This window comes from Peptostreptococcus anaerobius VPI 4330 = DSM 2949 (genome assembly GCF_000381525.1).
GTDB classification, from domain to species: Bacteria; Bacillota; Clostridia; order Peptostreptococcales; family Peptostreptococcaceae; genus Peptostreptococcus; species Peptostreptococcus anaerobius.
The window spans coordinates 1-57,671 of sequence record NZ_KB906613.1 but is presented as its reverse complement, the minus strand read 5'-3'; the positions used below and the strand labels follow the sequence as shown (position 1 = coordinate 57,671).

The window sequence follows — 57,671 nt, the reverse complement described above, 5'->3', positions numbered from 1 at the left end:
GGTCATGCACTACTACCAACCGACTTATGATAATAATATCAAGTTGGTATATACAGAAGACCTGCACCAAAAAAATCATGAAAAGATATGGAGCATGATTGAAGAGATAAGAGATGAAGAATCGTATAGTAATTATATATTATAGATAGAAACTATATATTAAAATACAATTTCTAGGTTAAATTATATTCTGAATTATAAATGATATTATAAATGATATTATAAATAAGATTATAAATAAGATTATAGATAGGAGATAGGTATGGCACTTGGATTTATATGGGGTAGGATGCCCGCTGATAGAACCAAAAAGGTCTTAGACCTAGCCTTTGAAGAGGCTAAATCCAAATCAAAAAAACCGATATATATATTGGTACCGGAAAAGTACACATATGAGATGGAAAAGAAGTTGAGCCAAAGACTACTTAGTCAAGATGACCCAAATTTTAGGATAAGGGTAGTCAGCTTTTCTACACTTAGCAATATAGTATTTACAAATGTGTCTGGTCTAAAGGAAAAAAAGATATCCAGATCTGCTAGGACCATGCTAGTATACAGGGCTCTAGAAAAGTCTGAGAAAGATCTAAAGACCTTCAGACCATCCCTAAATGACTTGGGACTTGTAGCCAAGTTACTCGATCTTGTGATTGAGTTTAAGCAAAATGACATGGATGTAGACTATATAAATAGCCTATCAAGTAAGGTGGATGATAGGGCATTGGCCAGTAAGTTGGATGATATATCAAGGATATACGGAGCCTACGAGGACCTAATGCAGGATAAATATATGGATTCAGAGGATGGTACTGTATTGTTTTCAAGATTGATAGGATCCTATGAACCGCTTGATGGTGCCAGTATATTTATAGATGAATTTACAGGTTTTACACCTGTTCAGTACCTAGTAATAGAAAAATTGATACTCTTATCAAAAAAAATATATATTTCCCTTATGACAGATATGAGGAATATAAATTCTTATAGGGGGGTATTTGCTAAGACAAACTCTACTATCATGAAGATAAATAAGTTTTGCATAGACAATAAGGTCAAGAGGCTTGAGGATATCAGGGTTGATGATGAGGAATACTATAAAAAAGATGAACTTAGGTTTTTAGAGAGTGAAATAAGGTTTTTCAATCCAAAGATATATACAGGGGATACTATCAAGTCAAGCAATGACGAATTAAGTATAGAAGAGTTTGGCAATAACAAATTAAATATAGATAATTCAAACGATGACGAATTAAGTATAGACAAGTTCGGTATTAAAATAAGCTCCTTTGAAAACAGGCACAGGGAAGTTGAATATATAGCTTCAGTAATACTTGATCTTGTAAAAAACAAGGGCTATAGGTTTGGGCAAATTATGGTGGCTACAAGAGATATTGATTCTTATGCCCATATTACCAAGTCTATTTTTGATGATTACAAGATAAACTACTTTTTGGATGACAAGATAAGTGCCCAGTCCAACCCTGTATTAGTCTTTATACTGTCGATTTTAGATATGAAAAATACAAACTACTCATACAAGTCCATGTTTACCTACCTAAAATCAGGAATTTTGGACCTAGATGGCGATGATATAGCCTTGTTAGAAAACTATGTTTTAGCAAATGGAATCAGGGGCAAGAAGTGGTTTGAGGATAGATGGGACCTTCCTGTAGTCCATAGTGTAGAAGATAATCCTGTAGATATTGAAGTACAGGATAGGATAAACAAGATAAAGGACCTTGTTATGGAGCCTATAATAAGGTTAAATGAAAAGCTAAAGGGAAAAAACACCCTAAGGGATATATCAAGTTACCTGTATGAATTTACCTTAGATATAGGCCTAGACAAGAAAATAGTAGACCTAGTTGAAACTTTTGAAAGAAAAGAAGACAACTACAGGGCTAGGGAGTATTCTCAGGCATGGAATATATTTGTAGATGTTCTAGATGAGATGGTTGAATTTATGGGTGATGAAGTAATAGGTATAGAGAGGTATATCAAGTTCTTGGACCTTCAATTCCAAGGTCATGAGCTGGGGATTATTCCTCCTTCAAGAGACCAGGTATTTATAACTGGTGTAGACAGGATGAAAAATCCGGATACTAGGGTCCTAATTTTGATTGGGACAAATGAGGGTGTATTCCCTAAGATGGTGAGCGACACAAGTCTTATAACTGAGATGGACAAGTCCAACCTACTTGAGAAGGGTGTGAAGTTCGACTCTGATATTGTCAGCAAGATGTATGATGAGGAATTTCTTGTCTATAGGGCTATGTCTACAGCTAGAGAAAGGCTCTATGTTACCTATCCAAAGGGAGACGTAGAAGGTAATAGTATGATGGCATCTAGCCTTGTGAATAAGATAAAGAAGATATTTCCTCAGATAGGTGAAGAGGACCTATCTGACCAGGTATACGATATTGGATTTAAGCTTGGAGATAGGGAGATAGATTTCAGTCAAGATAAGACACCTAAAATAAGCATCGATATAGCCGACCTTATATACGGGGCACCTATATTTAGTGTTTCCAAGCTAGAGAAGTTCTCCTCATGTCCTTATTCGTATTTTGCTAGGTATGGACTAAGGGCAAGGCCGAGGGATGTGTATGAATTTAGTCCTATGGATGCCGGTAATTACTACCACAAGGTCTTGGAACTATTTCTTAGGAGGATTAGGTCCAATGATATCAGTTGGGCTGATGTTGACCTATCATATATCAATAGAGAGGTGGAAGTTTTGGGGGCTAGAATACTAGATGCTAGGTCTAGCTATATACTCAATACATCCGAAAAATACAGGTATATGGTAAGAAGGCTAAATAGGACCCTAGTGGATTCCATAGATGCAATAGGCAAGCAGGTCAGGGGTGGCAAGCTAAGACCTAAGGGGTTAGAAGTTACTTTTGGAATAAAGTCTGAACTTGAACCTATCAGGCTCAATATTGATGGGGCTAGGGAGGGTCTTGTCAATGGTAAGATAGACAGGGTCGATAGCTATATTGACCAAGAAACCAATACAGAATATATAAGTATAGTTGACTACAAGTTGTCCAGCCATGATGTCGATTTAGAGATGGTTGAGGCAGGTCTACAGCTACAGCTATTTATGTATATGAATGCCATCCTTTATTCAAAAAGGTCAGAGTTTACTAGACCAGGAATAAAGTTAAAACCGGCGGCCCTACTCTATAGCAGGGTAAAGAGTCCACAAGTAAAGCTGTCTGATATAGGTGATTTAGATGATTTGGTAGCGAGTGAAGCCCCTGAAATATTAAGGGAAAATAAGCTGATGGGTATAGTAGTCAAGGATGTTGATATATACAAGATTATGGATACGGGATTTGAAGATAATACCGGTATGAAATCAGATATACTGCCTATTAAATTAAATACTAATGGAAGCTTTCCAAAGAAAATGAAGGGTTATGATGAGGAAGAGTTTGACATTATATCTAGGTATGTAGTAAAGAAGTCTGAAGAGATTGCAGGTCAGATATACAAGGGAAATATAGATGTAAGACCCTACAAGACGGATGGTAGGACTGGCTGTGACTACTGCGAGTACAGGGCTATATGTCAGTTTGAAGAGGACGAATATAGGAGGATAAGAAAAGAAGAGGATATAATAAATAGGATGACCCTATACAATTTTAATAGTAGAAAGGAGGAAGAGGACAATGGCAAATAAGTGGACCAAGGACCAGGAGTCAGTAATAAGGCATAGAAATGCCAATTTACTAGTTGCAGCAGCTGCTGGATCTGGTAAGACTGCGGTATTGATAGAGAGAATAATAAGGCTGATACTAGACCCTGTAAATCCAGTGGATATAGATAGGTTGTTGGTGGTTACCTTTACCAAGGCTGCTGCAAGGGAAATGCGAGAAAGGGTTGGTCTTGCTATAGAAAAAGAACTTGCCTTAGACCCGGATAACACGAGACTTCAGAGGCAGAGGATGTTACTTAACAAGGCAGACATAACGACAATAGACTCATTTTGCAATAGTGTTATGAGGACTAACTTCCATGCTATTGACCTAGACCCTTCTGTTAGAATAGGCGATACAGCAGAGATAGAGATTTTGAGAAATGAGACTATAGAGGATTTTTTTGAGAAAAAATATCAAGAAGCTGATGAAAAATTCCTGAATCTTGTAGATACTTATAATACAAGGACAAATGATAATAATCTGATAGACCTGGTGTTTACAATTAGTAATTTTGTTGATTCAACCCCCTACCCAGACTTGTGGCTTGATGAGGCTGCAGAAAGATTTAATCCAGTAAGTCCGAACAAGGATGACTATATAGATTCAATGATAATACCTCAGATTGAGGAAGCTAGTATAGGACTTAATAGCTTGAATCTACAATTAAGAGAAGTCCTAAGAGACCTAGCTGAGATTCCAGGATATGAAAAGCACTATGATTTTATGGCTGACTATAGGTCTAAAATTGAAGTTATGATTCAAAAAATGGGAGAGTATTTAGAATATAAAAATAAGGAGGGTGACCCTAGTAGCAAGGTGGATGAAGCCTTAGGCTCTATTATGAATATGCTAAAGACTTCCTATATAAATACAAGTGGTATTGCACCCAAGATAAAGAAAGAATACAAAGAAGACTACAAGACCCTGAAGGATACATTTGACGCTATCAAAAAATCTGTAAAATCTATTCTTGACGATCTTAGGATCGATAAGAAGGTTATCGAAAGGGAAAATGAACTAGTATATCCACATATGAAGGCCTTATCAGACCTTGTTAGGGAATTTAGGGCATATTACAAGGGAAAAAAACTACAAAAATCCATAGTCGAGTTTTCTGATGTTGAACACTTTGCCCTTGATATACTTACAAGCACAGACGATGACGGAAGAATAGTAGCTTCGGATATAGCGAGGTCCTACCAAGAGAGGTATCAAGAAATTTTTACCGATGAATACCAGGATAGCAACCTAGTCCAAGAGACAATACTTGATATGGTATCAAGAAAGGATAGACCAAATAGGTTTATGGTGGGTGATGTCAAACAGAGTATATATATGTTCAGACAGGCCATGCCAGAGATATTTATGGGCAAGTATAAGACCTACGATATCTATGAAGATGATGTTCAAACAGGGTCAAAAGATAGTAGTGTTCAGACAGGTTTAAAAATGGAAAGCCAACCACCAAGTATGAGGGATAGAAAAATCCTCCTTTACAAAAACTTCAGGAGTAGAAAAGAAATCCTTGAAGCATCCAACCATGTCTTTAAGGAGATAATGACATCAAAGACAGGGGATATAGATTATACAGATGAAGAAAGGCTAAATCCAGGTGCAACTTTTAAGGAAAATAATATTGAAAATAGCCATGTAGGGGGCCCTGTAGAAGTCCATATACTTGATACAAAAGATATAGATAGCAAAGACCTAGGTCAAAGTCTGCTGGATATTAAAACAAAGGGTCTAGATGAGCAGGATATAGAAGACATAAAGGACATGGAAAAATTTAGGTTTGAAGCCATGGAAATATCCAATATCATAGATGATATAGTAAACCCAAGTCCTGAAAAATCTAGGTATGTGGTGTATGACAAGGAGAAAGATGATTATAGGCCGGTTAAGTACAAGGATATAGTTGTTTTATTTAGGTCTACGAAAAATAGGGCCAATATACTTGAGGATATGCTTATAAAGAGGGACATACCAGCCTATAGTGAGTCAGGTGGAGGATATTTTTCTACAATAGAGGTGACGACTATTATAAATCTACTGAAGGTAATAGACAATCCTATCCAAGATATAGCCCTGATAGCTACTATGAGGTCTCCTATTTTCAACTATACAGACCAAGAACTAGCTAGGATTAGGCTGGCTGATAAGGAGTCTAGCTATTATCAAGCTATCAAGACATTTATAGAGACTAGCGATGACAAGGACCTAGTAGTTAAGCTGACTGAGTTTTTAGATAGGCTAGAAAAATACAGGCAGGATGCTTTTTTACTGCCTATAGACCAATTTATGTGGAAGTTATACAAGGATACTGGATATTACAGGTATCTTGAAGGTCTAGCTATGGGAGAAAAAAGACAGGCCAACCTTATTTTGCTCCATGAAAAAGCAAAAAAATACGAGGCAGGCTCACACAAAGGGCTATTTAATTTCCTTCACTATATAGAGAGGCTCAAGATGACTTCAAGTGAACCTAAAGAGGCAAGTCTACTTTCAGAAGATGCTGACCTTGTGAGGATAATGACCATACATAAGTCTAAGGGCTTGGAATTTCCAATTGTAATAGTTGCAAATATGGATAAGAATTTTAACCTAAGGGGAGATACTAGTGTGGTCGACCTTGACCACAAACTAGGCTATGGACCAAAGTATATAGATATAAACAAAAAAATATTCTACAATACGACTGCTATGACTATATTAAAAAAGGCCAAGCAAAGGGCAGTAAAGTCAGAAGAGATGAGGATGCTCTATGTTGCCATGACTAGGGCCAAGGAAAAACTAATATTTACAGGCTGCCTAAAGGACATAGACAAGAATCTTGAAGCTTGGAAAAATACCTATAGAGACTTGGACGGAAATATAGACCCTGGCTCCATACTTAAATCAATGACCTATATGGACTGGATAATGCCTACTATTGTAAATCTTGAAAAAAGACAAGACTGCTTAGATGTTAGGTCTTGTGTGGCCAAGTACCAGGGCTATAAGGATTGTAAATGGATTATAAAATTTACCGACAAGTATGATGTTTCTAAAAAATACCTGGATAAGTTAAAAGATTTGGAAGTTATAGAAATGGAAAATCTTGATTCAGTAGAGATTAAAAAAACAAAATATGGTAAAGAATTAATAGATCATGTAGAATTAATAGACGATAAAATATTAATAGATCATGCAGATTTAATAGACGATAAAAAATTAATGTCTTGTGAAAAATCACAAGATGATAAGAGACCACTAGACAAGGACATGATAAATGAGATACTGAATTTTGACTATAGGTTCAAGTCTAGTGCTTCCAAGCCTTCTAGTATATCTGTTACGGATATCAAGAAGCTCATGGCCCAGGAGAAAAATGACCAAATGCACGACAAACTATACAAGACTATCCCATCAAATGATCTTAAGTCTCCTAGTTTTATTCATGATAGTAAATCATCAGCGAGTGAACCTATAAAGCACGATTACAAGGCAAATGAGAGGGGTACAATATTCCACCTTGTGATGCAGTTGATAGATTTTAAGGCATTTGAAGACCTAGTAGCCTACCAGCAGATGAGTCTAGATATGATTGGTCTTAGCAATGAAAATGATAGACCTATAAGAGAAGAGATTGTCAGGCAGATTGACTCCATGGTGGACAAGAATATCCTTTTAAGACAAGAGGCAGATACGGTAAATGTATCATGGATAGTGAGATTTATAAGGTCAAATATATACCTAGATATATTAGAGGCTGACAAGAGGGGTGACCTATACAAGGAAACTGCTATCAATTATAATATCAAGATGAAGGATATATACAAGGACCAGGGGATAATGGATGACGAATCCATGATGATGGTCGGAATAATTGACTTGTTCTATGAGAACAAAGATGGAGATATAATCCTATTAGATTACAAGACAGATTATGTTGGTGATAGGTCAGACCAAGACTTAATAGATAGATACAAGGTCCAACTTGACCTATACAAGAGGGCCATAGAAGATATATCTGGTAAGAAGGTTGTCAAAAAGTACCTATATATGTTCAGTGCTGGCAGGCTACTTGAATGTTAGGATAGAGGAGGTAATATGAAGATTTTACATACATCAGACTGGCACTTGGGAAAGAGTTTGGAGGGTTTTTCAAGGATTGAGGAACAGGAAAAATTTTGCCTAGACCTAGTCGATATAGTGAGAAAAAGAGATATAGACCTAGTTCTTTTGGCTGGAGATGTATACGATACCTACAACCCACCAGCTAGGGCTGAGAACTTGTTCTACGATACCTTGGTTAAGCTGGCTGAAAATGGCAAGAGATGTGTTATGGTAATAGCAGGTAACCACGACAATCCAGATAGGCTTGAAGCCATCAATTCAATGGCGGCTAGAATGGGGATTGTGATACTGGGCTACCCAATGTCAAAGGCAAGTGAGGCTGTATATGACGGATTTGAGATACTAGAGGCAAAAGAGGGATTTACAAAGATAAAAATAAGGGACGAGATAGCCAATATAATAAGTATTCCCTATCCTAGTGAGTCGAGGCTCAACCATGCATTTGAGAATTATCTGGACAAGGAGGATATGCAGACTTCTTACTCAAATAAGGTCGGCCACTTGTTTAGGAGCCTAGAGGAAAATTACAGGGATGGTGAGATAAATATTGCTATGTCCCATATATTTGTGGTGGGCAGCTCTATAACTGATTCTGAGAGGAGGATAGAGCTTGGGGGTGGTCTATTAGTTGAAAAGGACCAGCTACCAAGGGAGTCACAGTATACTGCCCTTGGTCATATCCACAAGCCACAGAGGATGTCAAAGACCTACAATGCCTACTATTCAGGCAGTCCCATCCAGTATTCCAAGTCTGAGAGGGATTCTGCAAAATCTGTATATATAGTTGATATTGAGGCTGGATCAGAGGCAGAGGTCGATAGGGTATATATCAACAACTACAAGAATATTGAGGTATACAGGGCAAAATCTGTGAGCCACGCCCTTGACATATGTCAAGAAAAGAAAGACCAGGATGTGTTCTCATATTTTGAAATAGAGACTGAGGAGTCCATTAGTCAGGATACCATAAAGGCTATGAAGTCACTTATGAAGAATATAATAGAGATAAAACCTATAATAAAATCTCAAATAGACCAGGAAGAAGAGAAGTTGATAGACCTTGATAGGTCTAGGATTAATGACTATTTTGTAGACTTTTATAAAAAAGAAAATGAGGGTTTGGAACCTAGAGCGAGTCTTGTGGACTTGTTTTCTAGCTTGCTTGGAAGGGAGGAAGACCATGAAGCCAATTAGGTTGGAGATAGACGGCATAAATAGCTATTCAAAAAAACAGCTTATAGACTTTGAGGAACTCACTTCTAGGGGCTTATTTGGTATATTCGGCAATACCGGTAGCGGAAAATCTACAATACTAGATGCAATCACCCTTGCCCTTTACGGTAATATAGCTAGGTCAAGCAAGGACTTTATAAATTCTAATTCGCAAAAGGCCCTTGTAGACTTTGAATTTGAGCTAGGTATGGGCCAGAGTAGAAGGTACTACAAAATTACCAGGAGATTTAAGAAGAAGGAATCCAAGGACAAGTTCAGTTCCGTCAGTGATTCAGTTAGGTTGATGGTCAAGGATTCATCTGGTGAATACCAAGTTATAGCTGACAAGGTTGGAGAGGTCAATACGAGCATAAAATCTATACTAGGACTTGAAGAAGGCGACTTTCTTAAATCAGTTGTCCTACCCCAAGGAAAGTTCAGTGAATTTTTGAGTCTAGGTGGCAAGGACAGGAGAAATATGCTTGAGAGGATATTTGGCCTAGAGGAATATGGTAGCAGCCTGAGTATAAAACTTGCCAGAGAGAAAAAGGACCTCGATAGCAAGATTACAAGTATTGAGGCTATAATGACCCAACACGAAAATATCAGCAAGGAAGTCCTAAGTGAGCTAAGGGAAGAACTAAAAGAACTCATAAATAAGAAAGATTCTAGTCAGAAGAGCTTTGAGCTACTTAAAAAGCAAGTTCAAGACCTTAAAGAGTTAGAAAGTGACTTGATAAGCCTGAACAAGCTAGAGGAAACAGCTAGGACCTTGATGGAGAGGGATTCTTATATAGGTGGACTTGAAGAAAAAGTTGAGATATCAATGAGTGTTACAAGCATAATGCCAGACCTACTTGAATACAGGTCAACAAAAAGAGATATTGATAGGGCTAGGAAAGAATTGGCTAAAAATAAAGACCTGATAGCAGACCTTGAGAGTGGCCAAAAATCAATAGCAAGCAAGCTTGAAGACCTAATTAAAGACTTAGATACAATCAATGCAAAAATTTCTAAAACAGAGTCTATAAAAACTATGGATAGCGGTCAATTAAATAGGTTAAACGATGACTTAAACAATAAAAAGCTAATTTTACAAAAGAATATCCAAGAACAAAAAAGCCTAAATGAGACCCTTGATGAATTGAAGTCTATAGGGCAAAAAATAGTGTATACTAAAGATGCCATTAAGCAAGACAAGGCTAGGCTAGAACTTGAAGAGACAAGGTTAAGGGAGTTTGAAGACTTGAATAGGGAGTCAAAACTAAGGACTATGGCAGAAGACCTCAAAAAGGAATGGCTGGATTCTATCCATGAAGGCAAGTGTGAGTGTCCCCTATGTGGTAGTGAGGTTAAAAGTCCTAGCCAAATTAGGATAGACCATGATATGTCACAAGAAGAGAGTTACTACCAAGAAAACCTAGAAAAAAAGAAAAAGCAATGTGATGACCTAGGGCATTTAATCAGTAAAAATACAGGATTACTAGAGTCCTACTCTTCAAGAAAAGAAAAGTTAGAGTCTACATTGGAAAACTTAAGTAAAGACCTAATGGACCTAGATATAGAAGGCTACCAAAAAGAAATATATGAACTAGAAGTCTATATCAAGGACCAAAGAAATATTATAGAGGGTAAGAACAGGGCTTACATGGACTTGATGAAGGAAAAATCACAAGTAGACAAGATAATATCAGACTACAAACTAGAATCAACTAGGATAGTTACAGATATAAATTTCAAATATCAACAGAATCAGGATTATGATAAATTGATAGTAGAAAAAACAGACCAGATGGATATCCTGTACTCAGGTCTTAATTTGAGAATAGGAAAACTAGGTCTAGAGGTCCTAATAGGAGATCCTGACCAGGTTGATATTACAGAGCTGAAAAGGGAATATACAGACCTAGACAAGATTAGAGCAGTCAAGCTAGAAATAGAAGACCACAAGACTAAAAAGACCCAGCTAGACCTGAAAATAGGAGAGCTTAGGATAAAAATCGGGGAAAACAAGCTAGATAAAGAATACCTAATAGAAAAAGAAGCTGAATACAACAAGGTGCAGGATGAATTAGAGACCCTAAAAGAAAAAGAAACAGGCCTATCTATCAAGATAAAAGATACAGAGGAGAGGCTGGTCCTAGTAAATCAATTGAAAAAGGACCTAAAAGTATACTCACTCAAGATGGACGATGTAAAAGACCTTGAAAAATTATTAAAGGGCAATAAGTTTGTAGAGTACCTTTCACAGATATACCTAAAGAACATAGTCTTAGACGCTTCACAAAGACTAGACTGGATAACTTCTGGAAGGTATGCAATTGAAATAAATTCAGACTATATGTTTGTCATCAGAGACAACTTCAACGGTGGTATGAGAAGGTCATCAGATACCCTATCAGGGGGAGAAACCTTCTTAGTATCACTGGCCCTAGCCCTAGCCCTTTCATCACAAATCCAACTAAAGGGTAGCGCACCATTAGAGTTTTTCTTCTTGGATGAAGGATTTGGATCACTAGATAGCGAACTTTTGGATACTGTGATGACAAGTCTTGAAAAACTCCACAGCAACAACCTAAGTGTGGGCATTATATCCCATGTTGAAGAGTTAAAGTCAAGAGTACCTATGAAGCTGGTTGTTAGCCTGGACGAGAAGGATGCTAGCTCCAAGTGTAGGATAGAATTAAGTTAAAAGAGTATAAAAATAAGTCTACACATTCATTATCCCTTATCCTATATGGGTGGAATTGTTTACAACTGGCAAATCTAATGTTACAATAGGTTGGTTGATTAAAAGTACTAATGAAAATGCTTATTAACACAGCAAGATGGGTAATATGCTATTGTATAAAAAATGAAGATTGAGGGGATAATAGTGAAGGAATTTTTATTAGAACAAGGTGTACCAGATAAGCTGGTACTTGAACTTGAGAAATTTAGAGAATTTTATAAGATAAATGAAGAAGTTAAGGATAGGATACCTAATCCGAAATATAAATATTATGGTAAGGATGTACTTGCCAAGTCTATAGGGGCCCTACTTGCAGGTTACCATATACTACTGAGTGGTCCAAAGGCTACAGGTAAGAATGTCTTGGCTGAAAATCTAGCAATGATGTTTGCCAGACCACTTTGGAATGTATCTATGAATATAACGACTGATGCATCAAGTCTTTTGGGGACTGATACTTTTGTAAACAATGAAGTAGTCCTAAGACAGGGGCCTGTATACAGGGCTGCTACAGAGGGCGGTTTTGCTGTTTTTGATGAAATAAATATGGCAAAGAACGACTCTCTAGCAGTTATATATTCAGCTCTTGACTACAGAAGGACTATTGATCTACCAGGCTATGACAAGATAGTGCTTGATGATGCTACTAGGTTTATAGGTACTATGAATTATGGCTATATAGGTACTAAGGAGTTAAATGAGGCTTTAGTATCTAGGTTTATGGTCGTAGATATGCCTACAATCACCAGGGAGAACTTTGACATGATATTAAAGAATGAATTTGCCCTAAAGGATGGTTATAGGGATCTATTTGTTCAGCTATTTATGGACCTACAGAACAAGTCCCTAAATGCAGAGATATCTTCAAAGACTGTTGACCTTAGAGGCTTATTTGCCAGCATAGACATCATGAAGAAGGGGCTTGATATAAAAGAGGCCCTTAATATGGGGCTTGTCAATAAGACCTTTGATATCTATGAGAAGGAGATAGTTACAGATATTATAAATTCATTGTTTGAGGACAAGCTAGAATCAAAGGATATATTTGTAGGTTAGTAGGAGTTGATGTAATGGACAATCAAAAAATCAGAAAAGAAAATATTGTCTGGACCGTATCAGAAGACTATAACTACCTACCGACTATCAAGTTATTTGATGAATACAGGGACTTCGACATGGACTATTACAAGATGATGGTGCTTGGATATGTCTACAAGGTTGTTGATATAGATAGTTTTATGGACTTTATAGCTGTACATATAGACAAGACTGACCTGAAAAATGAGTTTTTAAAGCTTATAGAAATATACCTAGATGATTGTTTTTATAGTGACTTGTCAAAGCTTAGACCAGGAGCAAGAGACTATAGAAAATATTTTATAGACAAAATAATAAAAAGGTACAAGGATAGACAAGATCTTACTGTTGAGGAAGAATTGACATATACCTACTATGCAAGGTTGGATGGCAAATATGTCAAGACTAGGCCGGTTGTCGATGATCTCATAGTATATATGAGGTTTAGAAATACAGCGAGGACTACTGAAGAGCTAATAAATTATCTTACAGGGGCCTTTTTAAAGTTCTTTTTTATAAATGATAGAAAAGACATAAATGAAGAAAGGCAAAAGCTCTTAGAAGCCAACTTAATAGATAAAAAAGAAAAGGAAAAAGATAAGCCTAATAAAGAAACAAAGGCCAGACTTACCTTTAAGGCTAGAAAGAAGAACCTGAAAAACTTAAATGATAATGACAGGATTTTGAGTGTAGAGTCGGCTGAGTTTACAAGGGATATAGACCAAGATGTTGAAATAATGGACGAGAGGTTGGAATCAAGTGCCAAGTCCAGTATAGTCAAGTCCAATGAGAAGATAAAGGCCATGATAGAGACCAGGTTTGGGTCTAGCCTCTATCCCCTGTACGTAACTGAGAGCCTTGAAAAAGACCTGTGTGTAGGTATACACAAGGGTATAAAAATACACTTTACAGATGGTAGTTTTTATGAGGGAAACTACGATAAGTACTTTGCAAGGCAACTAGAAGACCAACGTCAGATAAATATGGACTACTACAAGGAAAATGAGTTGATTTTTCGTAGAGCTATCAATGAATTGAAAAATATCTTGAAGAAAAGGCTGATCCTGGATGATGAGGATGACTTTAGTATGTCAAAGTCGGGACAGCTACAGGTCTCTAAGATATGGAGACATACTCATTTAGGAGATGAAAATATATTTTTAAAGAATAACAAGCAAGAAAAAGTATCCATAAGTGTTGATATACTACTTGATTCTTCAGCATCCCAGCTTGAAAGGGAGGAATATGTATCTTCACAGGCCTATGTTATAACACAGGCGCTTACGGAGCTAAAGGTTCCAACAAGGGTATTTTCTTTTTGCAACTTTTTCAATTATACCATAATGAAAAAATACAGGGACTATATGGATCCTGAGACTGTAAATAATAAAATTTTTTCATTTAAGGGTGCTGGTAGTAATAGAGATGGACTAGCTATAAAAGTCATATCCAGCGATATGGATAGGCTAGATACTGACAAAAAGGTATTGATAATACTTAGTGATGGTCGCCCCAACAACAAAATAGACCTCGGATCTAGGTCATTTATGGACATAGATGGTGAGGACTATGAAGGTGAAGAGGCCATCAAGGATACTGCCCAGGAAATTTTTAATATGAAACTAAGAGACAAGCATGTCTTGGGAGTGTTCACAGGAGAGGACGAAGATTTAGAATCAGAAAAAAGAATATATGGCAAGGATTTTGCCTACATTAGAAATTTAGAGAGATTTTCAAAAATTATAGGTTTCTATCTAGAACAACTACTTATTTAAGGAAATTCAAAAAATACGTTTAAATTATTACTAATTTGGTATATATATGAATAGTATGTAAGTTATTTTACTATATTAATGAAATTTATATTACACAAATTATTTTGAAAGAAGGTATTTTATGAAGAATTTTCTAAAAGAGTTTAAAGAGTTTGCTATGAAGGGCAATGTGCTTGATTTGGCAATAGGTGTTGTTATAGGTGGCTCTTTTGGAGCAATAGTTACATCTTTAGTAAATGATGTAATTATGCCACTTGTCGGTATAATACTTGGAGGTATAGATATAGCAGGTTTATCAGTCAAGGTAGGAACTGCAAAGTTGGGTTATGGTGCATTTTTACAGGCCATTATCAACTTCATAATAATAGCATTTGCAATATTTGTCTTTATTAAGTTAATAAACTCAGCTGTTAAGAAGTTCAAGAAGCAGGAAGAGGCTGAAGAGGTAGCTCCAGCTATTGATCCACAGTTAGAGATGTTGAGAGAAATAAGAGACTTGTTGGCTAAGGATATAACTACAAAATAAATTATAGGATTTGTTAGTGGTATCTCATTTTATAGCCATAAATATTCGTATGTTATATAAGCAAAATATAATTTGAATTTTCTAAGGGGTGGCAGATCTGCTTTTGTAAGTAGTAGCTACCCCTTGTTATGTATATATTAAATATAAGATGAGGTGACAATATGTTAAATTCTGAAGAAAGAAGAAATTATATCCTTAATACTCTAGCAAAATCAACTAAACCACATTCAGCTACTTCATTGGCAAGGGCATGTGAGGTTAGTAGACAAATAATAGTAGGAGACATAGCCCTGATGAGGGCTAGTGGTACAGAAATAGTCGCTACAAATAGGGGTTACCTATTGAAAAAGGATGATGGTGTTTTTAGGAAGACTGTAAAGGTAAGGCATGATTTTTCAAGGTTGAGAGAAGAATTATATATTATGGTTGATGGTGGAACTAGGATAGTTGATGTTGTTGTAGACCACAAGATCTATGGAAGCATAAGTGCAAGTTTAGACTTATCAAATAGAAGAGAAGTGGATGAGTTTGTAGAGAGCTTTAAAAATGCTAATGATATGTCGCTGAGTACTATAACAAACCATGAGCACTACCATACACTAGAGGCGGATTCACAGGAAGCTATAGACTATGTATTAAAAAGGTTAAAGGAAGAGAAATTTATATCGGAATAATTTAATTTGTTCTCGCAAAATACAAAAAGACATATGATAGATTGAATCTTAGCTATATTTTCATACGATTAATTATTTACAATTCACTAAGAGAAAGGTGGGGTTGATCTTGGATACAATATACGATTTGCACAGTCATATAAAAGATATAGAAGAACTTGAAACATACCTGAGTCAGGGAATAGTTCCCCTTGTAAACTGTAGGTCTTTAGGTGAGTTCTTAGACTATAGCAGTTTTATAAATGAAACATCCTATGATAGTTCAGAGGTCTTGTATAGCATAGGTCTACATCCACACGATGCAGATCGTATCTTATACAATTTCTCAAACAAGTATGAAGACTTGATTAGAAAAGCCCCAATAGTAGGGGAAATAGGTATGGATTCGTGTTGGACTGATCTTGATAGAAAGACCCAAGAAACTTCTTTCTTGTATAGTTTAGGACTTGCTAAAAAATATAATAAACCAGTTGTTCTTCATACCAAGGGTATGGAAAGAGAAATACTGGAGATAATACAGGACTTTGATTTAACATATATAGTCCACTGGTACGGTTGCAGCGACTACCAAGAGGATTATAGAAATCTAGGTGTGTATTTCACAATAGGACCTGCTATTTTTTCTGATCCAGATGTTGAAAAACTTGTGTCTAATGTTGATTTAGACAAGCTCTTACTTGAAACGGATGGTATAGAGGCCCTTAGGTGGTTGGATGAGGAGCATTTTGATAAGAGAAGGCTAAGAGACAACTTAGAGGATGTCTATAGGAAAATAGCAGAGATTAAGGCTTTGGACTATGAGTTTGTTAAAAATACAATAGTAAATACGTCAAAAGACCTAATAAAAAAATATAAAGGAGTAATGTATGAGTAATCTTAAATTAATAAAGATAGCAATGCCTTATTTTAAAAGGTACAAGTCTATATTATTTATAGACCTATTATGTGCAGGACTAACTACTGCTTCAGAGATGGTCTTACCCTTGATTCTAAGGTATATGACCAATCTGGGAATTCAAGACAAGAACTTACTTACAATGGGCCTAGTAGCTAGGTTGGCGATACTATTTATAGTTATAAAGCTTGTTGAGTTAGTAGCTGTATATTATATGGCATCTATAGGTCATATAATGGGAGCCAAGATAGAGACGGATATGAGAAGTGATGTTTATAAGCACCTTCAGACCCTATCAGATAGGTTCTACAATGAGACTAAGGTTGGCCAGATAATGTCAAGGATGACAAATGATTTATTTGATATTACAGAGTTTGCCCACCATTGTCCAGAGGAGTACTTTATAGGATTTATAAAGATAATTGTATCACTTGTTATCCTGCTTAATATAAATGTACCGCTTACAATAGCGATTTATATATTGATACCATTTATGTTTATATGTTCTAGCAAGTTTAAGAATAGGATGAGGGATGCCCAAATCAAGCAAAGAGCCCATATCGGTAACTTAAACTCAAGCATAGAGGACTCTCTACTTGGAATCAAGGTGGTTAAGAGTTTTGCAAACGAAGATGTAGAACGTGAAAAGTTTACAAAAGAGAATAACAAGTTCCTTTCAATCAAGGCGTTATTCTACAAGTCTATGGCAGGCTTTAATACTATAAACAGGGCAGTGGATGGTGTCATGTATTTTGTCTTGGTAGTCTTTGGGGGAGTCCAGATTATAAATGGCAATCTTGAGCCAGGAGATATGCTAGTCTATATAATGTATGTATCGACATTGTTGGTAACTGTTAAGAGAATTATAGAGTTTACTGAGCAGTTCCAAAAGGGAATGACAGGTATTGAAAGATTCTCAGAAATAATGGATACAAGACCTGATATAGTTGACAAGCCTAATGCTATAGAATTAAAAAAGGCAAAGGGGCATATAGAATTTAGGGATGTTGACTTCAAGTATAGTAAGCATCAAGAAGATTATATACTAGAAAAGTTCAACCTTGATATTGAAGCAGGTAAGAATGTTGCCTTGGTAGGTCCTTCTGGATCTGGTAAGACCACTGTGTGTACACTTATACCTAGGTTCTATGATGTTGTAGGTGGACAGATTTTGGTAGACGGAACCAATGTAAAGGACTTTACTATGAACTCCCTAAGAAATAATATAGGTATTGTCCAACAGGATGTATACCTGTTCTCAGGTACTGTATATGATAATATCTTGTATGGTAAGCCAGATGCTACAAGAGAAGAAGTTGAAGAAGCTGCAAGGCTCGCTGGTGCATATGACTTTATTATGGACTTGGAAAATGGCTTTGATACATATGTTGGAGAAAGAGGCGTAATGCTATCAGGTGGACAGAAGCAGAGGGTATCTATAGCTAGGGTATTCCTAAAGAACCCACCGATATTGATACTAGATGAGGCAACATCAGCCCTAGACAATAATTCTGAGGCCATTGTTCAAGAATCACTTGAGATCCTGTCAAAGGGAAGAACTACAATTACAATAGCCCATAGACTTACAACTATCCAGAATGCAGATACAATAGTTGTAATGAATGAAGATGGTATAGTAGAAAAGGGTAGTCACGAAGAACTTATGTCTAGAAAGGGCTACTACTATGAACTTTACACAAGGGCAGGCAATAGCAATAGGCTATATGAAGACCAATAATAGCATACAGTAATATAATTCTATATAATCACCCCATGGTATAGGTTACCGGGGGTGATTTTTTTATTTTTTTATTTACAAGGGGAAAAAACTAGTGTATAATGAATATATGAACAATAGTTCATATATTCATATGATTTAGAAAGGATATGACTATGAAAACAGTTAATGATAAGGCAGAAAAGATTGATGTAGACGATACAATAGAAGCATGCCAGGCCCATATTGTTCACCAAAATCTCGTGGACAAGGCTATAAAGGACAAGCCATCAGATGAGATGATAGATGACTTATCAAACCTATTCAAGGTTTTGGGTGACCAGACTAGGATTAAGATTATATATTCGCTAATTGAAAACGAGATGTGTGTATGTGATATAGCTGAAACTATATCCATGACCCAATCTGCTGTGTCCCACCAGTTGAGGGTACTCAAGCAAGCTAGGCTTGTCAAGTTTAGAAAAGAGGGCAAGACAGTATTTTATAGTCTTGACGATGAACATGTAAATAAGATATTTGATTTCGGATTAAGCCATATAAAGGAGATGTATTATTAGGATTATTTTGAATGAATTTTTAATCTAAGTTTAAGACTGTAGACTAGATGTGAGTTTGAAATTATAGATTACTTGTATTTAGTGAGTTTAGTCGAGGTATCAGATGTGTAAGATAGAATTGAAATTACGAAAATAATTTCTATGGGACGTACCTAGTAAAGGGTATCAGATGTGTAAGATAGAATTGAAATGTGAGAGGTAGTTTATGAAGAGAGTAGAGATTATGCTCGGGGGTTTAAACTGTGCAAACTGTGCAGCCAAAATCAACGACAAGGTAAATGCAAAAGAAGAAATAGATAGTGCAAGGCTTAGTATGGTTAGTAAAATTATGGTGGCAAATATTAAAGACTCTTGTGACTATAATAAGGTTATAGATGACATAATATATATAATTGATGATACTGAGCCAGGTTTGGATATAAGTGTCATGAAGATTAGAGATAGTCTTGGTAAACATTATTCCTATACAAGTGGCGATGATAGTAGACATATAAATTTTTCAAATAGCACTATTGGTTGCGAGTGTGATTGTATGGACTCTTGTAATAAGGGAACTTATAGTCATGAAGAAGAACATAGCCATAGTCATGAAGAAGAACATAGCCATAGTCATGTGCATAGCCACAATCATGGACATAGCCACAATCATGGACATAGCCATAGTCATGATAGACTAGGACCAGGCTTATTCAATATGAATGATTTTCAGGAGATGTGCCTTGCAATTGGTCTATATATTGTGGCTATGATAGGTAGTAAATTTGGTCTATTTGAACCACTGGTATATATTATGATGTTTGCAGCTTATATTATAGCTGGTAGGGATGTCCTGTTTAAGGCTTTTAGGAACATAGTCAAGGGTAGGGTATTTGATGAAAACTTCTTAATGACAGTTGCTACTGTAGGTGCTGTCTTAATAGGTGAATATCCAGAGGCTGTAGGTGTTATGATATTCTTTATGGTTGGAGAATACCTTGAGGACAAGGCAGTAAATAAGTCGAGAAAGAATATAGAAGCCCTTATGGATATAATGCCAAACAAGGCCATCCTAGTAGATGGGAATACAACACGAGAGGTTGATCCTCACGACGTTAGAGTAGGAGATAGGATACTTGTTAGAGTAGGAGACAGGGTTGCCCTAGATGGAAAGATAGTAAAGGGTGAGAGTAGGTTTGATACTTCTGCAATTACAGGTGAATCTGTATTGAGACACTTTGAAGAAGGAGATTCAATCAATTCTGGTCTTATCAACAAGACAAAGGCAGTTGAGCTGGAAGTTGAAAGGATATTTGAAGATTCAACTGTTTCAAGAATAATGGATATGGTTGAGAACGCATCTTCTAAAAAAGCAAGGACAGAGAACTTTATATCTGTATTTGCAAAATACTATACTCCTATTGTAGTAGTATTGGCTCTTTTATTGGCAATTGTTCCTCCTCTTGTTACAGGTCAGGAATTTTCTAAATGGTTATATAGGGGATTGGTCTTCTTGGTTGTTTCATGCCCATGTGCCCTTGTTTTATCTATACCTCTTACATATTTTTCAGGTATAGGCGTGTTATCTAGCAGGGGTATATTGGTCAAGGGTAGTAATTATATAGATATATTAAAAAAGCTTGACACAATTGTTTTTGACAAGACTGGAACCCTTACTAAGGGAGTGTTTGAAGTAAGTAAGATAAATATAGCAGATAGGATAAAGGATAAGATAGGTGTTGAAAATATACTTACTTGTGCCTATATAGCGGAGCTTAGGTCAAACCATCCAATAGCAAAATCTATTATTGAATACTACAATAAAAATGTGGACAAGAAGCTATCCATTGATCAGCTAGACATAAGTGAGTACGAGGAAATCAGTGGTGGCATTAGTCTTGTATATAAAGGCTCGAGGATACTGGCTGGTAATTCTAGGCTGATGAAAACCAATAATATTGATTATATTCCTGTTGAGGGACCTGCAACCAAGGTATATATAGGAGTTGATGGGGAATTTTACGGATCAATTGAAATAGCAGACCAGCTAAAGGATACGACTAAGTCGGCTATTGAAGGCTTGAAAGACATAGGCATAAGTAAGCTAATCATGCTGACTGGTGATGGCAAAATAAATGCCAAAGACTTTTCAGACAAGCTTGGCATGACAGATTATTATGCAGATCTTTTGCCAGACCAAAAGGTGTCAATAGTTGAAGACTTGTTGGTCAAAAATGACCCTAAGTCAGAAGCTAAATTGGCCTTTGTTGGAGATGGTATTAATGATGCACCTGTAATAGCTAGGGCAGATATAGGTATATCAATGGGTGGACTTGGCTCAGATGCAGCTATAGAAGCATCTGATATGGTAATAATGAATGATGACTTAATGAAGATAAAAGAGGCTATAAATATATCAAAGTATACTTCAAGGATTGTTATTCAAAATATAGTACTAGCTATAGGTATTAAACTTGCAGTACTAATACTATCGAGCGTTGGTATTGCAAATATGTGGATGGCTATCTTTGCGGATGTGGGAGTAGCGGTCCTTGCAGTTTTAAACTCATTGAGAGTCATGTTATACAATAAGTATTAGAGATTATATATGATAGGTATTAGTGGTCATATATAATAGGTATTAGAGATGATATATGATGGATATCAGTAATACTATCCAATAAGTGTTAGTCAAATAAGTAGCATATGGTTATATACTATATGCTACTTATTTATATGTTACTTATTTTTTTTGAATCTTATGAAGGTCGTTATGAAATTTTATTTGAATTTTATTTTTGGCATATATATCCATTAAATTAATATATAAATATGATTATTGTATTATGGACTATACCATATAGAATATTAGATATAAAATTATAAGCGTTTTAATTGAGAAGTGCTATTATTAGGATATAGGCGAAAAAAACGCCTTATATTTTATATGAACTTGTGCAGATATATTGAAAAAATTAGGGGAATTTAATAAATGTATTTATTAAATTAGAACATAAAAAAATATTTTATTACGGTTACAAAAGTATACCCAAATGGCAATATGAATTTATATAATAAATTGTATAAGGAGGTCGGGTGTATTATGACTAAGAAAGAATTTGATGAAGATTTTATTAAGTTTACCTGTCAATCAAAGAGTATGATTTGCCGTAATTGTCAAATAAGTGACCTTGGGTGTGACATGGGGGATAAGAGAGAGTTGGCTGATAGGAAATTGGTAAAGAGTGCAAAAGAGGGGGATCTTGTTGCATTGAATAAGGTAATCGAAAAAAAGTCCAAGTATGTAAAGGGTATAATAAAAAATGATTATGAGATAATGGCCTACAAAAAAAGGGGATTAGACCAAGAAGACTTGTTCCAATCCGGCATGATAGGTCTTTTGAATGCTGTTAAAAAATTTGATTTTAGGGATGGGATTAAGTTTGATACATACCTGGCCCACAATGTTAAATACAGTATAAAAAATGATTTTAGGGACTACGGTGGATTATCGGTGTCCAGGGAGGCTAGTTCAATATATTCCAAGTGTTCTAGTTCTCTATATGAATATGATGGGAATTTAAGTGACGAACTCTTAGAAGAGCTTTCTGAAAAACTATACGTTACCAAGGAAAAGATATCTAAGAGTATTTTGGCTGTAAAAATAAGGAATGCCATGTATACCTACACTTGTGACGGTGAAATAGAAGCAGAGGAACAGATATTATATAAATATAAAAAGCAATTGGTAGAAGACTATGAGAGTAAATTTGAAAAACGGATGTTATACAGGGAGATACTTAACCAAATAAAAAAACTATCAGATAAGGAAAGGTATATCTTGGAAAATCTCTATATAAAGGATAGGACCCAGGTTTCCATAGCACAGGAATTAGGTTGCTCAAATACAGCTGTGGGAAAGATAAAGAAAAATGCTATAAAGAAAATAAGAAAAAACTTGGACATAAAATAGGATATTTCAAATTTTTGTCTTGACTTTGTTACATATATTTTATATAATATATGAGTAATTGCCGCACGGTAAAGGTGGCCGCACGCTTCGGCAGTGCTTGGCACAAAACTCAGTTTTACTGGTACCTCATCCGGCGAGTATAAGAACAAGGAGGTGTATATATGTACGCTATAGTAAAGACTGGAGGAAAGCAGTATAAGGTTTCTGAAGGTGATGTTCTTTTCGTTGAAAAGCTAGAAGCTAACGAAGGCGATGTTGTTACTTTAACTGAAGTATTAGCAGTAAATGACGGCGAACTAAAGATTGGTTCTCCTGTAGTTGAAGGTGCTTCTGTTCAGGCTAAAGTAGTTGAACAGGGTAAGGGTAAGAAAGTTATCGTTTACAAGTACAAGCCAAAGAAGGACTATAGAAGAAAGAACGGTCATCGTCAGCTATATACTAAGATAGTTATTGAAAAGATAAACGCTTAATATCTATTATGATTAAAGTAACATTTTTTTATAATGACGAATTTAAGATCAAGGGCTTTGAGTTAAAAGGCCACGCAGAATATGGCGAATTTGGATACGACATAGTCTGTTCAGCTGTGACTAGCAATACACTTGCAGTTATCAACTCATTAGATAGCCTACAGAAGGTTGGTTTTAATAAGGTCCATGCCAAAGAAGGTTCTATCGGCTGTATGGTCGAGGAAAAAGACATTGACAAGGCCCAGCTACTTTTGCAGCATTTAAGACTTGCCTTAGATGAAATACGCAAAGAATATCCAAAGAATATAAAAATATTTGAGAAGTAGGGGGTGACTCCAGATGTTAAAAATGAATTTACAGCTTCTTGCATCTAAGAAGGGAGTAGGTTCTTCTAAGAATGGTAGAGATTCTATATCAAAGAGACTTGGTGTTAAGAGATTTGACGGTCAGGTTGTAACTGCTGGATCTATCATCGTTAGACAGAGAGGAACTAAGATCCATCCAGGAACAAATGTAGGTAAGGGTGGAGATGACACTTTATTTGCACTTGTTGATGGAAAAGTTAAGTTTGAAAGATTAGACAAGAAGAGAAAGAAAGTAAGTATATATCCAGTAGAAATCGCTGAATAATACATTCTTAGAGCTATCAAGTTTGATAGCTCTAATTTTTTAGATAATTAATATCTAGTGTGATAACTAGGTTAAGTGATAAAATATATTGTAAGAATATTATATGAGAAAAGGAGGGATAATATGTTTATAGACAAGGCTAGAATATTTGTTAAGGCTGGAAACGGTGGAAATGGTTCTGTCTCATTTAGAAGAGAGAAGTATGTTCCAGCTGGAGGTCCAGACGGTGGTGATGGTGGTAAGGGTGCATCTATCATCATCGAAGCTGACAATGGACTTAGAACTTTGATGGACTTTAAGTACAAGAAGAAGTATACGGCCCAGCACGGTGAAGATGGGGCTAAGAGACATAGGTCGGGTAAGAATGGTGAAGACTTGGTCCTAAAGGTTCCAGAGGGTACTATTGTCAAGGATGAGGCTACAGGACTAGTTATTGCAGACCTTAAAAAGCACGGAGATACTGCTGTTGTTGCCAAGGGTGGCTTTGGCGGTAGGGGAAACCAGAACTTTGCCAACGCTGTAAGACAGGCGCCTGCATTTGCAAAATCAGGCACAGATGGAGAAGAAAGATGGATAATTCTAGAACTTAAGATGATAGCTGATGTGGGGCTAGTAGGCTTCCCTAATGTTGGTAAGTCAACCTTCTTATCTGTTGTAACTTCAGCCAAGCCAAAGATAGCCAACTACCACTTCACAACGCTTACACCAAACCTTGGAGTTGTAAAGACTAGGTTTGGAGAGTCATTTGTAATGGCTGATATACCAGGTATAATTGAAGGAGCTGCAGATGGTGTTGGATTGGGTCATGACTTTTTAAGACACGTTGAGAGGACTAAGGTCCTAATCCATATAGTGGATATCTCAGGTATAGAGGGTAGAGATCCTATAGACGACTTTAACAAGATAAATGAAGAGTTAAAGTTGTACAATGAGAAGTTGTCTACAAGACCACAGGTTATACTTGCCAACAAGTCTGACCTACTGTATGACGATTCTGTATATGAGAACTTCAAAAAGACCATGGAAGAAAAGGGATATCCAGTATTTAAGACTTCTGTTGCTACTAGAGACGGTGTTGATTCGGTAATAGACAAGGTAACACAGCTACTATCTGAAGTAGAGGATATAGAGCTTATAAGTGAAGATGAGATATATACACCAGAACTTGATACAACTGAAGAAGAAGGTCTAAAGGTAAATGTAGATGAAAATGGTGTGTATGTTGTGACAGGTAAGGAGCTTAGAAGAATCATGTATTCTGTTAACTTCGATGATATGGAATCACTACAGTACTTCCAGAACCAGATGGAAGCTAAGGGCGTATTTGAGATGTTAAAAGAAGCAGGAATTGATGAAGGTAATACTGTCAAGATATACGAGCTTGAATTTGAATACTACGAGTAAGATTTAGTGTGAAAAATCCACTCTAATATAAATTGAAATCAAGTATAGATAAGACGAGAATAAGTATTGATAGATCATACAGGATATATGTTATAGAAATATAGAAAGGAAAAATATGTTAAACGGCAAAAAGAGATCATATTTAAAGTCACTTGCTAATGGTATAAAGTCAACTAACCAGATAGGTAAAGACGGTATATCAAAGGAATTTTTGGACCAGTTAGATGACCAATTAAGGGCTAGAGAGATTGTCAAAGTTACAATATTAGATAACTGTGGTATAGACGCCAAAGAGGCTGCCAACCACGTTTGTGAGGCTATAAGAGCTGAGTTTGTTCAGGCTATAGGTAATAAGTTTACTATATACAAGAGAAACAACGAAAAGCCTGTAATAGTATTTCCAGGCCATGAGCAGGCCAAGGCTAAGGACAAGAGAACTCCAGTATCAAAGAGACTAAGCAAAAAAGAAGTTAATGAGCTGATAGCAAAGTCAAAGAAAAGACCTAGCAAAAAAAAGTAATTCTACAATAGAGGGTTATAATTTAATCTTATGTCACAGTTTTCAGATAAATATTAAAATTATAACTTTATAGAATGACAAAAAAATAATAAAATTACTATTGAAAAAAAGACCCCAGAGTATTAATATAAGACTGTGGGGTTTTGCTATTACAAAAACATTTTATGTAAACTGGCAAAATTGTTTCTAAATAAATGATTTATTTGTATAGGAAAAACTTTGCGATTGGGGTGTTTGTAGAACTCTATAAAAAACTAATTTGTGATAGAGGGTATTTGTAGGCTCTCGAAAAGGAGAAAACTTATGGAAAGAGTAACATTGGAAGACGTAAAGGAAGCAAGAGAGATTATCAAGGAAGTAGCACTTAAGACCGATCTATTGGAAAACGTTAGGCTATCTGAAAAGACAGGAGCTAGAGTTTTCTATAAGTGTGAAAATCTTCAGAGGACTGGATCATTCAAGTTAAGAGGGGCGTACAACAAGATTGCTCACCTTACTGAAGAAGAAAAGGCGTGTGGAGTAATAGCATCTTCTGCTGGCAATCATGCTCAGGGTGTTGCCATGGGAGCTAAGAATGCAGGCATAAAGGCTACAATATGTATGCCAGCCAATGCACCAGTATCAAAGGTAGCAGCTACTAAGTCTTATGGAGCAGAAGTAGTACTAGAAGGTCAGGTCTATGATGACGCCTATGAAAAGGCAGTAAAACTTCAGAAGGAAACTGGAGCAACATTCTTGCATCCATTTGATGATAAGTATGTAATCGCTGGACAGGGAACAATAGGTCTAGAAATATTTGAGCAGAGCGAAGGCAAGGTTGATACTGTACTAGTGCCAATAGGTGGCGGCGGTATCATAGCTGGTATATCTACTGCTTTAAAGGCCCTAAACCCTAATATAAAGGTAGTTGGTGTTCAGACTTGTAACGTACCATCAATGAAGGTGTCTATGGCTAATGGTAAGGTGACAACAGCTTTTAACGATACAACTATAGCTGATGGTATAGCTGTTAGAACTCCAGGAAGTCTTACATTTGATATAATAAAGAAAAACGTTGATTCTGTAGTTACTGTTACTGAAGAAGAGGTAGCAGAGGCTATATTATATATGATGGAAAATCAGAAGATAGTATCAGAGGGTGCTGGTGCAGTAAGTACAGCAGCTTTATTGTCTGGAAAATACCAGCCAGCTGAAGGTGAAAACGTAGTATGCGTAGTATCTGGTGGTAATATAGACATAAATACACTTTATAGAATAATGAGCGTGGCCCTAAAGCAGCAGGGAAGAAGAATCAGTATAGTTGCAGAATTACCAGACGTTCCAGGTTCACTTGCTAACATGATGTCAATTGTTGCTAAGTATGGAGGTAATGTCCTTACAATCAACCAGGATAAGCTTGCATCAGGAAAGTATATAAAGCAGCAGACAGTAGAAGCTACAATAGAGACACAGGGATTTGAGATGGTAAATAAGATGAAGTCAGCCTTTATAGAAGCTGGAATAAGAGTAGAATTCCTGTAAAAAATATATAAAATTAGCTAATTGATGACAAATTTATGGTATAATATACGAGATGTAGAGTTATATATGAGACTCTATAACTAAAAAAAAGGTAATAATTAATAGGAGGAATTAAAATGGAAGTAGTATTCACATCAAAGGCTCCAGCAGCAGTTGGACCATATTCACAGGCAATAAAGGCAGGAAACGTAGTATATTGTTCAGGTCAGATACCACTAGTACCAGAAACTGGTGAAATAGTAGAGGGAGATATAAAGGCTCAGGCAAAGCAGTCTTTAGAAAACGTAAAGGCAGTATTAACAGAAGCTGGTGCTACATTCAGCAACGTTGTAAAGACTACTGTATTTATAGTTGATATGGCTGATTTCGGTGCTATAAATGAAGTATACGCTGAATACTTTGGCGACCACAAGCCAGCTAGATCTTGCGTAGCTGTTAAGGAACTTCCAAAGGGAGCTAGAGTAGAAGTAGAAGTACTTGTAGTTTTATAATTTGAAACTATAATAACAATTTTAAAGATAATATTTGAGGAAGCAGTGATGCTTCCTCTTTTTTGGATTAATTGATATGAGTTCGAAAAAGATAATGATAATTTATATCAAAAAAGTATTGTTATTTTATGAAATTAGGTATATAATAACTTTATCGACGGAGACGTCGATAAAAGGAGGGTTTATGTGTGCTGTAAAAAGACTTAGTATTGAGGAAAGAAAAAATGAAATTATGCAGTCGGCTACAAGGCTAATTACTGAGAAGGGATTCTCAAATATGACTATGGAAGATGTAATAGCTGGAACGACTATGTCAAAAGGGGGTGTATATCATTATTACAAGAATACTTTGGACATATTTAAGGATTTGATGGTAGCGGGGATTGACTACAGGGATAAGATAATACATGAACATATTGGTGAGTGTGAGAAGGGCTGTGAGGTAGAATTTATGGCCAAGCAGATGGTTGATAAAATGCTAGATGACAATCCCTATATGCCTTTATATGTAGAATTTTTAATAGAGAAAAAAAGAAATCCTAAGTTGGAAGAAGTATTTGAAGATCTTAAAATGCAAACAAATAATAGATTTAAGTTGATGGATACTAGTATTTCTGGAAGTCTGCTCAATAAATCCACCTTTGACTTATGCACTAACCTAATAAATGCTATCATACTCGCTTCAGATATATTGGGTGCAAGGGATAATTTTAGGAAAAACAGGTATTTGTTTGAAGAAATGTTAATTTCTATATTTAAAAATGAAAGGGAGATTGGAGATGGAAGTATATAAAAAGCTTTTTAAGTATATACCTGATTACAAGGGGCTTGCCTACTTATCAATGGTAGTATCAGGTATATCGTCAGTACTTATGGTATATGGATATTATTTGATTTACTTATTTTTGAGAGAGCTAGTAATAAGGTCTAACTATGAAAATGCTAGTTTATTTGCATTTAAGATAGTTTTTTATTTGACGATTAGTGCTCTACTTTATTGTGCCTCTGGATATATATCTCATAAGTTTGCATTTCGTTTGGAGACTAATTTGAGAAAGAGGGGTATAGATGGACTAATTGATTCTAGTTTTAGGTTTTTCGATATAAATTCATCAGGATATATTAGAAAAACTATTGATGACAATGCTGCAAAAACTCATACAGCAGTGGCCCATATGTTACCTGATAATTCACAAGCATTTTTGGTACCAGTTTTATCTTTGGTTCTTTCATTTGTAATTGGTCTACGTGTTGGTGCGGTGATATTGATACTGACTGTACTGTGTGCTGTAATACTAAAGGGCATGATGGGAAATGGTGAGTTTATGAAACTATACCAGTCTTCTTTGGATAGACTGAGTTCTGAAACAGTCGAATACATCAGGGGTATGCAGGTGGTCAAGATATTTGGTACAAGACTTGAATCATTTAGGTCCCTATATAATGCTATAATGGATTATTCTAAGTATGCCTACAATTATACACTTAGCTGTAAAAAGTCATATGTTGTATATCAGTGGATTTTTCTAGGTCTTGTGGCCATTATAAGTATACCGCTTTCTTTCTTTTTGACAGGTATTAATGAGCCGAACACAATAGCAGTCGAGTTGATAATGGTCTTATTTTTGAGTGGCGTCATCATGGTTTCGTTTATGAAGATTATGTGGGCTAGCATGAATATTTTCAATGCAAAGTATGCTGTTGATAGTTTGGAACAACTTTATAGTGATATGCAAAAGGACAAGCTTTCTTATGGTAAGAGAGACAAGTTTGACAACTATAATATAGAGTTTGATAATGTTACATTTTCATATAAAGACAACAAGGTCCTTGATAAACTATCTTTTTCTTTAGAAGAGAATAGGTCTTATTCTCTAGTTGGTCACTCAGGATCTGGAAAGTCAACCATAGCTAAGCTTTTGTCAGGATTTTATAAAGTTGACTCAGGGTCTATAAAAATAGGTGGATACCCTATAGAAGACTATAGCAAGGAAGCCATAATAGGTGCTGTATCTTTTGTATTTCAAGATAGCAAGCTGTTTAAAAAGTCTATCTATGAAAATGTGGCTATTGGAGATAAGAATGCCAGCAGAGAGGAAGTATTCGATGCCATGAAAAAGGCTGGTTGTATGGATATTGTAAACAAACTAAAAGATGGGGCTGATACGGTAATCGGTTCCAAGGGGGTCTATCTGTCTGGTGGAGAAAAACAGAGGATAGCTATAGCCAGGGCAATTCTCAAGAAATCTAAGATAGTTATAATGGATGAGGCTAGTGCTGGCATAGATGCTGATAATGAGCATGAATTACAAAAGGCCTTTAAGAACCTTATGGAAGATAAGACTGTTATAATGATAGCCCATAGACTTACAAGTATACAATATGTCGATGAAATACTTGTATTAGAAAATGGACAAGTCATTGAAAGAGGTAACAACAAGGAATTAATGGACAAGAATGGCTTGTACAGTAGACTATTAAATCTTTACAAGAGTGCGAATGATTGGAGGGTTACAAATGACTAATTATTATAAAAAGAGATTTTGCTTAAGTGACCAAGGATCCAAAAATCTTACAAGGGCAACTTGGTCCTGCTTTCTTTCATATTGTGTCAATTTATTGCCTATGATTTTACTTATGATGCTTGCTGACCAATTGATACTGGGCAATGTAAGGGATAAGTATGTTTATATAGGATTTTCAATAATTATCCTTATACTCATGTATGCGGTTTTGTCAAAGGAGTATGTAGATTTATTTAATTCGACATACAAGGAGTCTGCTAATTTGAGGATAGGAATATCTGAGAGTCTGTCAGAACTTCCTATTGAATATTTTTCAAAGCATGACCTATCAGACCTATCTCAAACTATAATGGCTGATGTTGAGAGGATAGAGCATGCCATGAGTCACTCAATACCAAAAGTATTTGGTATGTATTTGTTTTTCCCGCTTATGGGGATAATGATGGTCTTAGGCAACTGGAAGCTTGGTCTAGCTGTTATTATACCAACTCTTATAAGTTTTATATTGATACCCCTAGCAAAGAAAAGCAGGGTCAGAGAGAATGAAAAATATTACAGGGTATTAAGGGACAATTCAGAAAAATTTCAAGAAACTATAGAACTACAGCAAGAGATAAGTAGTTTTAATATGTCAAAAGATGTTAAAAAAGATCTTTACAGACAGATGGAGGATAGTGAGAAAACCCATATTAAAGTGGAGACTGGCTCACTTTTAATAATGGGTGTATCATCCTTATTTGCCTTTACTAGCATTTCAGTAGTTATGGCAGTTGGTATAAGTCTTGTTATTAAGAATGAAATCAGTATGCTATATTTGGTAGGTTATATTATAGCAGCAATCAAAATAAAAGAAATATTTGATATATCAAAAGAGGGCATAATGGAGATGTTTTATATAGATCCAGCCGTTGAACGTATCAAAGAGATAAAAAATACTCCCCTACAAATGGGTGAAGATACAGAGATAGACAACTATGATATAGAATTTAAGAATGTGTCTTTTTCATACAATAAAGACAGACAAGTACTGAAAGATATCAATTTTGTGGCTAAACAAGGTGAAGTAACAGCCCTTGTTGGGCCATCAGGATCTGGTAAGACATCTGTATTGAGATTGATATCCAGACTTTATGACAACGATTCAGGCAGCATATTAATGGACGGTAAGGACATAAAGAAAATATCTACAGATTCCTTATTTAAAAATATATCTATAGTATTCCAGGATGTTACCCTTTTCAATACTAGCATACTTGAAAATATAAGGCTTGGTAGGGTTGATGCAAGCGATGATGAAGTAAGAAATGCTGCAAAACTTGCAAACTGTATAGATTTTATAGATAGCCTACCACAAGGCTTTAACACTATAATTGGCGAGAATGGTGCTGAACTTTCAGGTGGAGAGAGGCAGAGATTATCTATAGCGAGAGCCTTTTTAAAGGATGCTCCTGTCCTAATATTGGATGAAATATCAGCTAGTTTGGATGTTGATAATGAAAAGAAGATACAGGAGAGCTTGAATAAGTTGGTGAAAAATAAGACAGTAATAATAATATCCCATAGACTTAAGTCTATTGAAAATGTTGATAAGATAGTTGTTATTGACAAGGGTTGTGTAGAGAGTGTTGGTAAACATGAACAACTTATTGATAATTCGAGTGTTTATAGGAATCTTGTAGAAAAGACTAGATTAGCAGAGGAATTTGTTTATTAGGGGGTTAAAATGACAAGAGATAAACTAAAGGTTAAGGACCTTGTTACAATAGGAGTATTTACAGTAATTTATTTTGTTCTGATGTTTTCAGTAGGCATGATAGGCGTAGTTCCTATATTGTTTCTAGTGTATCCTACAATACTTGGGCTAGTAACTGGGACTCCGATCATGCTATTTATGGCAAAGGTAAGAAAACCATGGGCGCTTTTTATATTGGGTATGATAGCCCCGCTTGTTATGTTTGCTATGGGTCACACATATGTATTGCCGACCATTTCATTGATTGTTATGTTATTGGCGGAGTTGATTAGAAGAAAAGGTGGATACAAGTCATTTAAGTATGAGATGATTTCTTTTGCTGTTTTTAATACATGGATATGTGGTTCTCTTATGCAGATGTTACTTGCAAAGAAAAAGTATATAGAGCTTTCAATGATGATGGGTAAGGACTATGTTCAAACCTTGGAAAGGCTGATTACTTATCCTAATATGGTACTTGTATATATCGGTGCCGTTTTAGGTGGTATAGGAGGTGCCTATATAGGAAGAAAGATATTAAAGAAACATTTTATTAAGGCAGGTATAGTTTAATGTCTATTGGTGTTCGTTCAAATGTAAATCCCAATCCAATAACAAAATTATTTGTTGTGGTGGTTCTGGGCTTTACAGTATTACATTCAATAAACATATATTTTGAATGGTCGATAATAGTTCTAATATCCTTAATGTATTTGATAAATGGATATAAAAAGCAGGCTATTAATAATATCCTTGTATATCTAGTAATGTTTATTGTACCTTATATAGGATTGATATCAGAATTTAATGCCTTTATAAAGATGTTTTTTTCATTATTTTTGGTGTTTAGGATGTTTTATGTACCTTTTTCTGCGGGTAAGTTTATGATTTGTACATCTGATGTAGGTTGTGTAATTTCATCTATGGATAGGCTTAAGATACCAAAGGAGTTTTCAATACCTATTTCAGTTATGTTTAGGTTTTTTCCATCTTTTAAAGAGGAGAGAAAAAACATTAGGATGGCTATGAAGATAAAGGGAATACATACAAGAAATCCTATAAAGTATCTTGAATATATAGCTGTTCCACTTTTAATAGTGTCTTCTAACATAGTTGATGATATATCAAAGGCAGCCGAAACTAAATGTATTGAAAGTCCTCTTAAGAAGACAAGATATACAAAGGTGTGTATGAGGAAGGTTGACCTAGTATACTCTGTGTTGATGGTACTAATGTTGTTGGGAGGTTGGCTATGCTAAATTTAGAAAAAGTTTCTCTAGAATATTCCGATAACAAAAAGATACTTGATGAAATTAACCTTAGCGTAAATAAGGGCCAATGCCTACTGATTACAGGAGAGAGTGGTAGTGGAAAGTCTTCGATTATTAACTGTATAAACGGCCTGGCTATCAAGTATGATGGTGGCACTATGGGTGGAAACATTAAATTATATGGACAGTCACTGAAAAATTTGGAGCTTTACCAGATATCAATGATGATTGCGAGTGTATTTCAGAATCCTAAAACCCATTTCTTTAATGTCAACACGACACTTGAGCTCCTATTTTACCTTGAAAATATTGGACTTAATAGGGAAGAGATGGACAAACGTATGGAAGATATGTTAAGAGTCTTTCCTATATGCCATCTTCTGGATAGGGATATATTTGATTTATCAGGTGGTGAAAAACAAATACTGTGTATAGCGTCTTCTTATATATCTGGTTGTAAGCTAGTTGTACTAGACGAACCCTCATCTAATCTTGATGATAAACATATAGATATATTAAGACAAATGCTGGAAATGCTAAAGCAAAAGGGTATAAGCCTTGTAGTAGCAGAGCATAGGATATTCTATCTCAAAAATATTGTAGATAGGGTATTGATAATAGAAAATGGGACAATAAAGAAAGAGTATACAAATGAAGAGTTCTTTTCCCTTTCAGACGAAGAATTATCAGCAAGAGGGCTCAGATCTACGAGTGAAACTAACCTAATCAAGGGATACAGTGGAAGTGGAGAAGACTTGATCATTAAAGACCTTGTATATAAATTCAATGGCCATGATAGGCTTGAAATCAAGGACTTATCATTTAGTCTGGGAGGTATATATGGTATTATAGGCAAAAATGGATGTGGTAAGTCCACATTTCTAAGGCTTATAACCGGACTTGATAAAAAATCAAAGGATAAGATTGTATTCAAGGGAAAAATAATATCGCCTAAAGATAGGTTAAAGATGTCATCATTGGTTATGCAGGATGTAAATCATCAGTTATTCTCTGATTCTGTTGAAAATGAACTTATTCTAGGTTGCAATGCCATACAAGAAAAAAGCGTAACAGAAATCATTGATAGTTTGGGTCTTGGCGATTGTAGGGATAGGCACCCTATGAGCCTGTCAGGAGGGCAAAAACAGAGAGTAGCTATAGCATCGGCAATATGCAAGGTAGCAAGATTTATTTTTATGGATGAACCTACTAGTGGTATGGATTATAAGAATATGTCCAAAATTTCTAGGATTGTAAGGGATATCAGTTCGAGTGATAATATAATATTTATAGTATCTCATGACAAAGAATTCCTAAATATGACTGTCGATGAAGTCGTCAATATTGAATTATATAGGCACAAATGATATAATATAAATAATATATAGTTGTATAGTATATAATTCTATATTATATAAGGAGGTGTTTTTCCATGGAGGTAAGGAAAATATTAGTTCCAATCGATGGTACAGAAAGAAGTATGCATTCACTGGACTTTGTAAAGGGTTCATATGATAAGGATGAGGTTTCAGTAAGTATTATCAATGTTAAAGAGTTGGTGTTTATAGATGGTATTTCTATGAGTGACGAAATTAAGACATCTGAAATGATTGGTAAGGAATTGCTAGAAAAGGCTAAGTCATATCTTGAAGGCTATGACGTAAAAGGTATATTCGCATTTGGATATGCAGGTGATGAAATAGTTAGAAGATCCAAGGAAGAGGGTACTGATCTGATAGTAATGACTAAGTCAACTAAAAAGGGACTTACTAGAATTATAGGATCTTGTACTTCTTATGTCTTAAAGCACGCAGAGGCTGCAGTTTTGATTATACCAGAATAAATCTTGAGTTTTAGAGAAAAAGTTTAATAAATTTTTTGAAGACCCGTAATCATGTTATTAGATATTAATAATGGTTACGGGTTTTGTTTTATAAGCAAATATTGAAAAACAATTTACTAAATAAAATATTTCTCTAAAAAAGTTAAGATAAAAATAGGAACTGTTATTATAAATGCTATTGAGAGTTAATTTCATTAAGTGTTTTGCGCATAAAACTTTATTTTATATAAAAAATCTTGATTTTTTCGGTTTAATATAAGAAAATAGGGTATAATAATACCATAGTGATATGATATAAATATTTTAATAAAGATAAAATTTAGGAGGATTTAAAATGACACAGGAATTAAAGGGAACAAAAACAGAAAAGAACTTAAATGATGGTTTTGCCGGAGAATCAATGGCGAGAAACAAATACACTTACTATGCTTCACAGGCTAGAAAAGAAGGATACAATCAGATAGCTGATATATTCCTAGAAACTGCTGAAAATGAAAAGGAACATGCTAAGTTATGGTTCAAGGCTCTTCACGGTGGAGAAGTTCCAACAACTGAAGAAAACCTACTTGATGCAGCTGAAGGTGAAAACTACGAATGGACAGATATGTATGTTAAGTTTGAAAACGACGCTACAGAAGAAGGATTTACTGAATTAGCTAGATTATTCAAGGGTGTTGCAGCAATAGAAAAGACTCATGAAGAAAGATACAGAACTCTACTTCAGAATCTAAAGGATGGTAGAGTATTTGAAAAGGAAGAAGTTGTTGTATGGCATTGTATGAACTGTGGTCATATCCATGTTGCTAAGAAGGCTCCAAAGATATGTCCAGTATGTAAGCATCCACAGGCATTCTTCCAGGTTAAGAACGAAAACTGGAAATAAGAAACTACACTAGTTTAATTATAAGAAAGGGCGAAGGATATGAAATTTTCTAGGCAGAGAGAACTTATAATCAGTGAAGTACTCAACAGTGATGAACATCTGACAGCTGATGCTATATATGAGAGATTGAAGAAGGAAAATCCAAACCTAAGCCTTGGTACAGTATATAGAAATCTAACACAGTTGTCGGACAAGGGCATGATTGGCAAGGTTAGTATACCTGGCGATCCTGTTAGATTTGATGGTAATTTATCTAATCATAGCCACCTTATATGCGAGTCTTGTGGGAAAATTATTGATATAGATGAAAAATTATTCAATTTAGACTTTTCAAAACTACAAGAAGAGGGTATACAAGTGATAGGGACAGATATTCTACTTAGAGGAATATGTTCGGAATGTAGTAAAGTTAGATAAATATTTATATATGGAGAGGAGACATTATATGTCAAGAGAATTAGCATTTTATACAAACGAAGCAGGAGATATATTAGAAAAGTTAGTCTGTGAAGGTGGAGACCTATCAGGACTTAAGGCCATAGAAGCAAACTCAACTGATGCAGCTGGTGAAAAGCACGTTCCAGTTATAGAAGTTGCAGGAAATAAGGTAACAGTTAAGGTTGGAGAAGTTGCACATCCAATGACTGAAAAGCACCATATAGCTTTCGTAGTACTTGTAACAGAAAAGACAATTCAGAGAGTTGACCTTGACCATGAAGGTGAACCAGTTGCTGAATTCGTTCTAGCTGATGATGACAAGGCTATAGCAGCATATGAATACTGTAACCTACATGGATTATGGATTGCTCAGGCATAATAATCCTTTGATAATCGTATAGTATACCAATCGACCTACAAGATTGTCTTTATAGACCTGTCTTGTGGGTCTTTTTTATGGGATTATGGAAATTATTTCGTATCAGTATTTTCTTCAATTATGGACATGCAAGAGTATTTATGTAATAATATATATGAGATTAAAGTGGATTTATGGTGTATAAGGAGAGAATATGACTAATATAAACAAAATAGGTGTAATAGGGGCTATGAACGAAGAAGTTGTTAGCTTGACAAAGATGTTAAATAATAAAAAAGAGACTAGGGTAGCAGGGCTTACTTTTTATGAAGGTCAAATATCTGGCAAGGACTTGGTTGTAGTTGAATGTGGTATAGCAAAAGTCAATGCTGCTATGACTACTCAGATACTTATCAGTGAGTTTAAGGTGGATGCTGTTATAAATACTGGTGTAGCAGGGGCCCTGCATCAAGGCATCAAGGTAAACGATGTAGTTGTATCTACTGAGGCAATCCAGTATGATGTAGATGCTTCATTTATGGGAGACCCTAAGGGAACTATACCTAGGATGAAGACATCTGTCTTTGTTGCAGATGAAAGACTGGTAGAGGCTGCCTATAGGGCTTTTGAAGAAGGCCACGCCAAGACAAATGTCTATAAGGGTAGGGTTGTCACTGGAGATAAGTTCGTTGCTGACAAGGACACAAAGATTGAATTAAGAGACCACTTCAAGGGATATTGTTGTGAGATGGAAGGTGGAGCTATAGCCCATGTTGCCTATCTTAATGGGGTTCCGTTTGTAATAATAAGGGCTATTTCAGACAATGCTGATGATGAAGCAGGAGTTTCTTATGAAGAGTTCGTTGTTGAGGCTGCTGAGATTTCAAGAGAAATGGTAGTCAATATAATAGAAAGATTATAATTTAAATATTCATTGCCTACTTATATTGAAGAATTGGGTCTTGAGTGATATAATTAAGACATAAAAATTTGTAGCTAGATTACAATAATAAAGGAGATAAGTATATGAGCGACAAGGTAAAGAAGGTTATATTTAGTGGTGTGCAGCCATCAGGAAAGATGACTTTGGGAAATTATTTGGGAGCTTTGAGAAACTGGACGAAGCTTCAGAAGGACTATGAGTGCTTTTTTAGTATGGTAAATATGCATGCTATAACAGTACCTCAGGATCCAAAAGTACTTAGGAGACAGACAATAGAACTATTAGCCCAATTTATTGCCTGTGGTATTGAACCAGACTTAAACACTATATTTGTTCAGTCACACGTTCATGAACATGCTGAGCTTAACTGGGTTCTTTGTACTACTACATATATGGGTGAATTAAATAGAATGACTCAATACAAGGACAAGTCACAAAAGTCTGAAGCTAACTTAAATGCAGGCTTATTCACCTATCCTGTATTGATGGCAGCTGATATACTATTATACCAGGCTGACCTTGTACCAGTTGGTGATGACCAGAAGCAGCACCTTGAATTGGCAAGGGACCTAGCAACTAGGTTTAATAATAGGTTTGGCGATACTTTTGTCGTTCCTGAAGGATACTATCCAAAGGAAACTGCAAGGGTAATGAGTCTACAAGATCCAACAAAGAAGATGTCAAAGTCCGACTCAAATCCAAAGGGATTTATACTTCTTGCTGAGGATGCAGATTCAACTGCTAAGAAGATTAAGTCTGCAGTTACAGACTCTGTTGGCATAGTGAGATATACAGATGAGCAGCCAGGACTAAAGAACCTAATAAATATCTACTCTGCTATGACAGACAAGTCAGTAGAAGAGGTAGTAGCAATGTATGAAGGTAAGGGATATGGAGCCTTCAAGGGAGAAATGGCAGAAGCTGTCGTAGAAACTCTAAGACCAATAAGGGAAAAATATGCTTATTTGTTGGACAACCAAGACTATCTTGAAAAGATCTATAGAAGTGGTGCTGAAAAGGCTCAGCTTGTTGCAGCCAAGACTCTTGCTGATGTTTATGACAAGATAGGATTTATAAGATAATAATGTCGATTCAAAAAGAAACGACATAATATAAGAGAACAATAAAAACAAAACAACAAAAACAATATAACAAAACAAAGAATAAACTGATAGGAACTCAATTATTGGTTTATTCTTTTTTTGTAGTCAATACTGGTCTGACAGGACCTATCAAAGTGATTTTTGTGATATAATATAAAAATGAGGTTGAAACAACCAGTATGGAAAGTGAGGACGAAATGGATAATAATATAAATAATGAAAATATAGACAGAGACAAGGTCCTATTGTTGATAGATGGTAATTCTATAATAAATAGGGCGTTTTTTGCACTACCTCCAATGGATAATGGTGATGGACTGCATACGAATGCAATATACGGATTCTTGACAATGATGTTCAAGATGATAGACCTATATAGACCAACACATATATCAGTTGCCTTTGATGTAAAGGCACCTACATTTAGGCACAAGTCATATGAGAGTTACAAGGCAGGCAGAAAAAAGATGATGCCAGAGCTAGCTAGTCAGCTTGGACCTATGAAGGAAGTCTTAGATGTTTTGAATGTTGATAGAAAAGAGATAGCGGGCTATGAGGCAGATGATATACTAGGTACCGTGTCCTTGGATGCTGAGAAGGCTGGATACAAGGTATATGTAGTTACAGGAGACAGGGATGCTATCCAGCTTGCTTCTGATATGACTACTGTACTTATAACAAAAAAAGGTGTTGGAGAAGTTGAAGAGTATAATAGAGAGGGTGTCTATGAGAGATATCAACTTAGTCCTGACCAATTTATAGACCTTAAGGGTCTTATGGGAGACAAGTCAGATAACATACCGGGCATACCAGGTATAGGAGAAAAGACAGGTATCAAGCTATTGCTTGAATATGGTAGTGTTGAGGGGGTTCTTTCTAATGTAGACAAGTTAAAGGGTGCCCAGAAGAAAAAGGTAGAAGAAAATATGGAATCAGCTAGGATGAGTAAGGACCTAGCGACTATCATGAGAGATGTTCCTATTGATTTTGACCTTGAATCTATGGTGTTTGGGGATTTTGAGACATCAAGAGTCATAGAAAAATTCCAAGAACTTAAATTTAATAGTCTAATTTCAAAGGTAAGTGACCTATCAGGTATAGAAGATAAGGAAAGAGAAATAGACCTTATAAGGCTTAGCCAAGACAATATTGCAGATTTTATTGCTAGGGTCAAGGAAGAGTCTGAGTTATATATAAAGACTATAGCTAGGTCGGGTAATATACTTGAAAAAAATATAATATCCATGTATTTAGCTACAGGTGACGAAAGTGACAAGGCGGATCCATATAAAATATACTATATGGATAAAGAACTAGCAGAGTCTATGCCAAAAGAGATTGTAGACTTGCTTGAAGATGAGAATATAGAAAAGATAGGATGTAATATAAAGGCAGACTACATCAATCTGAGACCTTATGGTATTAGGCTTGGCAAGATTGGATTTGATATATCCATAGCAGAGTACATAATAGATTCTAAGACATCGACATCATATGATTTTGATGTTATAGCTAGCAAGTATATCTATAAGAAGATGACTTCAGAAGAGGACCTACTGGGCAAGGGTGCCAAGGCTAAGAAGTATGAAGATATAGAAAAAGAAGACTTGGACAAGTTTGCTATAGGCATAATGAATACTCTTAGTGGTGTTGTTCCTAAGATGAGACAGATCATAAAAGATGATGATATGGAAAAACTCCTGTATGATGTAGAGATACCCCTAATCGAAGTCTTAGGAGATATGGAGTACATAGGTATTCATGTTGACAAAAAAACTCTAGATGAGCTAGGAGTCTTGTTTAATGACAGGATAAAATACCTAGAGACTAAGATATACGATATATCAGGAGAAAAGTTCAATATCAATTCTCCAAAGCAGTTGGGTCTTATATTGTTTGAAAAGCTGGAACTTCCTGTAATCAAGAAGACTAAGACAGGATATTCTACCAATGCAGAGGTTCTTGAAAAATTGAGGGACAAGCATCCTATAATAGATATGATTACAGACTATAGGACTGTAGTTAAGCTAAAGTCTACATATGTAGAGGGTATCAACAATCTTATAAATCCACTTGATGGTAGGATACATTCTTCATTTAACCAGGCCATAGCTACAACAGGTAGAATATCGTCTACAGACCCTAATATGCAGAATATCCCTGTAAGAACAGACCTAGGTAGACAGCTTAGGAGGGTATTTGTTGCAGGACAGGGGAGTAAGCTAGTAGACGCCGACTACTCACAGGTAGAGCTAAGAGTCCTTGCTGATATGAGTGGTGATGAGGATATGATAGAGGCCTTTGATAGAGGTGTGGATATACATAGGAATACTGCATCACAGGTATTCGGTGTTCCTTTTGATGAGGTTTCAGCTGAGTTAAGAAGTGCTGCCAAGGCAGTAAACTTTGGTATAATATACGGCAAGAGTGACTTTGGATTGGCTAAAGACCTTGATATAAGCATAGCCAGGGCCAAGGAATATATAGACAACTACTTTGCTAGATTCCCTAAGATAAAAGGATTTATGGACCACATAGTTTCCGATGCAGAAGAAAAGGGATATTCAACTACTATATTTGGAAGAAGAAGATATATACCTGAGATAAAGTCTAGCAATTTTGTAGAGAAAAACAGGGGAATAAGGGCTGCTATGAATGCACCTATACAGGGAAGTGCTGCAGATATTATTAAAATTGCTATGGTCAACGTTCATAATAGATTGGAGGAAGAAGGTCTAAAGTCAAACCTAATTCTTCAGGTACACGATGAATTGATCGTAGAATCCCCTATAGAAGAGGTAGAAAGAGTAAGAGTATTACTAAAAGAAGAAATGGAGAATGCTGTTAATTTGAAGGTTAATTTGGATGTTGACCTGAATGTTGGAGATTCATGGTATGAAACAAAATAAGTAAGAGGAGTGGATTATATGTTGAAGGTTGGTTTAACAGGAAATATTGGATGTGGTAAGTCTACAATTTCATCCCTGCTTGAGATGAGGGACTATCATATTATAGATGCAGATTTGGTTACGAGGGATATATACGAATATGAAGATATGATAGAAAGAATTAAGATATATTTTCCCGCAGCAGTCAAAAATGAAACTGTAGATAGAAAGACATTGGGTGATATAGTATTTTCTGATAAGGATAAGTTATTGACCTTGAACAGGATAGTCCACGACAAGATACTTTCTATAATAGAGATGAGGATAGCCTTGTATTCCAGGATCCATGGAGATGGTGGAGTTGTCATAATAGACGGAGCTCTCCTATATGAAACAGATTTTAATAAGAACCTGGACAAAATGATAGTTGTTTATTGTAGGGAAGATGAACAGCTAAATAGGATACTGGATAGGGACAAGTTGACAGTTCCTCAGGCTTTGAGTAGGATAAATAGTCAGCAAGATCAGGCTGAAAAAGTTAAAAGTGCAGACTACGTGGTTGATAATTCGGGTTCGATTGAAGACTTGTATCCGAAGATAGATGCACTTGAAGAAAAACTATTGGAATGGATAGAGGAGAAGAAGAGTAGTTAACATACCATTCCAAAGATAATGGGGTGTTATAAGTTGTATAAAATAAATAGGAAGTTTTTTTATTTGCTGGTCCTATTGACCATAGCTTTGGGAGCGGGTTTATTTATGGATGATTTTAACCGTAAATTTGTATATCCCATACGATATAGGCAGGAAGTAGAGGAATATTCTAAGGAATTTGGTGTTGACAAGTATTTGGTCTACAGTATAATTAAGACTGAGAGCAAGTTTGACAAGGATGCAGTTTCTAATAAAGGTGCAAAGGGATTGATGCAAGTCACTGATAAAACAGCAAGTTGGGCTGCCAAAGAATTGAAATTGGGCAGTAGTATTAATATATTTGAGCCAAAGACTAATATTAGGATTGGAGTTTGGTATCTATCAAGGTTAGAGAGAGAATTTCATGGAAATATAGATTTGTCTATAGCTGCATATAATGGTGGTTCAGGCAATGTTAGAAAATGGCTCAATAAAGACGAGTATAGTAAAGATGGGCAGCCTTTGATGAAGATACCATTTAAAGAAACATCAGACTATACCTATAGGGTCATGAGGAACTATAAAATATATAAAAAACTATATGACTAAGCGTGATAGATAGTCAATATATAATTAGCAAAAGAATTAAAATTTAAAGTAGCAAGGTACTGAAAAAGATAAAAGTTACAAAAAAGTTACGACAATTGAGCTCTGAGCAGAGGTAAAAGTTACAAAAATCGTCAAAAAGGTTACAAAAAATGCGTTTTTTTGATAAATTTTTTGAAAAAGTCTTTACACAAGTAACAAAATGTTGTAATATAAGTACATGAGATTCAGAAAATAAGATTAAGACTTTGTAAATATGAAAAAAATGACATAAAAATAGTCTTTTGGAAAACTACTGTTTTGTAAGCAAGTATTGTTCAGTAGTTTAACGATAATAAATGAGAGGTGAGAATTTAGATGAAAAAAGCAATAACAGTGTTAGGGTTAGGTGCTGCAGCAGTTGCCATATCCGTTACTAATGCTAGTGCTTCAGAACAGCAGGTACAGAATAATGCTTTAGAACAGCAAGCACAAAATAGTACACCAGAACAGAAGCAGGCACAAACTAGTACAAGCATCAATCTTAGAGAACAGCCAAGTGCAACTTCAAATAAGGTCTCAAAACTTCAGGCAGGTTCTAAAGTAACTATAAAGGAAAGTCAGAATGGCTGGGCTAACATCCAGACAGAAGACGGACAGTGTGGCTGGGTCAGCGGATATTACGTAACTGATGAAAATGGAAAGTCAGCAGTTCCAGCTGTAAACACTAAGGTTAATCCAGTGGCTCAGAACAATAACAATTTAAATAGAAAGACATTTAAAAATAAGAATATAACTAATATTAAAAATAATAGTGAAAATGTTCAGGCAGAAAATCAGAAGACTAGTCCAAGTAGCAACGCAAGTTCTTCAGCTATGGGTAGGGTTAACTCTTCAGTTGGCCTAAATGTTAGATCAGGAGCAGGAATTAATAACAAAGTTATATCAACTCTTAACAACAATGACGATGTAGAAATACTTGGTGAAGAGTCAGGTTGGTATAAGGTGAGACTATCAAATGGAACTATTGGATATGTTGGCGCTGGTTATATAGCTAAGACACAGGGGAATGTAACTAACAATTCACAGGGAAATTTAACTAACAATTCACAGAGAGATAACTCGCAAACAGATGCGGTAGCTGATAAAAATAAATCAGGTCTTACTCCTACTAAGGCAAGTGGTGCTGTAGCAAAGATAGCTCAGTCTCTACTAGGAACAAGGTATTCATGGGGTGGAACATCTACTTCAGGATTTGACTGTTCAGGATTTACTCAGTATGTATATAAGAAGGCTTTGGGTATTGATATACCTAGAGTTTCTAGAGCTCAGGCTTCTGCTGGTAGGGCTGTAAGTCTTGCTAATGCTATTGCAGGAGACTTATTATACTTTGACACAATGGGTAGCGGTACAGTAAGTCATGTTGGTATATACCTAGGAAACGGAAAGTTTATACACGCTAGTGGTACAGCTTCAAACCCTGAATATGTAAAAACATCTAGCCTATCTGAGAGTTGGGTAAAATGTTTAGGAGCTAGAAGATTTTAATTAAAATGAATAAGAATCTAAGGATGCTGATTTTTCAGCATCTTTTTTTTATTTTATCAACACTTTGTGATATAATTGATATAACTAGAATTTTGTTTAAAAGGAGCATAAAATGTACGAATTGTTGATACTACTATTGATATTTATAGACCAAATATCAAAGGTTAAGATAAAGGCTATTCTCGGTAATCGTGGTAGCATACCTATTATTGATGGATTTTTCAACCTTACCTATGTTGAAAACAGGGGGGCAGCTTTTGGTTTGTTTCAAGACAAACAAATGGTGTTTGTCCTAGTCGCCCTTGTGGTAGTAATAGTGGGCCTGGGTTATATACATAAGTCCAACATTACAAAGATGGCTAAGGTCTCAATTGCTCTTATAATAGCAGGTGCTGTTGGCAATGTTATTGACAGGGCTAGGTTAGGATATGTTATAGACTTTTTTGACTTTAGGTTTATATGGTCTTATGTGTTTAACTTCGCAGATATACTGGTTGTTGTTGGTACTATAATTTTGGCAGTGTATATATTGTTTTTTTATAAGGAATATGAGGGTGAGTAATGAAAGAAAAAGATTTTGAACTAGATACACTAGCACTTGCTGATGAAATAGATGTTGATGTTTATATAGTATCAGATGATGATGAAGACTCGAGACTTGATTTTTATATTGCTAGTCAATATAGGGATATATCTAGGTCCTACATACAAAAGTTGATCAAGGAAGATAGGATAAGGGTGAATTCTAAAATTGAAAAGGCTAGCTACAAGGTTAAAACTGGGGATAAGATTGAAGTGAATATGCCTGAACCTCAGGCCTTAGAGATAGAGCCACAGGATATAGGCATAGATATAGTCTACGAAGATGACTATCTTATGGTTGTAAATAAGCAACAGGGTATGGTTGTACATCCGGCACCGGGAAACCCTGATAGGACTCTTGTAAATGCTGTTTTATTTCATTGTGGAGACAGGCTTTCGTCAATCAACGGTGTTATAAGGCCTGGCATTGTACACAGGATAGACAAGAATACGTCAGGCCTGCTTGTAATAGCCAAGGACAACCAAACTCACCAGGGGCTATCTGATCAATTTAAGGTGCATTCAATAACAAGAGAGTATGAGATGATATGCATAGGTAATGTTGAATGGCAAGAAAAAACTATTGACGGACCTATAGGTAGAAATCCCAAGGACAGGATGAAGATGGCTATAGTAAAGACAAATGGCAAGAGGGCGGTAACCCATTTTAGGCTTGTTGAAAACTACGATGGATACTCTCACCTAAGTGCAAGGCTTGAGACAGGAAGAACCCACCAGATAAGGGTCCACATATCCTCTATAAATAGGCCTATATTGGGGGACAACCTATATGGCTATAAGGTAAAGAAGTTTGCGAAATTAGAAGGACAATGCCTACACGCTAGGAAGTTGGGATTCATTCATCCAATAAGTGGGAAGTATATGGAGTTTGATAGTGACTTGCCTGAGTACTTTGAGGATGTATTAAATAAACTTAGGTAAGTACAGTGATGATATTTGATTATGAGGTGTAAAATGGAAAAGGCTAGGATAATGGATTCAAAGGCAGTCATGAGGGCTGTAACTAGAATAAGTCATGAAATAGTTGAGAAGAATAAGGGTATTGAGAATATATTTATTGTTGGGATTAAGACTAAGGGTATCCCTTTGGCAAAGATGATAGCTAAAAAAGTAAGTGAAATAGAGGGTGGAAATGTTATATCTGATTTTATAGATATAACTAGATACAGGGATGACATAACACATGATAAGATTAGAGATACTGTTGATGAGAGCTTTAGTCTTGATGTTGAAGGCAAGACTGTAATACTTGTCGATGATGTCTTGTTTACAGGAAGAACTATAAGGGCTGCTATGGACTATATTATAGACAATGGAAGGCCTAGCATGATACAGTTGGCTGTATTGATAGACAGGGGGCATAGAGAACTTCCAATCAGGGCTGACTATGTAGGCAAAAATGTCCCTACTTCTAGGACGGAATCTGTTCAAGTCAAGTTTGAAGAATTGGATGGAGAAGATGCAGTTATAATTTGCGATAAATAAGAATTAATAAGATTAAGAGGAAGGTTACATAAATGGCATTTGATGCGATAGTAGTAAATTCTCTTGCTAGGGAATTGAACGAAATGTTGGAAGGAACTAAAATTGACAAGGTCTACCAACCTGAAAAGGATGAGGTATGCCTTAAAATAAGGGCTGGTAAGGATAACTACAAGCTAGTATTGAGTGCAAGTCCATCGCACCCAAGGGTATATATAGCGGATAATTATGAAAAGCAAAATCCTAAAAAAGCTCCTGTTTTCTGTATGACACTTAGAAAGCATATACAGTCTGGAGTAATAGCAGGTGTTGTCCAGGTTGGCTTTGAGAGAATTATCAGGATAGCCATAGATTCATATGATGAGCTAAGGGAAAAAACAAGAAAGTACCTTTATGTTGAAATCATGGGCAAACACTCTAATATTATACTGGTTCACGATACTGAGAACAGGATACTGGACTCTATAAAGAGGGTTCCACCTAGTGTATCTAGGTTAAGGCAGATACTACCTGGTATGGCATATGAATTACCCCCAGTTCAAGACAAGATCAATCCTATGGCAAATATTGATAGGCAAGAATTGATTGATAGAATCAGGTCTTGTGATATGCAGATATTTAAGGCGATATATAGCAACATATTAGGCCTGTCACCTACAGTTGCTAGGGAGATATGTTATAGGCTAGATATAGACAAGTCAATGTCAAGTCTTGAGATAGGCGACGGAGAAATAGATAGGATTATAAAAGAGATAAATATTATGTTTGGCAAGTTAGAGTTGGGTCAAGCATATCCAAATATGATAATAGACCAAAAAAGAGACAAAATAGTCGAGTTTTCATCTATAAAGTTAAACCAGTATGAAGACCTTACTGAGATAAATTTTGACAGGGTATCCCAGGCTATAGAGTCCTATTATATAAGTAAGGATATAAAGGACAGGATAAACCAGAGGGCTTCTGCCATGAAAAAGAGCCTTCAGATAAAGCTAGACAGGGTCAACAATAAGATTAAAAAGCAGAATCAAGAGCTGCTAGAGTCTGAAAAGGCTGATGACTACAGGGTCAAGGGAGAGCTTCTAACTTCTTATATATATATGGTTCAAAAGGGTATGGAAGAGGTCGAATTGGATAATTTCTATGACAATAACTCAAAGATAAGGGTAAGCCTCAATAAAAATCTTACTCCATCTGAAAATGCTCAAAAGTATTTCAAAAAATACAACAAGATGAAAAATGCGAGCGAAGAGATAAGTAAACAGATAAAAATCAACCTTGAAGAGTCTGAGTACCTAGAAAACAGTCTTCTTGCAATTGAAAACTGCGATAATGACAAGGACCTAAAGGAAATAAGAGAAGAATTGATTAGAGAAGGGTATATCAAGTCTTACAGGATGCCTAAGAAGGATATCAAGCCAAATACCCAGTACTTGAAATATATGTCAAGTGGAGGCAATCTTATAATGGTTGGTAAAAACAACAAGCAGAATGACTACCTTACACTTAGGTTGGCAGATAATGAAGACTTGTGGTTCCATACAAAGAACATACCTGGATCACACGTTGTCTTAAAGTGTGCTGGTAAAAAGGTCTTAGATGAAGAAATATTAGAAGCTGCAACACTTGCAGCCTACTACAGTAAGGCCAAGATGTCAGCCAATGTACCTGTAGACTATACAATCAAAAAGCATGTCAAAAAACCATCTGGTGCAAAACCGGGTATGGTTATATACGAGACTAATAAGACAGCCTATGTTACACCTAGTGATGAAGCAAAGGCTAAGATAAGGGGATTTGAATAAGTTGTAAATAACCTTGGAGGTAACGGGATGTATTTTACTAATTCATCAGGATACAGGATCTACTATGAGGATTCAGGTGAGGAAAATTTAATACCAATTGTATTTCTCCATGCTTGGGGAACTAGCCACAAAGACTTTAGCTATAGCTATGATAATATAGAGGGATACAGGAAGATAGTTTATGACCACAGGGGCTTTGGGCTTTCAGATAAGCCTGACAGAGATATGTCGCTTGGATGTCTTGCCCAAGATTTAAAAGAACTTATGGAATATCTAAAATTAGACAAACCTATCTTGCTGGGTTACTCTATGGGAGCCTGCATATTGTTTAAGTATTTCCAGATGTATGGAGATGGAGATATTAGGTCCCTGATAATATGTGATATGACACCTAAGGTAGTTAGTGATGAAGATTGGAATTTAGGTATAATGTTTGGAGACTTCAAGCAAGAGGACTTTATAAAGTCTGTTGCTGACCAGTTTGAAAATATGGAAGAAGCCTACTATCACATGTATACAAAGATTGATCCAGACCTCAAAAAGATAGACCAAAGAGTAGTTAAAAGGGCCATAGCAGGTGACTTGGCTGGTAACTCTTATTATTCAATAACATCTATGTGGTTTTCTATTTGTAGCTCAGATTTTAGGGAGGATATAAAAAAGATAAAGGTGCCTACCGGTCTTTTCTTTGCAAGTCCAGGGTCCCTGGTTAATCCTGAGGTGGTGAGATATCTAGAGAAAAATATAGAAAATACCTACACTTGTATATTTGAAAATTCAAGTCATGGATTTGTAAATAATAAGCCGAGATATTTTAAGATGGAGCTTGAAAACTACTTAAAAATACTGTAAAAGTATGGTATAATGGAAGTTACGAAATTAATTTATTGACAGGGAGGTACTATGGCAAAGAGCATGACAGGTTTTGGCATGGGGGAATATAAGGACGACAAGTATAATATTTCCGTAGAATGCAAAACTATAAACCATAAATATTTAGACGTCAACCCTAGGCTACCTAGAAAGGTGTCATTCTTGGAAGATAGACTGGGACAGTTGGTCAAGGATTATATCTCAAGGGGTAGAGTAGATATGTTTATAAAGTTTGACACAGTTAGTTCATCAGGTGCTAAATTAGTTTATGATGAAGACTTAGCCAAACAGTACTTTGAAATACTAAAGAGGATAAAAGATGGTTTTGATCTAAAGCAAGAGATCAACCCAGTTGAGATATCAAAATTTCCAGAGGTTGTGTCTGTAACAGAGGCAGAAGATGATGAAGAAATCTTGTGGAATGCCCTAAGAGAGGCTAGTGAAAAAGCCCTTATGAGTCTTTCTAATATGAGAAAGGAAGAGGGCACTAAGCTTGAAAAGGATATAATAGAGAGATCTAACCTACTTGAAAAATACATTGATGATGTTGAAAGATTTTCTGACACAGTTGTGGAAGACTACAGGTCTAGGCTAAACCAGAGAATAGGCGAGATCCTAGAAAATCCAGCCCTAGTTGATGAGGCGAGATTGGCTCAAGAGGTAGCCATATATGCAGATAAGTCAAGCATCACTGAAGAAATAGTTAGGTTTAGAAGTCACATAAACCAGCTTAGGAACACAATTGTAAATGATGATTCAATAGGGCGTAAGTTAGACTTTTTGATTCAGGAGATGAATAGGGAAGTTAACACTATAGGGTCTAAGTCATCAGCCATTGACATAACCAACTTGGTTATCCAGATAAAGGCTGAGCTTGAAAAGATTAGAGAACAAGTACAGAATATAGAGTAGGAGTAGGCATATGATAAAAAAAAGGGGCTTATTGTTGGTAGTATCAGGACCTAGTGGTACAGGCAAGGGAACTATATGTAAAAAGATGGTCGAAATGAATGATGCAATCAAGTTATCTGTATCAGCTACTACTAGACAACCTAGACTTGGAGAAAAAGAAGGAATCAGCTATTATTTCAAGACAAGAGAAGAATTTGAAAAAATGGTTGAAAATGGCGAGTTTTTAGAGCACGCCATGATATATGACAACTACTATGGAACACCTAAGCAAGCCATAGTTGACCAACTAGATGCAGGGGTCGATGTGATTCTAGAAATAGAGATGCAGGGTGCAAGACAGATTAGAGAGGTATGTCCTGATGCGGTATTTGTATTTATATTGCCACCTAGTCTTGATGAATTGAAACATAGGATTGTTGGAAGAGGAACAGAAACAAAAGAACAAATAGAAAAAAGATTTAATAGCGCATACAATGAGATAAAGTTGTTGGGTGACTATGATTACTTTATTTTTAATAATATAGTTGATAAGTCTGCTGAGGAAATTTTTGAAATAATAAAATCAGAAAAATCTAGGGTAGCAAGATATAAAAAAGATATATTTGATATGTTTGAAAGGGAGAAAGAAAAATGTTAAAGCCATCATTAAACGACATAGTAGAAAAGATAGACAATAGGTACTACCTAATAGCGACAGTTTCAAAGAGAGCCAGAGAAATAGTTGATAACTCAAAGCCTCTAATAGACGCTGATGAAAAAGACAAGCCAGTAGTTGTAGCTAGTGAAGAGATAATAGCAGGCAAGGTATCTTATAGACTCCTAACTAATGAAGAAATAGAAGAAAAAGAGAGAGTTCATAAGTTAGAACAGGAAAGAAAGTTACTAGAACAGGAATAATATTAAGTAGTTAGTAAAAATAAATCAATAGTGCCACATATTGTGGTATAGAAGGTTGATAAATTAGGTGATAGTATGTTAAAGAATAAGACTATAGTTGTTGGTGTTACAGGAGGCATAGCTGCTTATAAGGCCTGTGATGTAGTAAGTAGGCTTAGAAAATTAGGTTCTGGGGTTCATGTGATTATGACCCAATCGGCCTGTGAGTTTGTGGCTCCATTGACACTTCAAACATTGAGCAACAACTTTGTTATAAGGGATATGTTTCAAGATCCAAAGACTTGGGAAGTTGAACATATTGAACTAGCCAAGGCTGCAGACTTATTTTTGATAGTGCCTGCAACTGCAAATTTTATAGGTAAGATAGCATCAGGCATAGCTGATGATATGTTGACAACGACAGTGATGGCTACAAGGGCCAAGTGTATAATTGCACCAGCTATGAATACTAATATGTATTCAAATCCTATAGTTCAGGACAACATAGATAAACTAAGGGGCTTGGGTTATGGGTTTATAGAGCCAGCATCAGGCCTACTAGCATGTGGAGATACAGGCAAGGGCAAGCTTGCTGATGTTGACACAATAATTGAGAGTGTAGAAGAATACTTTGAAGATATTAATAGAGATCTTGAAGGAATTAGAATAATAGTAACAGCAGGGCCTACTATAGAGGCTATAGATCCAGTTAGGTATATAACCAACAGGTCTTCTGGTAAGATGGGATATTCGATAGCAAGTCAGGCGGTTAAGAGGGGGGCTAGGGTCACTCTAGTAAGTGGAAAAACCAACCTTGATAGGCCTAAGGGACTTGAAAAATTGATAGAGATAGAATCTGCCAACGATCTATATAAGGCGATGATGTCAGAGTTTGACAAGAATGATGTCGTCATACAGTCAGCTGCTGTAGCGGACTACAAGCCAAAGTCTTATTCAGACAAAAAAATAAAAAAATCTGATGAAGATTTGCTTATTAGACTGGATAGGAACAAGGATGTAGCCAAGGAATTGGGCAAGATAAAAAAACACCAAGTATTAGTTGGTTTTGCTGCAGAGACAAATGACTTGCTAGATAATGCAAGTGCAAAAATAAAAAAGAAAAACCTAGACTTTATAGTCGCCAATGACTTGACTATTTCAGGTGCTGGATTTGGTACTGATACAAATATTGTCAAGTTAATTGATTCAAAGGGCGATATTCAGGAACTGCCAAAGTGCATGAAAACAGAAGTGGCTGACCATATACTAGATAAGGTCAAGTCTATACTTGAAACTAGGTAGGACTTTTAGAGGAGGGTGTATACCTTTCTCTTTTTTTTGAGGGAGGTGGTTTTGTGTATGTAGAAGTTATAGTAAGGTCAAAAGCTAGGTATGCTGATAAATTATTTACATACAGCCTTCCTAAGCATTTTGCGGACCAGGTAAAGATTGGACATAGGTTGAGCGTACCAATGGGTAAGTCAAACAAGCCAATAGAAGCCTTTGTATTTAATATAAAACAAGGTCTTGACCAATCAGCTGATATATATGAAGTTGGTCCTAAAATAAAGGATATAATTGATATTTTAGATGAAGATCCTATGCTTACAAAGGACAATATCAGACTTATTTATTGGATGAGGAAAAAATATATGTGTACCTTTGTAGACTGTATAAACCTATTCTATCCAAAGGGCTACAGGTCTGAGTCTAAAAAAATCCTGCTCATGACAGATGGAGCAGAGGAGATATATAGGCAGATAGAAAATTTTGAAGATGAAGAACTTGAAATAGCTAGTATTGAAAGAGATAATATGGGAAAAGATATTGCTAAAAGTGCTAGTATTGAAACTCCTAATATCGAAAGTAAGGACCTTGATACCTATAGGTCTTTTAGAAAGCTTTTGTATTCATCAAAAGAAGCTAAATATATAGATTATGATGAATTTGTAGAAGGACACTCTAAGGCTTCTCTTTCTAGGTTGATAGACAAGGGGCTTATCAAAATTGGATGGACCTATATAGAAAGTAAAAATGAGAAAAAGATAAAATATATAAGTCTGGCGAAAAAACCAGAAGAACTTGATAAATATATAAAAGAAAACAAGATCAGGCTTGGCAAGAAACAGGAAAAGATAATAGAATTTCTAAAATTAAATCAAAATGTATGCCTAAAGGACCTATGCCAGATATTGGATGTAGGTTTGTCTAGTGTTAACAGCCTTATAGACAAGGCCTTGATAGACTCTAGTGAGGTGGATTACTTTAGGTCATATGATGATTCTTTTAAGATTGACAAGAGGGAAATATTCCTAAATGAAGACCAGACTAGGGTGAGCCAAGAAATATTTTCTGATATGGAAAATCCTGATAAGAAACCATACCTACTTCATGGTGTGACAGGTAGCGGTAAGACTGAGGTCTACCTTGACCTTATTGAAAAATATCTTGGTCAAGGTATGGACTCCATATTTTTGGTGCCTGAGATAGCCTTGACTCCCCAGATGATAGCTAGGGTGAAAAACAGGTTTGGAAATATAGTGGGGGTCTTTCACTCACAACTATCAGCTGGTGAGAAACACGATGTATATAGGCAGATAAGAAGGGGGAATATCAGGGTACTTGTAGGTACTAGGTCATCTATTTTTATGCCTTTTAGTAACCTAGGCCTAATAATAATAGATGAAGAGCATGACTCAAGTTACCAGTCTGATATGACTCCAAAATACGATGCAATTGAGGTTGCCAGGACTATGGCCAAAATATACGGAATCAACCTAGTCTTGGGGTCTGCAACTCCAAAGGTATCCGACTATTATAGGGCCTTGGAGGGCGGCTATAAGCTTGTGGAGCTAGTCAAGAGGGCTAATAATAGACCCATGCCCAAGATAGACTTGGTTGATATGAGAAAGTCATTTAATCCAATGACCAATAACTTTTTGTCTGATAGGATGTTGGATGAGGTGAGGGCTACAATTGAGGCAGGCAACCAAGTTATCCTATTTCTAAACAGGAGGGGCTATGCAAATTTTGTGACCTGCAAAGAATGTGGCTATGTATTTAAGTGTGGCAACTGCGATATATCCCTTACCTACCACAAGTCTTCCAACAAGGGGGTCTGCCATTATTGTGGTCATGAGGAAAATATAGCCCGTATATGTCCCCAGTGCGGAGGTATGCATATATCGAGTGTTGGAACGGGTACTCAGAGGATAGAAGAAGAGATAAGGTCTCAAATAGAAAGTGCCAAGGTCCTTAGGGTAGACAAGGATACAACGTCAAAGAAGGGTGACCTAGAAAATATCTTAATCAAGTTCCAAAACCAAGAGGCCAATATACTGATAGGGACCCAGATTATAACCAAAGGCCATGACTTTGACAATGTAACCCTAGTAGGTATAGTTTCAGCAGATATGATGCTCAACTACCCAGATTATAAGGCTGCAGAGATGACTTTTCAACTTGTGACTCAGGTAGCTGGAAGGGCTGGAAGGGCTGAAAAAGAGGGTAGGGTAATCCTACAGACCTATGACACAGACCACTTCGCTATCAGGGCTGCAGTGAACTATGACTATAAGGGATTTTATAATAATGAGATAAGGATTAGAAAGACTTTCGGTTATGAACCCTTTAATAATATGTTAAGGCTTGTATTTTCAGGGAATAATTATAAGAAAGTAAAGTACAATTCAGAGAAATTTTTTGAATCTATCCTCTACCTTATCAAGCACCAGTGTGGTGGGGAGGATATTCAAAGCTATAGTAAATCAATCCTTGGACCGAATGAATGCTCTATAAACAGGATAAATTCTAAGTATAGGTGGCAGGTTGTCATAAAGGATAGGTATTTAGATATAAAGACCATAAAAAATATGGTAAAATATTTATGTATATCTAAGTTTGATGATATATTTGACAAGGACATACAGATAAGTATAGAGGTAAACCCAAATTCATATATATAGTAGGAGGTTATAAAGTAAGATGGCAATTAGAAATGTAGTAAAAATGGGAGATCCCGTTTTAAATAAGAAGGCAAAGAAGGTTGTAGATTTTAATGAAAAGCTACATACATTATTGGATGACATGGCGGATACAATGTACAATGAAGACGGTGTAGGTCTTGCAGCCCCACAGGTTGGCATACTTAGAAGGGCTGTTGTAGTTGACATTGGAACAGGCCTAATAGAACTTATCAACCCACAAATCATTGCACAAGAGGGTGAGCAAACAGACGTTGAGGGCTGCCTTAGCGTTGTAGACTATGTAGCTGAGGTTACAAGGCCTAACTACGTAAAGGTAAAGGCACAGGACAGGAATGGAAAAGACTTTGAAATAGAAGGTGAAGGACTTATGGCGAGGGCTTTTTGTCATGAACTTGACCATCTAGAGGGAATACTATTTGTAGAGCGTGTAGAAAAGGGTGATAAATAATGCGTATAGTCTTTATGGGAACACCGGAGATTGCAGTTGACTCTCTAAAAAAATTAATAGATGATGGCCATGATGTATGTGCTGTTGTAACCCAGCCAGATAGACCTAAGGGAAGGGGCAAAAAACTTGCTATGTCTCCTGTAAAGGAGTTGGCACTAGAAAAGGGCATAGATGTTTTGCAGCCAGAGAAGGCATCTTCAGAAGAGTTCGTAGAGAAGATAAGGGGTCTAGAACCAGATTTGATAGTTGTTATAGCCTTTGGACAGATACTTAAAAAAGACCTACTAGATATACCAAAGATAGGTTGTATCAATGTCCATGTATCAATACTGCCTAAGTACAGGGGAGCAGCTCCTATAAACTGGGTCCTAATAAATGGTGAGGAAAAAACAGGTGTAACGATAATGTTTATGGATGAAGGCCTAGATACTGGTGACATAATCACTTGCAAGGAATTTCCTCTGGATATAGATATGACAGCTGGAGACCTTCATGACCTTATGATGGTTGAAGGAGCTGAACTACTAGGCAAGACAGTCAAAGACCTTGAGTCAGGTAACTATACTAGGACAGCTCAAAATCATGAGGAGTATTCATATGCACCTATGATGGACAGGGACCTTGGTCATATAGATTTTTCTAGGACAGCAAGAGAGGTCCACAACCTTGTAAGGGGCACAATACCTTGGCCTGGAGCTTGGACTATGTCTGATATGGGTAAGATAAAAATATGGAAGACAAGGTTGACTGGTAAAAAGACAGACAAGGAGACGGGAACCATTGTTAGTCAGACCAAGGAAGGACTTGAGATTGCGTGTAAGGACGAGACTATTTTGGTCTTAGAATTACAGGTTCCAAATAAGAAGAGGATGCCTTTTTCAGAATTTATTAAGGGAAATAGGTTAGAATCTTCTTATAAGTTTAATTAAGGAGTGATAAATATGTATCCGTATGGTTATTATATGGATAGTAGTATGTTGATATTGATACCGGCAATAATACTGAGTATGTATGCCTCATTCAAGGTCAACTCTACTACCAGCAAGTATTTTAAGGTGAGGTCAGAAAAGGGAATACCAGGCTCAGAAGTTGCTAGGAGGATTTTGGATGCCAATGGCCTAAGACATGTTCCAGTAGGTCCAGTAGCTGGAAATCTTACAGACCATTATGATCCTAGAGGTAAGACAGTTTCTTTATCTGAAGAGGTATATTATGGAACTTCTATAACATCTGTATCAGTAGCTGCCCATGAGTGTGGACACGCTATTCAAGATAGCCTAGCCTACAAGCCGTTGTTGCTTAGGTCGATGATAGTTCCGGCTGTCAATTTTGCATCTTCAGCTTCATGGATAATAATAATGATGGGATTTTTTATCAATGTTAAATTTCTATGGTTAGGTATAATACTGTTTTCTGCTACAGTAGTATTCCAGTTGGTTACTCTTCCAGTTGAGTTTGATGCTTCAAGAAGGGCCCTAGTCCAATTAGAAGAGCTTGGAATAGTCAGCCATGACGAGAGAAGGCTTAGCAGAAAAGTACTGAGTGCAGCTGCCTTGACATATGTTGCAGCCGCATTATCATCTATACTACAGCTACTGAGACTAGTCTTGATAGCAAGTAGAAGAGATGACTAAATTGATGAAGAGACATTGAGGTCCTTTATCCATTTTGGGTAGGGACCTTTTTGGGTATGACGGGCATGCCGTCAGTCTGTGGTGAAAGTCCACGTAGGGCGTAGTTGCCGACGAACCTCATAGCAACTTGCAAGGTTATCACCGTGAGGTGATGGCGAGAAGAAGCAATAGCAAAATCGTAGCCTGACGTACAGAAACCTAATATAAAGGCTTACATAAAGGATGAGTGGGCCCAAAGTCACGAAGTCCAAAAGGCAAACGTAACTTATGTAAGTAAATTAGGCAGGTAGACGAGGAAAGACTGACGACTTATCC

50 protein-coding genes (1 of these 50 running past the window's edge) are annotated in these 57,671 nt (G+C 36.1%); all 50 read left to right on the top strand.

The window, feature by feature from the left end:
* A protein-coding gene (locus tag F823_RS0104330; RefSeq protein WP_002845285.1) for a PD-(D/E)XK nuclease family protein crosses the window boundary here: on the top strand, nucleotides 1–145 show its final stretch. Its footprint begins 578 nt before the window's first position; only the last 145 of its 723 coding nucleotides appear in the window; its start codon lies beyond the left edge, outside the window; it ends in the stop codon at nucleotides 143–145.
* 117 nt (nucleotides 146–262) lie between these two features.
* Nucleotides 263–3,685: a PD-(D/E)XK nuclease family protein gene (locus F823_RS0104325; protein WP_002845284.1), complete on the top strand. Its 3,423-nt coding sequence runs from the start codon at nucleotides 263–265 to the stop codon at nucleotides 3,683–3,685.
* A complete protein-coding gene (addA, locus tag F823_RS0104320) occupies nucleotides 3,675–7,778 on the top strand; it encodes a helicase-exonuclease AddAB subunit AddA (RefSeq protein ID WP_002845283.1) in 4,104 nt (1,367 codons plus the stop codon). Before F823_RS0104325 ends, addA begins: the two co-directional genes overlap by 11 nt.
* Nucleotides 7,779–7,793: 15 nt before the next feature.
* Complete coding sequence (locus F823_RS0104315) at nucleotides 7,794–9,014, top strand: metallophosphoesterase family protein (protein ID WP_002843135.1); 1,221 nt, start codon at nucleotides 7,794–7,796, stop codon at nucleotides 9,012–9,014.
* A complete protein-coding gene (locus F823_RS0104310; protein WP_019595420.1) occupies nucleotides 9,001–11,724 on the top strand; it encodes an AAA family ATPase in 2,724 nt (907 codons plus the stop codon). The genes F823_RS0104315 and F823_RS0104310 overlap by 14 nt, the downstream gene beginning before the upstream one ends.
* A 183-nt stretch (nucleotides 11,725–11,907) precedes the next feature.
* Nucleotides 11,908–12,819 carry an AAA family ATPase gene (locus F823_RS0104305; protein WP_002843108.1) on the top strand — a complete coding sequence of 304 codons (912 nt, stop codon included), beginning with the start codon at nucleotides 11,908–11,910 and terminating at the stop codon, nucleotides 12,817–12,819.
* 14 nt (nucleotides 12,820–12,833) lie between these two features.
* Complete coding sequence (locus tag F823_RS0104300; protein ID WP_019595419.1) at nucleotides 12,834–14,615, top strand: hypothetical protein; 1,782 nt, start codon at nucleotides 12,834–12,836, stop codon at nucleotides 14,613–14,615.
* 121 nt (nucleotides 14,616–14,736) lie between these two features.
* Nucleotides 14,737–15,141 carry a large conductance mechanosensitive channel protein MscL gene (gene mscL / locus F823_RS0104295; protein ID WP_002843137.1) on the top strand — a complete coding sequence of 135 codons (405 nt, stop codon included), beginning with the start codon at nucleotides 14,737–14,739 and terminating at the stop codon, nucleotides 15,139–15,141.
* 161 nt (nucleotides 15,142–15,302) lie between these two features.
* Complete coding sequence (locus F823_RS0104290) at nucleotides 15,303–15,815, top strand: transcription repressor NadR (RefSeq protein WP_002843134.1); 513 nt, start codon at nucleotides 15,303–15,305, stop codon at nucleotides 15,813–15,815.
* A 109-nt stretch (nucleotides 15,816–15,924) separates the two neighbouring features.
* Nucleotides 15,925–16,689, top strand: coding sequence for a TatD family hydrolase (locus F823_RS0104285; RefSeq protein ID WP_002843124.1), 765 nt, complete (start codon nucleotides 15,925–15,927; stop codon nucleotides 16,687–16,689).
* On the top strand, nucleotides 16,682–18,448 hold the full coding sequence (locus F823_RS0104280; protein WP_002845276.1) for an ABC transporter ATP-binding protein: 1,767 nt from the start codon (nucleotides 16,682–16,684) through the stop codon (nucleotides 18,446–18,448). The genes F823_RS0104285 and F823_RS0104280 overlap by 8 nt, the downstream gene beginning before the upstream one ends.
* Nucleotides 18,449–18,603: 155 nt before the next feature.
* Entirely contained in the window at nucleotides 18,604–19,005 is a 402-nt protein-coding gene (locus tag F823_RS0104275) for an ArsR/SmtB family transcription factor (protein ID WP_002843146.1), read from the top strand.
* 205 nt (nucleotides 19,006–19,210) lie between these two features.
* Nucleotides 19,211–21,580 (top strand): heavy metal translocating P-type ATPase, encoded by a 2,370-nt coding sequence (locus tag F823_RS0104270; protein WP_019595418.1) that lies wholly within the window; start codon nucleotides 19,211–19,213, stop codon nucleotides 21,578–21,580.
* Between the two features lie 504 nt (nucleotides 21,581–22,084).
* Nucleotides 22,085–22,954, top strand: coding sequence for a sigma-70 family RNA polymerase sigma factor (locus F823_RS0104265; RefSeq protein ID WP_019595417.1), 870 nt, complete (start codon nucleotides 22,085–22,087; stop codon nucleotides 22,952–22,954).
* 161 nt (nucleotides 22,955–23,115) lie between these two features.
* On the top strand, nucleotides 23,116–23,424 hold the full coding sequence (gene rplU, locus F823_RS0104260; RefSeq protein ID WP_002843130.1) for a 50S ribosomal protein L21: 309 nt from the start codon (nucleotides 23,116–23,118) through the stop codon (nucleotides 23,422–23,424).
* A gap of 8 nt (nucleotides 23,425–23,432) precedes the next feature.
* Entirely contained in the window at nucleotides 23,433–23,750 is a 318-nt protein-coding gene (locus F823_RS0104255) for a ribosomal-processing cysteine protease Prp (RefSeq protein ID WP_002843094.1), read from the top strand.
* A 13-nt stretch (nucleotides 23,751–23,763) separates the two neighbouring features.
* Complete coding sequence (gene rpmA, locus F823_RS0104250; RefSeq protein WP_002843119.1) at nucleotides 23,764–24,054, top strand: 50S ribosomal protein L27; 291 nt, start codon at nucleotides 23,764–23,766, stop codon at nucleotides 24,052–24,054.
* Between the two features lie 123 nt (nucleotides 24,055–24,177).
* Nucleotides 24,178–25,458, top strand: a complete 1,281-nt coding sequence (gene obgE, locus F823_RS0104245; protein ID WP_002845272.1) for a GTPase ObgE — start codon at nucleotides 24,178–24,180, stop codon at nucleotides 25,456–25,458.
* A gap of 115 nt (nucleotides 25,459–25,573) precedes the next feature.
* Nucleotides 25,574–25,978, top strand: coding sequence for a YhbY family RNA-binding protein (locus tag F823_RS0104240; protein WP_002843098.1), 405 nt, complete (start codon nucleotides 25,574–25,576; stop codon nucleotides 25,976–25,978).
* A gap of 303 nt (nucleotides 25,979–26,281) precedes the next feature.
* Nucleotides 26,282–27,499, top strand: a complete 1,218-nt coding sequence (gene ilvA / locus F823_RS0104235; protein ID WP_002843127.1) for a threonine ammonia-lyase — start codon at nucleotides 26,282–26,284, stop codon at nucleotides 27,497–27,499.
* A 116-nt stretch (nucleotides 27,500–27,615) separates the two neighbouring features.
* Nucleotides 27,616–27,990 (top strand): RidA family protein, encoded by a 375-nt coding sequence (locus tag F823_RS0104230; protein ID WP_002845271.1) that lies wholly within the window; start codon nucleotides 27,616–27,618, stop codon nucleotides 27,988–27,990.
* Nucleotides 27,991–28,174: 184 nt separating this feature from the next.
* Nucleotides 28,175–28,783 (top strand): TetR/AcrR family transcriptional regulator, encoded by a 609-nt coding sequence (locus tag F823_RS0104225; protein ID WP_019595416.1) that lies wholly within the window; start codon nucleotides 28,175–28,177, stop codon nucleotides 28,781–28,783.
* Nucleotides 28,770–30,515, top strand: a complete 1,746-nt coding sequence (locus F823_RS0104220; protein WP_002843709.1) for an ABC transporter ATP-binding protein — start codon at nucleotides 28,770–28,772, stop codon at nucleotides 30,513–30,515. The genes F823_RS0104225 and F823_RS0104220 overlap by 14 nt, the downstream gene beginning before the upstream one ends.
* Nucleotides 30,508–32,229 (top strand): ABC transporter ATP-binding protein, encoded by a 1,722-nt coding sequence (locus F823_RS0104215; RefSeq protein WP_019595415.1) that lies wholly within the window; start codon nucleotides 30,508–30,510, stop codon nucleotides 32,227–32,229. The genes F823_RS0104220 and F823_RS0104215 overlap by 8 nt, the downstream gene beginning before the upstream one ends.
* Nucleotides 32,230–32,238: 9 nt before the next feature.
* Nucleotides 32,239–32,820 (top strand): MptD family putative ECF transporter S component, encoded by a 582-nt coding sequence (locus tag F823_RS0104210; RefSeq protein ID WP_002843711.1) that lies wholly within the window; start codon nucleotides 32,239–32,241, stop codon nucleotides 32,818–32,820.
* A complete protein-coding gene (locus tag F823_RS0104205) occupies nucleotides 32,820–33,506 on the top strand; it encodes an energy-coupling factor transporter transmembrane component T (protein WP_002843701.1) in 687 nt (228 codons plus the stop codon). The genes F823_RS0104210 and F823_RS0104205 overlap by 1 nt, the downstream gene beginning before the upstream one ends.
* Nucleotides 33,500–34,885 carry an ABC transporter ATP-binding protein gene (locus F823_RS0104200; RefSeq protein WP_002843712.1) on the top strand — a complete coding sequence of 462 codons (1,386 nt, stop codon included), beginning with the start codon at nucleotides 33,500–33,502 and terminating at the stop codon, nucleotides 34,883–34,885. The genes F823_RS0104205 and F823_RS0104200 overlap by 7 nt, the downstream gene beginning before the upstream one ends.
* Nucleotides 34,886–34,950: 65 nt before the next feature.
* Nucleotides 34,951–35,361: a universal stress protein gene (locus F823_RS0104195; RefSeq protein WP_002843705.1), complete on the top strand. Its 411-nt coding sequence runs from the start codon at nucleotides 34,951–34,953 to the stop codon at nucleotides 35,359–35,361.
* A 334-nt stretch (nucleotides 35,362–35,695) separates the two neighbouring features.
* Nucleotides 35,696–36,244 (top strand): rubrerythrin, encoded by a 549-nt coding sequence (gene rbr, locus F823_RS0104190; RefSeq protein ID WP_002843693.1) that lies wholly within the window; start codon nucleotides 35,696–35,698, stop codon nucleotides 36,242–36,244.
* 39 nt (nucleotides 36,245–36,283) lie between these two features.
* The gene (locus F823_RS0104185; RefSeq protein WP_002845267.1) at nucleotides 36,284–36,661 is read left to right on the top strand and encodes a Fur family transcriptional regulator; all 378 of its coding nucleotides are present in this window, start codon (nucleotides 36,284–36,286) and stop codon (nucleotides 36,659–36,661) included.
* Nucleotides 36,662–36,689: 28 nt separating this feature from the next.
* Nucleotides 36,690–37,061 carry a desulfoferrodoxin family protein gene (locus F823_RS0104180; protein ID WP_002843710.1) on the top strand — a complete coding sequence of 124 codons (372 nt, stop codon included), beginning with the start codon at nucleotides 36,690–36,692 and terminating at the stop codon, nucleotides 37,059–37,061.
* Nucleotides 37,062–37,254: 193 nt separating this feature from the next.
* Nucleotides 37,255–37,962: a 5'-methylthioadenosine/adenosylhomocysteine nucleosidase gene (locus tag F823_RS0104175; RefSeq protein ID WP_002845265.1), complete on the top strand. Its 708-nt coding sequence runs from the start codon at nucleotides 37,255–37,257 to the stop codon at nucleotides 37,960–37,962.
* A gap of 104 nt (nucleotides 37,963–38,066) precedes the next feature.
* Entirely contained in the window at nucleotides 38,067–39,065 is a 999-nt protein-coding gene (gene trpS / locus F823_RS0104170; protein WP_002843688.1) for a tryptophan--tRNA ligase, read from the top strand.
* 200 nt (nucleotides 39,066–39,265) lie between these two features.
* Nucleotides 39,266–41,995: a DNA polymerase I gene (gene polA / locus F823_RS0104165; protein WP_019595414.1), complete on the top strand. Its 2,730-nt coding sequence runs from the start codon at nucleotides 39,266–39,268 to the stop codon at nucleotides 41,993–41,995.
* Between the two features lie 18 nt (nucleotides 41,996–42,013).
* A complete protein-coding gene (coaE, locus tag F823_RS0104160; protein WP_002843698.1) occupies nucleotides 42,014–42,628 on the top strand; it encodes a dephospho-CoA kinase in 615 nt (204 codons plus the stop codon).
* Nucleotides 42,629–42,646: 18 nt separating this feature from the next.
* Nucleotides 42,647–43,216 carry a lytic transglycosylase domain-containing protein gene (locus F823_RS0104155; protein WP_002845262.1) on the top strand — a complete coding sequence of 190 codons (570 nt, stop codon included), beginning with the start codon at nucleotides 42,647–42,649 and terminating at the stop codon, nucleotides 43,214–43,216.
* Nucleotides 43,217–43,570: 354 nt separating this feature from the next.
* The gene (locus F823_RS0104150; protein WP_002845261.1) at nucleotides 43,571–44,740 is read left to right on the top strand and encodes a C40 family peptidase; all 1,170 of its coding nucleotides are present in this window, start codon (nucleotides 43,571–43,573) and stop codon (nucleotides 44,738–44,740) included.
* A gap of 112 nt (nucleotides 44,741–44,852) precedes the next feature.
* Nucleotides 44,853–45,302 carry a signal peptidase II gene (lspA, locus tag F823_RS0104145; RefSeq protein WP_002842673.1) on the top strand — a complete coding sequence of 150 codons (450 nt, stop codon included), beginning with the start codon at nucleotides 44,853–44,855 and terminating at the stop codon, nucleotides 45,300–45,302.
* Nucleotides 45,302–46,264, top strand: a complete 963-nt coding sequence (locus tag F823_RS0104140) for an RluA family pseudouridine synthase (RefSeq protein WP_002845259.1) — start codon at nucleotides 45,302–45,304, stop codon at nucleotides 46,262–46,264. The genes lspA and F823_RS0104140 overlap by 1 nt, the downstream gene beginning before the upstream one ends.
* A 33-nt stretch (nucleotides 46,265–46,297) precedes the next feature.
* Nucleotides 46,298–46,828 (top strand): bifunctional pyr operon transcriptional regulator/uracil phosphoribosyltransferase PyrR, encoded by a 531-nt coding sequence (gene pyrR / locus F823_RS0104135; RefSeq protein WP_002842680.1) that lies wholly within the window; start codon nucleotides 46,298–46,300, stop codon nucleotides 46,826–46,828.
* 32 nt (nucleotides 46,829–46,860) lie between these two features.
* Entirely contained in the window at nucleotides 46,861–48,627 is a 1,767-nt protein-coding gene (locus F823_RS0104130; protein WP_002845256.1) for an Rqc2 family fibronectin-binding protein, read from the top strand.
* 27 nt (nucleotides 48,628–48,654) lie between these two features.
* On the top strand, nucleotides 48,655–49,479 hold the full coding sequence (locus tag F823_RS0104125; protein ID WP_002845254.1) for an alpha/beta fold hydrolase: 825 nt from the start codon (nucleotides 48,655–48,657) through the stop codon (nucleotides 49,477–49,479).
* 51 nt (nucleotides 49,480–49,530) lie between these two features.
* A complete protein-coding gene (locus F823_RS0104120; RefSeq protein WP_002845253.1) occupies nucleotides 49,531–50,412 on the top strand; it encodes a YicC/YloC family endoribonuclease in 882 nt (293 codons plus the stop codon).
* Between the two features lie 10 nt (nucleotides 50,413–50,422).
* The gene (gene gmk, locus F823_RS0104115) at nucleotides 50,423–51,049 is read left to right on the top strand and encodes a guanylate kinase (protein ID WP_002842712.1); all 627 of its coding nucleotides are present in this window, start codon (nucleotides 50,423–50,425) and stop codon (nucleotides 51,047–51,049) included.
* Entirely contained in the window at nucleotides 51,043–51,309 is a 267-nt protein-coding gene (gene rpoZ, locus F823_RS0104110; protein WP_002842682.1) for a DNA-directed RNA polymerase subunit omega, read from the top strand. Before gmk ends, rpoZ begins: the two co-directional genes overlap by 7 nt.
* A 75-nt stretch (nucleotides 51,310–51,384) precedes the next feature.
* Nucleotides 51,385–52,590, top strand: a complete 1,206-nt coding sequence (gene coaBC, locus F823_RS0104105) for a bifunctional phosphopantothenoylcysteine decarboxylase/phosphopantothenate--cysteine ligase CoaBC (protein ID WP_002845252.1) — start codon at nucleotides 51,385–51,387, stop codon at nucleotides 52,588–52,590.
* Between the two features lie 53 nt (nucleotides 52,591–52,643).
* The gene (gene priA, locus F823_RS0104100) at nucleotides 52,644–55,253 is read left to right on the top strand and encodes a primosomal protein N' (protein ID WP_019595413.1); all 2,610 of its coding nucleotides are present in this window, start codon (nucleotides 52,644–52,646) and stop codon (nucleotides 55,251–55,253) included.
* Nucleotides 55,254–55,272: 19 nt separating this feature from the next.
* A complete protein-coding gene (gene def / locus F823_RS0104095; protein ID WP_002842667.1) occupies nucleotides 55,273–55,722 on the top strand; it encodes a peptide deformylase in 450 nt (149 codons plus the stop codon).
* A complete protein-coding gene (fmt, locus tag F823_RS0104090; protein ID WP_002842724.1) occupies nucleotides 55,722–56,651 on the top strand; it encodes a methionyl-tRNA formyltransferase in 930 nt (309 codons plus the stop codon). The genes def and fmt overlap by 1 nt, the downstream gene beginning before the upstream one ends.
* A gap of 12 nt (nucleotides 56,652–56,663) precedes the next feature.
* Complete coding sequence (locus F823_RS0104085; protein WP_019595412.1) at nucleotides 56,664–57,356, top strand: zinc metallopeptidase; 693 nt, start codon at nucleotides 56,664–56,666, stop codon at nucleotides 57,354–57,356.
* Nucleotides 57,357–57,671 lie beyond the last annotated feature (315 nt).

What these genes read in the sequence shown, in the direction of transcription:
- F823_RS0104185 (WP_002845267.1), top strand. Translation starts at nt 36,284, where the DNA reads ATGAAATTTTCTAGGCAGAGAGAACTTATAATCAGTGAAGTACTCAAC.
- F823_RS0104085 (WP_019595412.1), top strand. Translation starts at nt 56,664, where the DNA reads ATGTATCCGTATGGTTATTATATGGATAGTAGTATGTTGATATTGATA.
- F823_RS0104300 (WP_019595419.1), top strand. Translation starts at nt 12,834, where the DNA reads ATGGACAATCAAAAAATCAGAAAAGAAAATATTGTCTGGACCGTATCA.
- obgE (WP_002845272.1), top strand. Translation starts at nt 24,178, where the DNA reads ATGTTTATAGACAAGGCTAGAATATTTGTTAAGGCTGGAAACGGTGGA.
- trpS (WP_002843688.1), top strand. Translation starts at nt 38,067, where the DNA reads ATGAGCGACAAGGTAAAGAAGGTTATATTTAGTGGTGTGCAGCCATCA.
- F823_RS0104125 (WP_002845254.1), top strand. Translation starts at nt 48,655, where the DNA reads ATGTATTTTACTAATTCATCAGGATACAGGATCTACTATGAGGATTCA.
- mscL (WP_002843137.1), top strand. Translation starts at nt 14,737, where the DNA reads ATGAAGAATTTTCTAAAAGAGTTTAAAGAGTTTGCTATGAAGGGCAAT.
- F823_RS0104275 (WP_002843146.1), top strand. Translation starts at nt 18,604, where the DNA reads ATGAAAACAGTTAATGATAAGGCAGAAAAGATTGATGTAGACGATACA.
- F823_RS0104315 (WP_002843135.1), top strand. Translation starts at nt 7,794, where the DNA reads ATGAAGATTTTACATACATCAGACTGGCACTTGGGAAAGAGTTTGGAG.
- F823_RS0104180 (WP_002843710.1), top strand. Translation starts at nt 36,690, where the DNA reads ATGTCAAGAGAATTAGCATTTTATACAAACGAAGCAGGAGATATATTA.
- F823_RS0104310 (WP_019595420.1), top strand. Translation starts at nt 9,001, where the DNA reads ATGAAGCCAATTAGGTTGGAGATAGACGGCATAAATAGCTATTCAAAA.
- F823_RS0104200 (WP_002843712.1), top strand. Translation starts at nt 33,500, where the DNA reads ATGCTAAATTTAGAAAAAGTTTCTCTAGAATATTCCGATAACAAAAAG.
- fmt (WP_002842724.1), top strand. Translation starts at nt 55,722, where the DNA reads ATGCGTATAGTCTTTATGGGAACACCGGAGATTGCAGTTGACTCTCTA.
- rpmA (WP_002843119.1), top strand. Translation starts at nt 23,764, where the DNA reads ATGTTAAAAATGAATTTACAGCTTCTTGCATCTAAGAAGGGAGTAGGT.
- gmk (WP_002842712.1), top strand. Translation starts at nt 50,423, where the DNA reads ATGATAAAAAAAAGGGGCTTATTGTTGGTAGTATCAGGACCTAGTGGT.
- F823_RS0104280 (WP_002845276.1), top strand. Translation starts at nt 16,682, where the DNA reads ATGAGTAATCTTAAATTAATAAAGATAGCAATGCCTTATTTTAAAAGG.
- coaBC (WP_002845252.1), top strand. Translation starts at nt 51,385, where the DNA reads ATGTTAAAGAATAAGACTATAGTTGTTGGTGTTACAGGAGGCATAGCT.
- rplU (WP_002843130.1), top strand. Translation starts at nt 23,116, where the DNA reads ATGTACGCTATAGTAAAGACTGGAGGAAAGCAGTATAAGGTTTCTGAA.
- F823_RS0104205 (WP_002843701.1), top strand. Translation starts at nt 32,820, where the DNA reads ATGTCTATTGGTGTTCGTTCAAATGTAAATCCCAATCCAATAACAAAA.
- F823_RS0104215 (WP_019595415.1), top strand. Translation starts at nt 30,508, where the DNA reads ATGACTAATTATTATAAAAAGAGATTTTGCTTAAGTGACCAAGGATCC.
- F823_RS0104175 (WP_002845265.1), top strand. Translation starts at nt 37,255, where the DNA reads ATGACTAATATAAACAAAATAGGTGTAATAGGGGCTATGAACGAAGAA.
- F823_RS0104150 (WP_002845261.1), top strand. Translation starts at nt 43,571, where the DNA reads ATGAAAAAAGCAATAACAGTGTTAGGGTTAGGTGCTGCAGCAGTTGCC.
- polA (WP_019595414.1), top strand. Translation starts at nt 39,266, where the DNA reads ATGGAAAGTGAGGACGAAATGGATAATAATATAAATAATGAAAATATA.
- lspA (WP_002842673.1), top strand. Translation starts at nt 44,853, where the DNA reads ATGTACGAATTGTTGATACTACTATTGATATTTATAGACCAAATATCA.
- rpoZ (WP_002842682.1), top strand. Translation starts at nt 51,043, where the DNA reads ATGTTAAAGCCATCATTAAACGACATAGTAGAAAAGATAGACAATAGG.
- F823_RS0104230 (WP_002845271.1), top strand. Translation starts at nt 27,616, where the DNA reads ATGGAAGTAGTATTCACATCAAAGGCTCCAGCAGCAGTTGGACCATAT.
- F823_RS0104210 (WP_002843711.1), top strand. Translation starts at nt 32,239, where the DNA reads ATGACAAGAGATAAACTAAAGGTTAAGGACCTTGTTACAATAGGAGTA.
- F823_RS0104195 (WP_002843705.1), top strand. Translation starts at nt 34,951, where the DNA reads ATGGAGGTAAGGAAAATATTAGTTCCAATCGATGGTACAGAAAGAAGT.
- F823_RS0104255 (WP_002843094.1), top strand. Translation starts at nt 23,433, where the DNA reads ATGATTAAAGTAACATTTTTTTATAATGACGAATTTAAGATCAAGGGC.
- pyrR (WP_002842680.1), top strand. Translation starts at nt 46,298, where the DNA reads ATGGAAAAGGCTAGGATAATGGATTCAAAGGCAGTCATGAGGGCTGTA.
- F823_RS0104290 (WP_002843134.1), top strand. Translation starts at nt 15,303, where the DNA reads ATGTTAAATTCTGAAGAAAGAAGAAATTATATCCTTAATACTCTAGCA.
- rbr (WP_002843693.1), top strand. Translation starts at nt 35,696, where the DNA reads ATGACACAGGAATTAAAGGGAACAAAAACAGAAAAGAACTTAAATGAT.
- F823_RS0104270 (WP_019595418.1), top strand. Translation starts at nt 19,211, where the DNA reads ATGAAGAGAGTAGAGATTATGCTCGGGGGTTTAAACTGTGCAAACTGT.
- coaE (WP_002843698.1), top strand. Translation starts at nt 42,014, where the DNA reads ATGTTGAAGGTTGGTTTAACAGGAAATATTGGATGTGGTAAGTCTACA.
- F823_RS0104120 (WP_002845253.1), top strand. Translation starts at nt 49,531, where the DNA reads ATGGCAAAGAGCATGACAGGTTTTGGCATGGGGGAATATAAGGACGAC.
- F823_RS0104220 (WP_002843709.1), top strand. Translation starts at nt 28,770, where the DNA reads ATGGAAGTATATAAAAAGCTTTTTAAGTATATACCTGATTACAAGGGG.
- F823_RS0104325 (WP_002845284.1), top strand. Translation starts at nt 263, where the DNA reads ATGGCACTTGGATTTATATGGGGTAGGATGCCCGCTGATAGAACCAAA.
- def (WP_002842667.1), top strand. Translation starts at nt 55,273, where the DNA reads ATGGCAATTAGAAATGTAGTAAAAATGGGAGATCCCGTTTTAAATAAG.
- F823_RS0104240 (WP_002843098.1), top strand. Translation starts at nt 25,574, where the DNA reads ATGTTAAACGGCAAAAAGAGATCATATTTAAAGTCACTTGCTAATGGT.
- F823_RS0104130 (WP_002845256.1), top strand. Translation starts at nt 46,861, where the DNA reads ATGGCATTTGATGCGATAGTAGTAAATTCTCTTGCTAGGGAATTGAAC.
- ilvA (WP_002843127.1), top strand. Translation starts at nt 26,282, where the DNA reads ATGGAAAGAGTAACATTGGAAGACGTAAAGGAAGCAAGAGAGATTATC.
- F823_RS0104140 (WP_002845259.1), top strand. Translation starts at nt 45,302, where the DNA reads ATGAAAGAAAAAGATTTTGAACTAGATACACTAGCACTTGCTGATGAA.
- addA (WP_002845283.1), top strand. Translation starts at nt 3,675, where the DNA reads ATGGCAAATAAGTGGACCAAGGACCAGGAGTCAGTAATAAGGCATAGA.
- F823_RS0104225 (WP_019595416.1), top strand. Translation starts at nt 28,175, where the DNA reads ATGTGTGCTGTAAAAAGACTTAGTATTGAGGAAAGAAAAAATGAAATT.
- F823_RS0104155 (WP_002845262.1), top strand. Translation starts at nt 42,647, where the DNA reads ATGGGGTGTTATAAGTTGTATAAAATAAATAGGAAGTTTTTTTATTTG.
- F823_RS0104265 (WP_019595417.1), top strand. Translation starts at nt 22,085, where the DNA reads ATGACTAAGAAAGAATTTGATGAAGATTTTATTAAGTTTACCTGTCAA.